Source organism: Cupriavidus sp. MPR-AND1C (assembly GCF_058809705.1).
In genome coordinates this window covers 1-56,522 of sequence record NZ_JBXASU010000044.1, presented here as the reverse complement: position 1 = coordinate 56,522, position 56,522 = coordinate 1, and the positions used below count along the sequence as shown (strand labels likewise).

Genomic DNA, 56,522 nt, shown 5'->3' with positions numbered 1-56,522 from the left:
GAACGACACCGTGGTCACCGACGAAATCAAGTTTGGCGACAACGACACCCTGGGTGCGCTCGTCACCAACCTGATTGAAGGCGACGCGCTGGTGATCCTGACCGACCAGCGGGGCCTTTATACCGCCGATCCCCGCAGCAACCCGCAGGCCGAGTTCGTGGACGAGGCGCTGGCTGGCGCGGTAGAGCTCGAGGCCATGGCCGGCGGCGCCGGCACGTCGATCGGCCGCGGCGGCATGCTGACCAAGATTCTGGCCGCCAAGCGCGCCGCCAAGTCGGGCGCGCATACCGTGATCGCATCCGGGCGCGAAGCCAATGTGCTGGAGCGGCTGGCCGGGGGCGAAGGCATTGGCACGCAACTGCTGGCCCCCACCGGCCGCCTGACCGCGCGTAAGCAATGGATGGCCGACCACCTGCAGTTGCGCGGGCGGGTGGTGATCGATGCCGGCGCGGCGGACAAGCTCACCAGCGGCGGCAAGTCGCTGCTGCCGATCGGCGTGGTGGAAGTGCAGGGCGAGTTCGCGCGTGGCGAGGTCATTGCCTGCATCGACGCGGCGGGCCATGAGGTGGCGCGCGGCATCACCAACTACGCCAGCTCGGAAGCCAAGCTGATCGCGCGCAAGCCCTCGTCCGAGATCGAGCGGGTGCTTGGCCACCAGAACGAGCACGAGCTGATCCACCGGGACAACCTGGTACTGGTCTGAGCGACGCAAAAAAGCCCGCGAGCGATCGCGGGCTTTTTTGCCTGTTCCGGCGCCGTACTACCGCGCCGTTGCCGCCATCAACGCGTGATCGCGCTCTTGCGCGGCGCTTCGCCACGCAAGTCCTTGACGATGTCCTTCGCATTGCCAGCCGCTGAGCGGCCCTCGCACAGGAAATCTTTGGCCAGCGCCGCACCATAGTTGTTGCGCGCGATGCCTGCCAGCTGGACCCAGCCATCGCGGTCGTCGGTGCGGTTGCGGACCCACTCGGTCGCGCCCCTGGGCAAGGTAGCGTACATCTTGCGCTCGAAGGTGTCGCAGCGCACGGCCTCGAAGCTCACGTTGCGCATGCCGCTGGCACCGGTGATGACCACCGTATAACGCACCGCGCCGTCCGCACCCACGGCAACGGACTTGCCGTCGACGGCGAAGGTGAAGTTGCCGGCGGGGCTGACTTCGAACGGGATCAGGTCCGCATCCCGCGGCGGCGCAGGCAGCGCTGTCTCCACTTCCCTGAATTCCTTCGCGGCGAACGGGTCGAGGATGCTGAACTCCTTCTTTGGCGTGTAATCCTCTGACTCGTCCGGCATGGGGACGTGTTGCGGCTTGGACGTGCTGCCGCAGCCGGCCAGGCCGAGGCAAAGGGTTACCGCCAGCAAGCAGGCGGCGGGCAGGCTCGGGCGCAAGCCGCGGCCGGCAAAATCAATCATCGGTACTCCGTTCTGTGGACGCCGGCTGGGCCGGCGATATTGGGCCCGGATCGTGGGCCAGGTCCTGATGCACCAGGTCCGGAACGCTGTCGGGATGCTCGTCCAGCCCCGCGCGAGCATAACCTGCGCGCACCGAACCGTGCCGGCCGTGGGTGCCGTAGGGGCTCAGCGGCGCGCGGGTATTGCGCTGCAGGAAGCGGGACAACTCGGTCAGCGCGAGTTGGTAGACATCGCGCTTGAACTCGATGACAGCGTCTAGCGGGACCCAGTAATGGCTCCAGCGCCAGGCATCGAACTCCGGGTGGTCGGTGGCGCGCAGGCGGATGTCGCAATCGCGGCCCGCCATGCGCAACAGGAACCAAATCTGCTTCTGTCCCCTGTAATGGCCGCGGATTTCGCGGCGGATGAACTTGTCCGGCACCTCATAACGCAGCCAGTCGCGTGTGCGACCGACAATCCTGACATGCTCGGGCAGCAGACCGACTTCTTCATGTAGCTCGCGGTACATCGCCTGTTCCGGCGTTTCGCCGTATTTGATGCCGCCTTGAGGAAACTGCCACGAATGTTCGCCGATGCGCTTGCCCCAGAACACCTCGTTCCGTGCGTTGATGAGGATGATGCCGACGTTCGGGCGAAAGCCTTCACGATCGAGCATGACTGCACCTCGAATCCTTTAGAATTAGGTTGATTATAAAGGAAGCGCGTAATGGGGCTTTGTGCAACGGGGTGCTGGTTTTCCCCGAGCAAAAAGCGCTGCATAATGCACGCGCGCACCACGGATTCGCGCCATGCCGCCCACGGAACCTGCCAGGGCGGCATGGCCTCACGAGAAAGCAACGGATGAAAGCCTCGCAATTCTTCATTTCCACCCAAAAGGAAGCCCCTTCCGACGCGGAAATCGTGTCGCACAAATTGATGATGCGAGCCGGCATGATCAAGAAGCTTGGCGCCGGCATCTATAACTACATGCCGGTCGGCCTGCGGGTGATTCGCAAGGTGGAAGCCATTGTGCGCGAGGAAATGAACCGCGCTGGCGCGGTCGAGCTGTCGATGCCGGTGATTCAGCCTGCCGAGCTGTGGCAGGAAACCGGCCGCTGGGACAAGATGGGCCCCGAGCTGCTGCGCCTGAAGGACCGCCACGAGCGCGACTTTGCGGTGCAGCCCACCTCCGAAGAGGTGGTGACGGACATCGCCCGCAGCGAAATCCGCAGCTACAAGCAACTGCCGATCAATTTCTACCAGATCCAGACCAAGTTCCGCGACGAGCGCCGGCCGCGTTTTGGCATCATGCGCGGGCGCGAGTTCACCATGAAGGACGCTTACTCCTTCGATCGTGACGCTGCTGGCCTGAAGGTGTCCTACGACAAGATGTTCGACGCCTACGTGCGCATCTTCCAGCGTTTCGGCCTGGAGTTCCGTGCCGTCGCGGCCGACAACGGCGCCATCGGCGGCTCCGGCTCGCACGAGTTCCACGTGATCGCCGAGACCGGCGAAGACGCTATCGTCTACTGCCCCGACTCGGACTACGCCGCCAACATGGAAGCGGCCGAGGCCCTGCCGCTGCTGGCCCAGCGTGCCGCGCCGGCCGAAGCCATGGTCAACACGCCCACCCCGGGCAAGGCCAAGTGCGAGCAAGTGGCCGAGCTGCTTGGCATCCCGCTTGCGCGCACGGTCAAGTCGATCGTGCTGGCCACCGAAGGCGAGGCCGGCGTGCAGATCTGGCTGCTGCTGCTGCGTGGCGACCATGAGCTCAACGAGATCAAGGCGTCCAAGGTGGCCGGCCTGGCCGAGTTCCGCTTCGCGACCGAGTCCGAGATCGTCGAGACGTTCGGCACGCCGCCCGGCTACCTGGGTCCCATCGGTGCCAAGAAGCCTGTCAACGTGGTGGCGGACCGCACGGTCGCCAACATGAGCGATTTCGTCTGCGGCGCCAACGAGCGCGACTACCACCTGACCGGCGTGAACTGGGGCCGCGACCTGCCCGAGCCCGTGGTGGCCGACCTGCGCAATGTGGTGGAGGGCGACGTTTCGCCGGATGGCAAGGGCACGCTCGCCATCTGCCGCGGCATCGAAGTTGGCCACGTGTTCATGCTCGGCACGCGGTATTCGGAATCGATGGGCGCTACCTTCCTGGACGAGAACGGCAAGACCCAGCCCATGCAGATGGGCTGCTACGGCATCGGCGTGACCCGCATCCTGGGGGCCGCCATCGAGCAGAACTTCGACGAGCGCGGCATCATCTGGCCCGCTTCGATCGCCCCGTTCGCGGTGGTGGTCTGCCCGGTTGGCTACGACCGATCCGAGGCCGTCAAGGCCGAGGCCGACCGTATCCATGCTGAGCTGCTGGCAGCCGGCGTCGATGTGATCCTGGACAACCGCGGCGAGCGCCCCGGCGCCATGTTTGCCGACTGGGAGCTGATTGGCGTGCCGCACCGCGTGGTGGTGGGCGACCGTGGCCTGAAGGAAGGCCGCGTGGAGTACCAGGGACGGCGCGACGCCGAAGCCACCCAGCTGCCGGTCGCGGACGTGGTCGCCCACGTGCGCGGGCTGTTGTCCGCCTGAGCGCCATGCGCCTCCTGGACCCGCTGCGTCTGCCGGGCCGGCTCCCGGGCCGTTCGGGCGTGGCGCGGGTCGGCGCCGGCTTGTTGCTGGTGCTCAGCGCCGCCGCCCACGCCGGGGCCCAGAAGGAAGAAGACCTGGCCGACTCGGTGCGCGGCGCGCTGGCTGCGGCCATTGCCGACAGCCGCCCGCTGCGCCCGGCCTTTGCCACCGGCGGCGAGCAACTGGCGTATCTCAAGTGGCTGGAAGAAATGTCGCACCGGCTCGCGGGGCGCATCCCCGAGCCGCAGGTGCGCATCGAACTGATCGAGACCGCTTACTACGAGGCCAAGCGCGCGGGGCTGGAACCGGCGCTGGTGCTGGGGCTGGTGCAGGTCGAGAGTAATTTCCGCAAATACGCGATCAGCTCGGCCGGTGCTCGCGGGCTGATGCAGGTAATGCCCTTCTGGGTGCGCAGCATTGGCGACAGCGACAGCCGCAAGCTGTTTCACCTGCAGAGCAACCTGCGCTACGGCTGCACCATCCTGCGCTACTACCTGGACCGCGAGCAAGGCGACCTGTTCCTGGCGCTGGGCCGGTACAACGGCAGCCGTGGCCGCCCCGACTATCCCAATGCGGTGCTGGCAGCGTGGAAGCGCTGGCAGTACTCCGAAGCCACGGTCACCGTCGCCGGCGACCCCGAATCCGGCACGGGCACCCGCAGCCGCGTGGTGCCGCCCGAAGCGCCGGCGCGCAACCCGTTCTCGCCGCAGCGGCTGGCCAATCCCTCATGAGCAACACCCGCGCCACCAGCGCCACTGGCGACACCGCCGGCAAGGCGGGCTACACCAGTTCCTCGGCGGACCTGGAGCGCTGGCTGCGGCGTCATATCGGGCAGGGCTTTGGCGCCGAGGCGCTGGTGCAGTCGATGTGCCAGTCCGGCTACGAGCAGGCCTTCGCGCAAGCCACCGTGGCCGCGGCGCTGTCCGCGGCGGCACGGGCAGCGGTGCGGGGGACGGCGCCGGACAACCCCGCGGAGATGGCCGCGGAGCTGGGCATCGGCAAGCCGGCCGGGCGCGCAGGGGACCAGGCTGGTGGCCGTGGCGAAACCGGCGCGCAAGGCAACCGTAACGCGGCGCATTTCGCCGGCCGCGAGATTCCCGTCCTGTTCACGCTCGCGGCGCCGCGCGTGACCCTGTACCAGCAACTGCTGACCGATGCCGAGTGCGACGCACTGGTAGAGCTGGCGCGCGGCCGCCTGGTGCGCTCACCCGTGATCAACCCCGACACCGGCGACGAGAACCTGATCGAGGCGCGCACCAGCCTGGGCGCGATGTTCCAGGTCGGCGAGCATGCGCTGATCGAGCGCATCGAGGACTGCATCGCTGCCGTGACCGGGATTGCCGCGGACCGTGGCGAAGGCCTGCAGATCCTCAACTACAAGCCCGGCGGAGAGTACCAGCCGCACTACGATTTCTTTAACCCGCAGCGCCCCGGCGAGGCGCGCCAGCTCAAGGTCGGCGGGCAACGCGTCGCCACCCTGGTGATCTACCTGAACAGCCCGCCGGCGGGTGGCGCCACGGCCTTTCCCAAGCTTGGCCTGGAGGTGGCGCCGGTCAAGGGCAACGCGGTCTATTTCAGCTATCGCAAGTCCGACGGCACGCTGGACGAGCGCACCCTGCATGCCGGCCTGCCCGTTGAAGCGGGCGAGAAATGGATTGCCACCAAGTGGCTGCGCGAACGCCCGTACCGGACCGACTGATGCGCGCCGGCAGCACCGCAGGGCAGGCACGCTACTGGTTCGATCCCGCCATGCCATATGTCGAGAGCCGCTGCGCCAGCGACAGCGGCGCGGCCTACCTGCCGCATACCCATCCCACCTTGTCGATTGGCGCTGTCGATGGCGGCCACAGCCTGTTTGGCACCGAGACCGAGTCGGTACGGCTGGCGCCCGGCGACGTGGTCGTGATCCCGGCCGGGCAGGTGCACGCCTGCAATCCGGAGCCCGACGCGCGCTGGAGCTACCAGATGCTGCACCTGGACCCGGCATGGGTGGGCACGGTGCTGGAGACACGTGGCGTGGCGGTGTTGCCCGCGGCGCTGGCGCGGGTGCGTGTCACCCGCGCGCCAGATACCTATGCCGGCCTGTGCCGGCTTAACGATGTGCTGTTCTCCGCAGCCCCGCAGGCCACCAAGGACGCGGCGCTAGGCGGCTTCCTGGCCGCGCTGCTCGGCGCTGCCGACCTGCGTCAGGCGGTGCGCGCGCCGCGCCAGCCAGTCACGCCGGAGGCTCGGCTAGCCGGCCTGGTCGCGCGCCTGCATGCCCATCACGCGGAGCCGCTGCCGCTGGCGGAACTGGCGCGCGGCGCCGGCATGAGCCGCTACCAGCTGATCCGCGCCTTCCGGGCCGACCTCGGCATGACCCCGCATGCCTACCAGCTGGATCTGCGCATCAACCACGCGCGCCAGCTGTTGCGCGCGGGCGGGGCGCCGGCGGAGATCGCCCAGGTGCTGGGCTTTTCCGACCAGAGCCACTTCCAGCGTGCCTTCAAGCAGCGCGTGGCGCTGACGCCGCGCAGCTATCAACGCCGCAGCGGCTGAGCCGCCGCGCGCAATTTTCTCCAATACTTGCCGCCCCTCGCGGTCCAGACTTCGCGCTCATCCGAAGACACGAAAGGACTGGCGTGGATTTCCCTGTTGATTCCGGCCTCGGCCAATTTGCCATGGTGGCGGGCGCGCATTTTCTTGCACTGCTCAGCCCGGGCCCCGACTTTTTCCTGGTAGTGCGCAGCGCGCTGGTGCATGGCGTGGGCCGCGCCAGCGCCGTCTGCCTGGGCATCGCGCTGGGAAACGGCGTGTTTATCGGGCTGGCCATCGCCGGGCTGGCGGCTACCCGCGCCAGCCAGGGCGTGTTTGTGCTGCTGCAGTGGGCGGGTTGCCTGTACCTGGCCTGGCTGGGCTGGCGGCTGCTGCGTGCCAGCGGTGAGACGACGCTGCCCGGCGCCGATGGCGAGCATGGAGCAAACCAGCAAGCGCAGGGCACCGGCCCCGCAGCGTACGCGGCGCAACTCGTAACGGGCTTCCTGTCCGCCGTGCTCAATCCCAAGAATGCGTTGTTCTATGCCAGCCTGTTCTCGGTGCTGGCCGGCACCCGCACGCCGCTGGCAGCACAGCTGGGCTACGGCGCCTGGATGTTCGCCATGGTCTTCGGCTGGGACATGCTGGTGGCCTGGGGCGTACGCCATCCACTGGTGCGCACGCGTTTTGCCCGTTCGGTTCGCGGCGTGGAGCGGGCGACCGGCGTGGTGCTGTGGGGGATCGCGCTGGTGGTGGCGGCGAACGCGATCACCGCGGCTTGATGCGGCTTGATGCGGCGGCTACGCGCCAAGCCGTATAGCCAGTTTTCTGGTCAACTGTACCGGTACTGTACAGCTCTGCATGGCTAGACTAGCTCCATTCCTTATCGTATTCGATGGAGCCAGACATGGCAGTGCCCCAGCTTGTTGCCGGATCCGGCGTGTTCGCCGCGTTCTGCGCGTTTGCCCTCGTGTCGTCGATCACCCCGGGCCCCAACAACACCATGGTGCTGGCTTCGGGCGTGAATTTCGGCTTTGCCCGCACAGTGCCCCATGTGCTGGGCATCAGTATCGGCTTCGGCCTGATGGTGGCGGTGGTCGGCCTCGGGCTGGGATCGCTGTTCGCCGCATTTCCGTGGACCTGGCAGGTGCTGCGTGTGGTGGCAGTGGCCTATCTCACCTGGCTGGCGTGGAAGCTGGCGACAGCAGGTGGCGTCCAGGACCGGGAGGTGGGCAAGCCCATGGGCTTCCTGGCCGCGGCCGCGTTCCAGTGGGTCAATCCCAAGGCTTGGGTGATGGCGGTGGGCGCGTGCAGTACCTACGTGCTGCACGGCAATGTCTGGCTCAATGTATTGCTGCTGTCCGGCCTGTTCGCCGTGATCAACCTGCCCAGCGTGGCGATGTGGGCCGTGTTCGGCTCGGCCATGCGGCGCTGGCTGGCGCAGCCCCGGGTGCTGCGCATGTTCAATGTGGGGATGGCGCTGTTGCTGCTGGCCTCGCTGTGGCCGATCGTCGGCGCAAGGCCTTAGCGCAAGGCCCGGATGGCGGGCAGGTTGCGCCAGTAGCCGTGGGCGTCCATGCCGCAACCGAAGACATAGCGCTCAGGCACGGTGAAGCCGCAGAAGTCCGGGTGCATGGGCTTTGCCTTTTGCAGCACTTTTTCGCAGAGCACGGCGGCGTAGACATTGGTCGCGCCCATGTCCATGATGCGCTGGCGGATGGCCGCCATGGTCTCGCCTTCGTCCAGGATGTCGTCCAGCACCAGCACCGTGCGGCCCTTGACCGATTCGCGCGGCGCCACGCGCCATTGCATCTCGCCGCCAACCGTCTTGTTGTTGTAGCGCGAGAGGTGGATGTAGTCGAACTCCAGCGGGAACGCCAGCTTGGGCAGCAGCATGCCGGTGAAGACGACTGCGCCGCCCATCACCGACAGCACCAGCGGGAAGGTATCGCCCATCTTTTCCGTGATCTCGCCCGCCATGCGGTCCAGCGATGCCTGGACGGCCTCGGCGCTGACGATTTCCTCGGAGTTGGCCCACAGTTCGCGGGCCTGTTCGGCGGTCATCATGATGTGGATCCTGTCTCAGTCTTGGTCTTTTGCGGGGTGGCGCGGCGCCCGGGGAGCGGGCGCCGCCGTGCCGGATGGCTCAGCGGTTGAAGAGTCCCTTCATGCCGCCCTTCATCGCGCCCATCGAGCGCATCATCTTCATCATGCCGCCGCCCTTGAGCTTTTTCATCATGCTCTGCATCTGGTCGAACTGGTTGAGCAGGCGGTTGACTTCCTGCACCGGCACGCCGGCGCCGGTGGCGATGCGGCGCTTGCGGCTGGCCTTGATCAGGTCGGGCTTGGCGCGCTCGGCGGCCGTCATGCTGTTGATGATGCCTTCCATGCGGCGCACCTGCTTTTCCGCCACGTCCATGTTGGCGCCCTGCGCCTGCTGGGCAAACTGAGCCGGCAGCTTGTCGACCAGGCTGCCCAGGCCGCCCATCTTCTTCATCTGGCCGATCTGCGCCTTGAAGTCTTCCAGGTCGAAGTCGCCCGTCTTCTTGATCTTCTTGGCCAGCTTCTCGGCCGCTTCCATGTCCACGCCGCGCTGGGCTTCCTCGACCAGCGCGAGGATGTCGCCCATGCCCAGGATCCGCTGGGCCATGCGATCGGGGTAGAAGGGCTCGAGGCCGTCCAGCTTTTCTCCGACGCCGACGAACTTGATCGGGCGCCCGGTGATGTGGCGCACCGACAGCGCGGCACCGCCGCGCGCGTCGCCGTCCAGCTTGGTCAGCACCACGCCGGTCAGGGGCAGGGCGTCATTGAAGGCGCGGGCCGTGTTGACCGCGTCCTGGCCCAGCATGGCGTCGACCACGAACAGGGTTTCTACCGGCTTGATCTCGGCGTGCAGCGCGGCGATTTCCTGCATCATGGCTTCGTCGATACCCAGGCGGCCTGCCGTATCGACGATCAGCACGTCGTGATAATGCTTGCGGGCCCAGTCCACCGCCGCGCGCGCGATGTCCACCGGTTTCTGGTCGGGCTCGGAGGGGAAGAAATCGGCGCCGACCTGCTCGGATACGGTCTTGAGCTGGGCGATAGCGGCGGGGCGGTAGACGTCGCACGAGACCGTCAGCACCTTCTTCTTCTTGTTTTCTTTCAGCCACTTGGCCAGCTTGCCGACGGTAGTGGTCTTGCCGGCGCCCTGCAGGCCGGCCATCAGGATGATCGCGGGCGGCTGCACCGCCAGGTTCAACTCGCCGCTCTTGTTGTCGGCGGACAGGCTTTCCTCGCCGCCGATGACAGCGGTCAGCTCGCGCTGCACCACGCCCACCAGCGCCTGGCCCGGCGTCAGGCTGGACACCACGTCTTCGCCCAGTGCCTTTTCCTTCACGCGGGCGATGAATTCCCGCACCACCGGCAAGGCGACATCGGCCTCCAGCATGGCCAGGCGCACTTCGCGCAGCATTTCGGCGGTATTGGCTTCGGTCAGGCGAGCCTCGCCGCGCATGGTCTTGACGACCCGCGCCAGGCGTTGAGTGAGATTGTCCAGCATGGCAGAAGTCCGGGGGATAGAGCTTGATCGAGGCTTGAGGCTGGCTCTTGGCCCGGCTCAAGCGGGGCGCCACCGGGACGGGGCGCTAAGGTAAACTGTGCAAATGGCCATTGTACTGTATGCCTTGACGGCACTTCTCTATTGCGGCCTGGCCTATCACGGCTGGGCGACGCGCAACCCGCAGCTATCGGCTGCCGGCAACGGCGGTGCCATTGGGGGCGCGGCGGCGACCGCGCTGCTGCACGGCGGCGGCGGGGCCGGCGGGCGCGGCGATGGCCGTCCGGCCTGGTGGCACGCGCTGATGCTGGCCGCGGTGGCCAGCCACGGCCTGCTGCTGCACGAGACCATCTTCCCGGCCGACCGCATGGTGTTCGGCTTTGCCTTTGCGCTGTCGGCCATGCTCTGGCTGGGTGTGGGCATCTACTGGATCGAGAGCTTCTTCTTCTCGCTGGCCGGCCTCGGGCTGATCGTGGTCCCGGTGGCGATGCTCGCGAGCCTGATGCCGCTGGCGTTTCCCGGCGCGCAGATCCTGGGCTACGCGGCGCGGCCGCTGTTCAAGCTGCACTTCATCATTGCCAACGTCGCCTATGGCCTGTTCACGCTGGCGGCCTTCCATGCCTTCCTGATGCTGCTGGCCGAGCGCCGCCTGCATGGCTTCAACCGTTCGCCCCAGGCGGGCAAGGCCAGCGAGCCGGCCCAGTGGGTGGGCCGCTGGCTCGACCTGCTGCCGCCGCTGCTGACGCTGGAGAAGCTGCTGTTCCGCCTGATCGGCGCCGGCTTCGTACTGCTGACGCTGACGATCCTGTCGGGCCTGCTGTTCTCCGAGCAACTGTTTGGCCGGGCCTTCCGGCTCGACCACAAGACCGTGTTCGCGCTGCTGTCGTGGGCGATGTTCGCGGGCATCCTGGCCGGGCGCACCTTCTACGGCTGGCGCGGGCGCACCGCGCTGCGCTGGGTGATTGCGTCCTTCGGCATCCTGCTGCTGGCTTATGTCGGCAGCCGCTTCGTCATCGAAGTCATACTGCACCGAATCTGAGGCCGGCATGGCACGCATCTTCCTTGTCCTGGCTGTCGTGCTGGGTTGTTTCTGGTGGCTTCGCCAGCGCGCCGAGGCGCGCCTGCGGGAGGACCGCGCCGCCCGGCACGGTCCCGCGCAAGGCTCGCCGGCGCGCAACCAGCCTGCCCCTGCGCAGGAAGCCATGGTGCAATGCGCGCGCTGCGGGGTGCATCTGCCGCAGGGCGAAGCGATCGCCTACCGCGGCTTGCACTACTGCCGGCGCGCCCACCTGCCGGCCGATAGCGATCCGGACAGCCCTGCCGCATGAACGGGCCTGCCTCGTTCTGGTCCCGCCTGAATGCCTGGCACGCCCTTGCGGCGATGTGGCGCCAGCCCGAACCTCCTGAATTCCACTGGCGCTTGCTGCGCTATTTCTGCTGGACCCGGCTGGCCGTAGCCGCGCTGCTGCTGGGCTACGCCTGGCTGCCGGCGCAGCGCGCCGAGGCCGAGCGAGCCGCGCAGGCGCTGGCCACTGGACTGGGCAGCGGGTTCGGCAGCGGCCTGGCCGCGCTGCCGCTGGCCGTGCCCTACGCCGTGATGGCGCTGGGGATGTTGGTCGCCACGCTCTGGTGGCGCCGCGGCTTTCACCTGCGGGTGCGCTTCCAGGTGCTGGCCGACCTCGCCCTGCTTGGCCTGATCTTTCACGCGCAGGGCCAGCGCGGCGAGGGGCTCGCCATGATCTTCCTGTTGCCTGCGCTGCAGGCAGGCGCGCTCACCAGCCTGCTGTTCGCGCTGTTCGCTGCGGCAGTGTCCGCGCTGGTGGTGATGAGCGCCCCCTTCGCGCAGACCTTGCTGTTGCGCCAGGCCGACACGGGTTTGCTGGGCTCGGGGCTGTACGGGCTGGTCTTCATGATCGCGGCCTCTCTGATGTACCTGCTGGCCAACCGCCAGCTCGCGCAGGAGCGGCTGGCGCTGGCGCGCGAGCAGGAGCTGCGCCTGCAGCAACTGGTCAACCGCCTGATGGTCAACGACATGCAGGACGGGGTGATGCTGCTGCGTGCCAACGGCGTGGTGGTGGCGGCCAACCCGGCCGCGGTGGTGCTGCTGGGCGTGCAGCCTGCCGAACGGGGCAAGCATTCGGAGACACCCGCCAACGGGCGCGATGCGCTGTTCGACCTGCGCCAGATCCCCCGCCTGCAGCCGCTGATGGAAATGCTGCGCGACTGGGTGCGCAGCAAGGACGATGCGCCTCGCATCCTGCAATTGCTGCCGCTGCCGTCGCGGCCATCCTCGGGGCGCGGCCCCATCCTGCACACGCGGCTGCGGCTGCGCTTCTTGCTGCCGGGGCTGGCCAGCCTGCGCTCCACCTTCGCGTCCTCGATGTCAGTCTCGCTGAGTGCCCAAAACGCCATGAACACAGGAACCTGGAACGAGCTGTCGCCAGAGGCGGCGGCCCGGCTGCGCCTGGCCATCGCCCAGAGCGAGGCCATGGCCTGGCGCCCGGAGGACGAGGCCTTGCTGCGCAGCGAGATGCGCGACACGGTGCTGGTCCATATCGAAAGCTGGGAGCGCATTGCCGAGCAGGTGCAACAGGAGAAGCTGGCTGCCATGGGGCGCCTGGTGGCCAGCGTGGCACACCAGATCCGCAATCCGCTGGCGGCCATCAGCCAGGCCAGCGAGCTGCTGGCCGAAACCAGCCGCCGGGCCGCGCGCCCGGGCGAGGCGGGGCGCGCGGAGGGCGACGTGGATGCGCGGCTGCTGCGCATCATTCACGACAATGTGCGCCGGCTCGACCAGGTGGTGTCGGACGTGCTGCAGATGTCGCGCCGCCCGCGCACCGAGCGCACCACGGTGGATCTGAACCAGGCGCTGCCGGAGATCGTCGGCCGCTGGCGGCTGGAGATGCGCGCCCGCTCCACCAGCCACGACCCGGTCGGCGCGCGGCGCGTGCCGCGTCCGGCCGAGATCAACGCCAATGCCATCCGGCTCACGGTGGACGTGGCGCGCCCGGTCATCTTCGATGCCTCCCAGTTGCAGCAAGTGCTTGGCAACCTGCTCGACAACGCCTGGCGCTACTGCAGCCGCCTGCCCGGGGCGATCCGCCTGCTAGCCCATGCGCTTGACCAGCACCATGCCGAGCTGATCGTCTGGAACGATGGCGTCGAGGTGTCGCGCGAGCACCAGCGCACCTTGTTCGAGCCCTTCTTTACCAGCAACGCCCAGGGCACCGGCCTCGGGCTGTTCATGGCGCGCGAGCTATGCGGCGCCAACGACGCCCAAGTGCGCTACGGCACCATTTCGATCGACGCGCTGCTGGCGCAGACCGGCATGCTGGCGCCGGCTGCACGCGATACACTGCCGGCCAAGGCTTTTGTCCTGACCTTGCGCATCGAAGCGCCGGACAGCGGGGGTGGCTGAGCCGCGCCGGCATGCCCGGCCACCCGATCAGCCACTCGTTCAGTCGCCGCCCCGACCCCATTTCGCCAGATCGCCAGACGCAGACCCATGCCCCTCAAGACGCCAGGCCCCGACCCGATTCTCGTCATCGACGACGAGGCCGACCTGCGAGAACTGCTCGATATCTCGATCCGCCGCATGGGCCACGAAGTGGTGCTGGCCGGCTCGCTGGCCGAGGCGCGCCAGCAGCTCGCCGCGCGCCGCTATAGCCTGGTACTGACCGACATGCGGCTGGGCGACGGGCTTGGCATCGATATCGTGCGCCAGCTCTCGAGCGCGCCGGAGCGGGTGCCGGTGGCCGTGATCACCGCCTACGGCAGCGCCGACAATGCCGTGGAGGCACTCAAGGCGGGCGCGTTCGACTACATCGCCAAGCCGGTCTCGCTGGACCAGCTGCGCAGCCTGATCCTGAATGCCCTGGGGCGCCAGCAGCGTGACGGCGCCGAGGGTGCCGAGGGCGGTGACGGCGGCAGCGGGGCGCAGGAAACCGTGGACCGCGCCGTCAACCTGCTTCCCGGCCATTCTCCGGCCATGCACGAGGTGCGCCGCTCGCTCTCGCGGCTGGCGCGCAGCATGGCGCCGATCGTCATCAGCGGCGAGTCCGGCAGTGGCAAGGAGCGTGCGGCGCGTGCCATCCACGCGGTCAGCGCGCGCGCGGCGCATCCCTTTATCGCGGTCAATTGCGGCGCCATCCCCGAGACCCTGATGGAGTCGGAGTTCTTTGGCCATGTGAAGGGCGCCTTCACCGGGGCCGACGCCGAGCGCGGTGGCTTCTTCCAGGCTGCCAATGGCGGCACGCTGCTGCTCGACGAGGTGGCGGACCTGCCGCTGGCGATGCAGGTCAAGCTGCTGCGCGTGCTGCAGGAGCGGCGCGTGCGCAAGATCGGCGCGAGCCGCGAGGAGAGCGTGGACGTGCGGGTGCTGTGTGCCAGCCACAAGGATCTTTCCGCGATGGTCGCCTCCGGCCAGTTCCGCCAGGACCTGTTCTACCGCCTCAACGTGCTGGCGCTGCGCATGCCCACGCTGCGCGAGCGGCGCGAGGATATCCCGGTGCTGGCCAGCGCCATCCTGGAGTACCTGGCGGTGCGCTATGGCGATCCCCGTCCCAAGCGGCTGGCGGCGGCCGCGCTGCAGCGGCTGTCCGACTATCCGTTCCCGGGCAATGTGCGCGAGCTGGAAAACCTGCTCGAGCGGGCCTATGCCTTCGCCGAGGGCAATACCATCGAGGTGGACGACCTGGGCCAGATGGATGCGGGCATGGGCCATTCGGCCATGCCACGCCCGCCCGCGCCGCACGCCTACCTGGCCTCGGCGGCTGCGCCGGCAGCGTCCGGCTTGCGGCCGGGCGCCATGCAGGAGCTTGCGTACGATGCGCACGCCGAATCCCGGGACGGCGCGCAGCCCGATCTGTTTGCGCAACCCGCGACACCTCGGGCCGTGGAGGCGGCCGCAGACGCTTGCCGAGCCACCTTCCCGATCGACCTGCCCGGCCGGCTCGAAGCGCTAGAGCGCGACCTGATCCTGCAGGCGCTGCAGCAGACCGGCTTCAACCGGACAGCCGCCGCGCCGCTGCTGGGCCTGAGCTTTCGCCAGTTGCGCTACCGCATCCAGCAGCTTGGCATCCGCGAGGGCCGCGATGACCCGGCTGACGGCGCCGCTGAAACCAGCGAAGCGCTGCGCGACGGGCTGCTGGCGGCGGATGGAGATCGCCATGCCTGACCTCGACCAGGCCGCCCAGGCAGCCCAGTCCGCGCCGGGCTCGCGATTCGTCCCCGACCCGGCGGGCTGGGTGCCCGCGGCGCGCCAGGTGCCGTCCCCCAATTTCGACGCCCGGCCCGCGCACATGCCGGTGGACCTGGTGGTGATCCACAACATAAGCCTGCCGCCCGGGCAATTCGGCAGCGGCGATATCGAAGCCTTCTTCCTGAACCGTCTCGACCCGTCGCGCCATCCGTTTTTCGAGACGATCCATCAAGTGCGGGTGTCGGCGCATTTCCTGGTGACGCGAGGGGGCGAGCTGGTCCAGTTCGTGTCTTGCCTGGACCGCGCCTGGCACGCCGGCCAGTCCGAGTTCTTCGGCCGGCCACGTTGCAACGACTTTTCCATCGGCATCGAGGTGGAAGGCAGCGACGACCAGCCGTTCACGTTGGCCCAATACCACACCACCGCAGCGCTGGTGCGTGCCCTGCTAGGCACCTATCCGGTGCGGGCCGTGGCGGGGCACAGCGATATCGCGCCGGGGCGCAAGACGGATCCGGGGCCACATTTCGACTGGGCGGGCTTTGCCGCCGCAGCCGGCGTGGCGCCCGCGCAACTGCCTTACCGGAAAGAACAGCCCTGAGGCAAGGCCAACAAGCGAGGTCTAGGGGAAAGCCGCGATCTGGGGAAAACCCTGATAAAGTCCGCGCCTATCGAAGAGGTCAGGTCAATCAAAAAAATTTCGCGTCATGGTGCGGTAACGAACCGTCGGGCGGATTCCCTTGCGTCTCTTGGGCTAGCGGGTATGGCGCAGCGCCGCATGCCATGCCGGCACTGGAATTCGCGCCAAAAAGGCGCTTGTCAAGACTGGTGAATCCGCTCCGTTTCACTATACTTAGTTCAGTTTTTCGCATCGACCACTAGATCTAGTGGTGCTTTCGGGGAGCCGGCCTAGGTGTGCAGTTACCGCCGCAGCAATGGCTGCGGTCCGCCGAAGGGCCGGCGCATCACAAGAGTCCCAGCAGAATCCAGCAATAGCAGCGCGCCCTCCCGGGTAAGGCCGGCCGGCGTGTCTGAGCCTTTTTGCGCATTTTGCCCGGGACTCTTTGTCACTCATAAAACACGGGTCAGAACAGGAGTTCCTCATGCAGACAGCCCAGAACGAAATCTCCACCGGCGCAACTGGCGCCGGTGCAGCAGCGAACGCGCAGTCGAGCCCCGCTACTGCCGCCGCTGGCAGCTACCAGGACTACAAGATCATCCGACGTAACGGCGCCGTCGTGGCGTTCGAGCCGAGCAAGATCTCGGTCGCGGTGACCAAGGCCTTTCTCGCCGTCAACGGCGGACAGGGCGCCGCTTCGGCGCGTGTGCGCGAAGTGGTCGAGCAAGTGACCCAGAATGTGGTCCGCGCGCTGCTGCGCAGCCGCCCTAACGGCGGCACCTTCCATATCGAAGACGTGCAGGATCACGTCGAGCTTGCGCTGATGCGCTCGGGCGAGCATGAAGTGGCCCGCGCCTACGTGCTGTACCGCGAGAAGCGCACCCAGGAACGCGCCCAGGCAAACGCCCAGGCGGTGGCCCGCGTGCAGGAAGGCGGCGCCACGTTCAACGTGACCGATGCGGGCGTAGCCCGCGTGCTGGACCTGGGCGCGCTGCATGGCCTGATCGACAACGCCTGCTCGGGCCTTGGCGATGCCGTCAGCGCCGAGCCGATCCTCAAGGAAACGCTGAAGAACCTGTACGACGGCGTGCCGATGACCCAGGTCTACGACTCCGCCATCCTGGCCGCGCGTACCCTGATCGAGAAGGACCCGGCCTACAGCCAGGTCACCGCACGTATCCTGCTGCACACCATCCGCAAGGAAATCCTGGGCGCCGAAGTGACCCAGACCGAGATGGTGTCGCGCTACGCCGACTACTTCCCCAAGTTCATCGCGCGCGGCATCGAAGCCGAGCTGCTGGACGAGAAGCTGGCCACCTATGACCTGGTCCGCCTGGGCGCGGCACTGGACGCCCAGCGCGACTTCCAGTTCAACTACCTGGGCCTGCAGACCCTGTACGACCGATACTTCCTGCACATCGACGAGACCCGCATCGAAATGCCGCAGGCATTCTTCATGCGCGTGGCGATGGGCCTGGCGCTGGGCGAGAAGGACCGCGAAGCCCGTGCCATCGAGTTCTACCAGTTGCTGTCGTCGTTCGACTTCATGTCGTCCACGCCGACCCTGTTCAACTCGGGCACCCGCCGCTCGCAGCTGTCGTCGTGCTACCTGACCACCGTGTCGGATGACCTGGAAGGCATCTACGAGGCGCTGAAGGAAAACGCGCTGCTGTCGAAGTTCGCCGGTGGTCTGGGCAACGACTGGACCAATGTGCGTGCCCTCGGCTCGCACATCAAGGGCACCAACGGCAAGTCGCAAGGCGTGGTGCCGTTCCTGAAGGTGGTGAACGACACCGCCGTGGCGGTCAATCAGGGTGGCAAGCGCAAGGGCGCGGTCTGCGCCTACCTGGAAACCTGGCACCTGGACATCGAGGAATTCCTCGAGCTGCGCAAGAACACCGGCGACGATCGCCGTCGCACCCACGACATGAACACGGCGAACTGGATTCCCGACCTGTTCATGAAGCGCGTGATGGAAGCCGGCGAATGGACCCTGTTCTCGCCCGCCACCTGCCCGGACCTGCACGACCTGGTCGGCAAGGCATTCGAAGAAGCCTACCTGGGCTACGAAGCCAAGGCCGCCCGTGGCGAGCTCAAGCTGTTCAAGAAGATCCCCGCCATGCAGCTGTGGCGCAAGATGCTGGGCATGCTGTTCGAGACCGGCCATCCCTGGATCACCTTCAAGGATCCGTGCAACATCCGCAGCCCGCAGCAGCACGTGGGCGTGGTGCACAGCTCCAACCTGTGCACGGAAATCACGCTCAACACCAACGACAGCGAGATCGCCGTTTGCAACCTGGGTTCGGTGAACCTGGTCGCCCACCTGAAGCAACAGGCCGACGGCACCCAGGTGCTCGATCACGCCAAGCTCGAGAAGACCATCCGCACCGCGATGCGCATGCTCGACAACGTGATCGACATCAACTACTACGCGGTCGAGAAGGCACGCAACTCCAACCTGCGCCATCGCCCGGTCGGCATGGGCATCATGGGCTTCCAGGACTGCCTGCACATGCTGCGCCTGCCGTACGCCAGCGACGCCGCGGTGCAGTTCGCCGACACCTCGATGGAAGCGGTGTGCTACTACGCCTACCGCGCCTCCAGCGAGCTGGCGGAAGAACGCGGGCGCTACAGCACCTATGAAGGCTCGCTGTGGGATCGCGGCATCCTGCCGCAGGACTCGCTCAAGCTGCTGGCCGAAGAACGCGGCGGCTACCTGGAAGTGGATCATTCCTCGACCATGGACTGGGACAGCCTGCGCGCGCGCATCAAGCAGCACGGCATGCGCAACTCGAACTGCATCGCGATCGCGCCGACGGCAACGATCTCGAACATCATCGGCGTGTCGGCCTGCATCGAACCGACCTTCCAGAACCTGTACGTCAAGTCCAACCTGTCGGGCGAGTTCACGGTGGTCAACGACTACCTGGTGCGCGACCTGAAGGCACGCGGCCTGTGGGACGAAGTCATGGTCGCCGACCTGAAGTATTTCGACGGCAAGCTGGCCCGCATCGACCGCATTCCGCAAGACCTGCGCGACATCTACGCGACGGCCTTCGAAGTCGAGCCGAGCTGGCTGGTGGAAGCCGCCAGCCGCCGCCAGAAGTGGATCGACCAGGCACAGTCGCTCAACATCTACATGGCCGGCGCCTCGGGCAAGAAGCTGGACGACACCTACAAGCTGGCCTGGCTGCGCGGCCTGAAGACCACGTACTACCTGCGCACGATGGCAGCCACCCACGTGGAGAAGTCCACCGTGTCGCGCGGCTCGCTCAACGCCGTGTCGTCGGGTAGCGACAGCGGCATCAGCGCCGCCGGCATCGACCAGGCCGCCGCCTCCGCACCGGCCATGCCGGAAGCCGAAGGCGCGGTCTGCACGATGCGCCCGGGCGACGCCGGTTTCGACGAGTGCGAAGCCTGCCAGTAAGTCGCCAGTAAGTCATTACCTGCCCTGATCCTCGCTGCGCCGCTCGCGCGGCGAGGACAGCGGCAAACCAAAGCATTCCACGGAGAACCACACCATGCTGAGCTGGGACGACGACGTTCAAGCCACCCCGCAGGCTGCCCCGCAGCCCGCGCCGAATCCCACCGCCACGCCTGCTGCCGCACGCTCTGTCGACCAGCACGGCGTGCTGCCGCCGGCCGCCACGCAGCCGGCCGGCACGGGTATCCTCGGCAACCTGCCGGCGTCCGACGCGCCGACGGACCGCCGCGTGAACGCCGCCGACAAGCGCGTCATCAATGGCTCGACCGACGTCAACCAGCTGGTGCCGTTCAAGTACAAGTGGGCCTGGGAAAAATACCTGGCCGGCTGCGCCAACCACTGGATGCCGCAGGAAATCAACATGTCGCGCGACATCGCGCTGTGGAAGGACCCGAACGGGCTGACCGAAGACGAGCGCCGCGTGATCAAGCGCAACCTCGGCTTCTTCGTGACCGCCGACTCGCTGGCCGCCAACAACATCGTGCTGGGCACCTACCGCCAGATCACCGCGCCGGAATGCCGCCAGTACCTGCTGCGCCAGGCCTTCGAAGAAGCGATCCACACGCACGCCTACCAGTACATCGTGGAGTCGCTCGGCCTCAATGAAGCCGAGATCTTCAATGCGTACCACGAAGTGCAGTCGATCCGCGACAAGGATGAGTTCCTGATCCCGTTCATCGACACGCTGACCGACCCGGCCTTCAAGACCGGCACGCCGGAGAACGACCAGAAGCTGCTCAAGTCGCTGATCGTGTTCGCCTGCATCATGGAAGGCCTGTTCTTCTACGTGGGCTTCACGCAGATCCTGGCCATGGGCCGCCAGAACAAGATGACCGGCGCCGCCGAGCAGTACCAGTACATCCTGCGCGACGAGTCCCTGCATTGCAACTTCGGCATCGACCTGATCAACCAGATCAAGCTCGAGAATCCGCACCTGTGGACCGCCGAGTTCAAGGAAGAGATCACCGCGCTGTTCAAGAAAGCCGTGGACCTCGAATACCGCTACGCCGAGGACACCATGCCGCGTGGCGTGCTGGGCCTGAACGCACCGATGTTCAAGGGCTACCTGCGCTTCATCTGCAACCGCCGCTGCCAGCAGATCGGCCTGGAGCAGCTGTTCCCGAACGAGGAAAACCCGTTCCCGTGGATGAGCGAGATGATCGACCTGAAGAAGGAACGCAACTTCTTCGAGACGCGCGTCATCGAGTATCAGACCGGTGGGGCGTTGTCCTGGGATTGAGCGTGGTGAATGCCGCCACGCAGAAAGAAAAGAGCTCCTTCGGGAGCTTTTTTCTTTGCGCTTGCATAAGCGATCAGCGATCAGCGATCGGCGGTGCGGGCCAGCATCAGCCCGCAATCCGCCTTAACGCCTCCTCGATCGCCCGCGTCTCGCTCGGTCGCACCAATCGCGCCACCTCCACGCCGTCGCGCATGAACACCAGCGTGGGCCATAGCTTGACCCGGAACGAGCGGCCGAGCGGCTTGCCGCTGCCGTCCTCGACCTTGATATGGGCAACCGCCGGATGGCTGGCCATGGCGCAGGCCAGGTGGGGCTGCGCCCGCATGCAGTAGCCGCACCAGGGCGCGCCGAACTCGATCACGGCCGGGCCTTTGATGGCGTCGATTTCGGCCCGGGCCGGCTCGCGCAGGTCATACACGTCGGTCATCGTCATAGGGAATCCTCTCGCCTGTCCAAATGGGCATGCACGGATTGTATGGCCGCGGCTGGCTGCAACGGATCCTGCCTTCAGGCCTGCGAGCCCTGCGGTATCTCGGGGGCCGCGGGCTTGCCCCAGCGCACCGTGGCCAACAGTGATGCCGCCACGATCAGCCCGCCGCCTGCCCACGCCGCAGCGGAGATGCGCTCTGCCAGCCACAGGCTGGCGAACAACGCGCCGAAGGCGGGCTCGCTGCCCATCAGCAGCGCTACCCGCGTGGGGCTGCTGCGCCGGATGGCGTAGTTCTGCGCAAAGAAGGCGAATAGCGTGCAGGCGGCGACCAGCCACAGCACGTAGCCCCAGAACGCGGGGTGGCCAGAGAACGACGGCAGGGGCTGCCATTGAGCGGGCACCAGCGCCAGTGCCACGCCCGCGCTGCCGACGGCGACCACGCCGGATTGCACCGCCGTCATCGTCAGCGCCGGCATGGACCGGCCTCGCACCAGCCGCTTGGTCGCGCAGACCATCAGCGCGCGCAGTACGGCGGCAGCAAGGATCAGTGCGTCGCCAAGGTTGAAGCCCAGTTCGCCGTGGCCCGCCAGCAGCCACGCGCCCAGCAGGGAGAGCGCCACCGCAGCCCATTCGATACGGCTTGGACGGCGCTTGAGCAGCAGCCACTCCGCCAGCGGCGTCAGCACCACGCACAGGCTGATCAGGAAGGCGGCGTTAGCGGCGCGCGTTAGCAGCACGCCGAAGGTTTCGCACAGGAAGATGCCGAGCAGCAGCACGCCGGTGCCCAGCACTCCGCGCAGGGTGGCGGGGTTGGTGCGGCGCAGCGCGGCCAGCGTGGGCGAGAGCACCACGAAGGTGATGCCAAAACGTAGCGTCAGCAGGCCGAGCACCGGGTAGAAGACCAGTGCGCTCTTGACGATGCCGTAGCTGCTGCCCCAGACCACGGCGACCGCGAGCAGCATCAGGTCGGACAGCAGTAACAGGTTTTTTGGCGCGGGCATGGTGGGCCTTGTGCATTCGGTCCTGCATTGTGCCGCTTTGCATCCACGGTGATAATCGGGTCGGAATGCAAAGCCTTTATGCCGCATATGCATTAATCCGCCTCTGCCCGCCGCGAGCCGCCTCATGAACCAAGCTGATCTCTTTGCCTTGCTGCCCGACATGGCGGTGTTCGCGCGCGTGGTCGACGCGGGCAATTTTTCTGTTGCCGCGCGCCAGCTTGGCAGCACACCGTCCACTGTCAGCCGCCAGATCAAGCGCCTGGAGGAGGCACTGGCCACGCGCTTGCTGGAGCGCTCGACCCGCAAGGTGCGCATGACGGAATCGGGCGCCGAGGTGTACCGCTATTGCCGCGACGTGGTGAGCGCCGCGGCGGGGGCGCTGGACGCCGCCGGCCATGTGGTGGGCCGGCCGCAGGGCAGGGTCAGCGTCAGCGCGCCGACCGCATTTGCCAAGACGGTGATCCATCCGCTGGTGCCGGCTTTCCTGCAGGCTTATCCGGACGTGGACCTGCAGTTGCTGTTTACCGACCACGAGGCCGATCCACTTGCGGACGACCTCGACCTGGTGATCCGGCTGACCGAGCACCCACCGCCCGGCCTTGCCGGGCGCCGCCTGGGCGCGGTGCGCTGGGTGCTGTGCGCCTCGCCCGCCTATCTGCGCGCGCGCGGCACGCCGGCGCAGCCGCGCGATCTCGCGCAGCACGATTGCCTGTACCTGGGGGAAACCGCAGACGATAACCGCTGGCGCTTGCGCCGCGACAGCGAGACGCAAACCGTGACGGTGAGCGGGCGCTATATCGCCAACCACGCTGGCGCGCGGCTGGAGGCGGCGCAGCAGGATCTTGGCATCGCCAGCCTGCCCGAGTTCACCGCGGCCCTTGCCTTGCAGGCCGGCGATCTGGTGCAGGTGTTGCCAGACTGGGAATTGCAGGCACGCGCCTACGTGGGGACGGTGTGGCTGCTCTACCCGCCCAACCGCTTCCTGCCGCCCAAGGTGCGGGCATTGATCGATTACCTGGCTGCGCACATCGGCGGCGCGGGCTGACTTGCCGCTCAGCGTGCGCCTGCCGGCCCCTGCTGCGAGCGCTGGTAGTCGCCCCGGGGATACGCCCACCAGCCTGGTGAAATCTCGCGTCAGGTGGGCTTGGTCGAAGTAGCCGGGCTCCACCATGTTCAAGCCATCGATGCGAAGCTGGCAGCAGAGCAGGGCGGCTGAGCGCCCGCCGCGCCTATAGCTCCAGCACGATCCGCTGGCATTTCGCGCGCGAGCAGCAGGCCATCATCTTGGTGTTGGCCTCGCGCTCCGCGCGCGTGAGCACCACGTCGCGGTGGTCGATTTCGCCGGCCAGCACGCGCACCTCGCAGGAGCCGCACAGGCCTTCCTCGCAATCGCTCTGCATGTCGATGTTGGCGGCGCGCAGCGCGGCCAGCAGCGTCTGGCCCGGGGCGACCGCGACGACGATGCCGGAGTCCTTCAGCTCGGCTTCGAACGCCTGCTCCTGGCCCGGATCCAGCGTGGCCAGCGTCGACTCGAAATGTTCGATGCGCAGCGCATCGCCGGGCCAGCCGGCGCACTGTTGCTGCAGTGCTGCCAGCATGCGCGCGGGGCCGCAGGCGTAGATCTGCGTATCCGCCTGGGGCTGCCCGAGCAGGCTGGCGAAGTCGTTGCGCCGGCCTTCATCCTTGACGTAGACATGCAGGCGGTCGCCGTGCAGTGCGATGAGCTCGTCGAGCAGCGCCATGGACGCACGCGAGCGCCCGCTGTAGTGCAAGGCGTAGTCCATGCCGAGCGCCTTGGCGCGCCGCGCCATGGCGCTGACGGGCGTGATGCCGATGCCCCCGGCGATCAGGATCAGCTTGCCCGCGGCCTCATCCAGCCGGAAATGGTTGCGTGGGCCACGGATCTTCAGGCGGTCGCCGGCCTTGACGCTGTCATGCACCCAAGCGGAGCCACCACGGCCTTGCGCTTCGCGCAGCACGGCGATCTCCAGTGCACTGTTGTCGTCCGGGTCGCCACAAAGGGAGTATTGCCGCGACAGTCCGGTGTCGCCGCATTCCACGTCGATGTGCGCGCCCGGCGCCCAGCGCGGCATCGGCTTGCCATCGGGCGATACCAGCCGCAGCCGGACAATGCCCTCGGCCGCCCGGGTCGCGCTGGCCACCACCACCGGCCGGCTGATTGCATGCCCCAAAGGCTCGCCGATGCGCACCGGCACTTGTACTTCCAGCAGCGCGGGGTTGGCGCGCTCGGGGTTTTGCTTCGGGTCCCATTCCACCCACATGTGCTCGGGCCCGCGGAACGAGGTGTTCGGCACGTAGCTGAATGACTGCTCTGCCAGGCGCATATGGGGCAGGCGCCGCGTGAGTTCCTCCAGGAAGACCTGCATCTCCATGCGCGCCAGGTTCTTGCCCATGCACTGGTGCGAGCCGTAGCCGAAGGTGAGCTGGTCGCTGGCGTTCTCGCGGCGGATGTCGAAGAGATCCGCATCGGCGAAGTGCCGCTCGTCGTGGTTGGCCGAGGACGTCACGATCAGCAGCTTGGCGCCGGCGGGAATGTCGACGCCGCCGACCTGCACGTCGCGCGCGGCCAGGCGCCGCCAGGCCGCCACCGAGCCGTTGTGCCGCAGGCATTCCTCTACCGCGTTCGGGATCAGGCCCGGGTCTTCGCAGATCTCCTGCCAGGCGCGTGGATGCTGCAGCAGCAGCTTCATGGCATTGGCCGTGGCGTTGGCCGTGGTTTCATGCGCGGCGACAATGCCGGCCATCATCATCGAGTGCAGGTAGGAGTCGGTGACGATCTCCGGATACTCCACCTGCTTGCGGATGCCATAGCGCATCCAGCCCGGGCCGGACGGGTCCTGCCGCATCTTGTCGAGGATCTTGCCCGCCAGTTGCCAGAAGTTGCCCACGGCATGCGCGACTTCGACCTGTTCCTCCGGCCTGGGCCGGCCCCAGGTATTGACGGTATGCGCGATGGAGTATTTGCGCAGCAGGTCCATGTCTTCCTCGGGCACGCCGAGAAAATGCAGCGCCACGGTCAGCGGCACCTCCCACAGCATCTGGTCGACCAGGTCGGCGCGGCCGTCGTCGACAAAGCGGTCGACATACTCGCGCGCCAGCTTGCGCACCATGGGCTCGTGATGCTTGAGTTCTTCGGGCGTAAACGGCGCCATCAGCACGCGGCGGCGCGGCATGTGCGCTGGCTCGTCTTCGTTGACCAGCGTGCGGCTCATCGCGTAGCCGTAGGACGCCAGCACGGCGTTAGCTTGCGGTCCTGTCGGCGTGATCTTCTCCAGCGCGATGGAGGGGCTGAAGGTGAGGTTGTCGCGAAAGATCGCCTTGATGTCGTCGTAGCGCGTCACCACCCAGTAGCCCAGCTTGGGGCTGTAGAAGACCGGCTCCTGCTCGCGCGCCCAGCGCACGTACTCGGGCGGGTCCTGCTGGTAGCCATCCTCGAAGGGATCGAAGCTGGCCGCGCCCGGGCTGACCGGGCAGCCGGTGGGCGAGCGCTGCGCTGTCAGCAAGCGATGGTCAACGGGACATCCCGAGGCGTGTGGATTGGGGGTGGCGTTGGCCATGCCTGTTGCTCCGTGTTCTCGTTTGCGAAGGGGCGGGTGCGGTGCGCCGCGGTTACTCTAGCGTGATCTTCAGGTCGCGGATCAGCTTGTGCCAGCGGGTGGTCTCGCTGCGCAGCAGTTCGGCGTATTGCCCGGGCGTGTTGCCGACCGGTTCCACGCCGAAGTCCACCAGCCGCTTGTTCACGGCCGGGTCCTTGATCGCGGCCACCACCTGCTTGTTCAGCGTGGCGACGATCTCCGGCGGCGTGGCGGCCGGCACCACCATGCCCACCAGCGCGGCAGCCTCCACGTTCTTGTAGCCTGCCTCGGCAAAAGTCGGCACGTCCGGCAACTGGGGCAGGCGGGTCGGGTTGGCCACGGCCAGCGCCTTGACCTTGCCGCCCTTGATGAAGCCCGCGCCCGCGGCCAGGTCGACCATCATGGCCGGGACCTGGCCGCCGGCCACGTCGGCCAGCGCGGGCGCCGCGCCGCGATAGGGCGCGTGGACCATGTTCAGCCCTGCCTCAACCTTGAGCAGTTCCATGGCGAGATGGTGCGGGCTCCCGGCACCGGCCGAGGCGTAGTCGATGCCGCCCGGCTTGGATTTGGCGCGGGCGACGAACTCCTGCACGGTGTTGACGTTCATGCCCGGGCCCACCACCAGGATCATCGGAAAGCGGCCCAGCAAGGTGACTGGCGCCAGGTCCTTGACCGGGTTGTAGGAAAGCGTTTTGTACAGCGCCGGGTTGAACACCAGCGTGCCATTGTCCGCCGACAGCACCGTGTAGCCGTCTGCCGGCGCGCGTGCGGTTTCCGCTGCGCCGATCGCGGTATTGCCACCCGGCTTGTTGTCCACCAGCACGGGCTGGCCAAGCCGGGTCGAGAGGGCCTGGCCGATGGAGCGCGCCAGGAAGTCCGAGCCGCCACCGGCTGCGTACGGCACGATCCAGCGCACCGGCTTGGCGGGGTAGGCCGGCTCGGCGGCAGCGGTGGCCGCCAGCATGGGGATGGCGGCCAGGCCAAGGCCCGCGGCGATGCATTTGCGAATGGTGATCATCTTGTCTCCTGTTCCCGTTTGGGTGCCGGTCGAGGCGTGGCTCAGTCCGGCATTTTGTGCGTAAATGATATACGCAATGCGTAATATAACGATGCGGGTTAACGTGGGTTTGATGCCGCAGCGCCATGCACGGCACTAGAATCTCCGCCCATGAAGACAAGAATCGACCCAAGCGCCTCACGCATCTCAGGCGATCTCACTGATCTCGCCGAAGCCGCCACGCCCGCTGAGCCGCCGGCGCGCGAGCGCCGCCAGCGCGTGCAGTCGGCGCAGACCGGCATGACGGTGCTCAAGGGCTTGGCCAACCTCGGCGGGCGCGCCAGCCTGACCGCGCTGGCTGCGCATATCGGCGAGAGCCCGGCCAAGGTGCACCGCTACCTGGCCAGCCTGATCGATGAGGGGCTGGTGGCGCAGGCGTCGGCATCGCAGCAGTATTTCCTGGGGGTGGAGGCCATGCTGATCGGCCTGGCAGCAATGCGGCAGGTCGATCCGATCCGGATCGCCGAGCCGTCGCTGGTCCGTCTGCGCGAGAGCCTGGACGTGACCTGCTTTGTGGCGGTGATGGGCAACAAGGGCCCGACCATCGTGCGCTTCGAGGAGCCGGGGCTGCCCGTGACGGTCAATGTGCGGGTGGGTTCGGTGATGCCGATGCTGTGGTCGGCTACGGGCCGCGCGCTGCTGGGCTTGCTCGACGAGCCGCGCGTGCGGGCGATGGCGGAAGAAGAACTCGAGGCGGCGCCGGCGGACCTGCGCGCGCAACTGGATCGCGATGACCCCATCGGCGTGCTGCGGCGCGAAGTGCAAGCCGCCGGGTGCGCGGTGGTGCGCGATACCAACCTGAAGGGCATCAGCGCCGTGGCAGCGCCGCTGTACGACTACACGGGCCGCGTCTGCGCGGTGCTCACGGCGCTGGGCGCCACCGGCGGCTTCGATGCGTCGATGGATGGGCCCATCGCCGTGGCCGTGCGCCATGAGGCGCAGGTCGCCAGCGGGTTGCTGGGCTACGGCGCGGCGCCGCCGGGCGGCGCCGCCTGAATCCAGGTTGAACCGGCCTGGGCGGCCCGCTGACGCGCTGGCTTACAGCTTGCGTTCGCCGCCGAGCGCGGCGGTCAGGTCCGACAGCAGGTTGGCCAGTTCGCCGGCCATCATGGTGAAGTCGCCGTCGAAGCGTTCTTCGTCGTCGCGGGCGCTCGGGTCGGCCTGCTCCTTGATGACATCCAGCGGCGCCACGCGCTTGATGGTCAGCGACTCGGTGAGCACGAAGGACACACGGTCGTTCCAGGTCATCGCCAGGCGCGTGCAGCGCTTGCCGGCGGCAATGTGGCGGCGCAGGTCCTCGGCATCCAGCGGATGGCGCACATAACGCACCGTGGCCTTGCTCTCGGCGCTGGATTGCAGCTCCATTTCCTGGTCGAGGGTGAAGCCGGCCGGGGCCGTGTCGGTGGCCAGCCAGTCGGTCATGGCGGTGACCGGCGACTGGTTCACATGCAGGTTGTCCAGCGGCAGCGGGTCGATGGCCTTGAACAGCAGGCCGCGCACTTCATCGGCCTTGGCCGGGGCGGCGGCGTCGATGGCGAGCCAGCCGTTGACCGGGTCGATCCACACGCGGGTGTCGCGCCGGATGCTGAACGCGCGTGGCAGCAGTTCTTCGGTGACCTGCTCCTTGAGCTCGCGCATCTGCTTGCGGCCCGGCTTGAAGCCTTGCTGCTCTTCCAGTTCCACGGCGCGGGCCTTGGTGACCTGGTTGACCACGGTGGACGGCAGCAGCTTCTTTTCGGTGCGCATGGTCAGCAGCAACTGCTTGCCGACCTGGTGGACGAGCGCGCCGTTGTCACGCGGCGAGGCCCAGCCTTGGGTTTGCATCTCCAGGCTGGTGCCAGGGAAAAATGCGTGGCGCGCCAGGCATTCCTCGACCTCTTCGGCGGCGAGGGACCACGGTGCGGACAGACGGTGCAGCTGGAGATTCTTGAACCACATGTGAATTCGGCCAAAGGGACGGATTCTAGCCGGTTAGCGTGGCGTATGCGGTAACAATGCGTGAGGGAGTCTGGCCGGTGTGGCGGCGCCGTGGCAGCAGGGCCGGAAAAAGTCAGGGGCCGGGCTGCCTTCGCAACCCGGCCCCGCACACAGGCCGGCGCCAGGCCGGCACGCTGCGTGGTCTCAGATGTCGAGCTTGCTGATCTTCGAGCCTTCCAGGCTCACGCCGGCCATCAGGCCCGCGTTGGTGACCACGAAGCCAACGATGGGCTGCTGCGCGGTATTGGTGTCCAGGGTGCCATTGGCGCCAATCTTGGCCAGCGCCACGGTGGCGTCCACGCCGGCGGTCCAGCCGCTGCTGGCAACGAACTTGTCGAGTGCTTCCTGGGTCATGAACATCAGGACGATGGCCTTGGATTGCGCACCGATCTGCCAGCCGACCGAGCCCGAGATGATGCGGTAATAGCCACGGTTGGCGCCGCCCGCGCGCAGCGCGCCATCGCCATATTCGCCACCCACGACGAAGCCGGCCGAGAGGACGTTGGGGAAGACCAGGATGCCGCGCGCGCGGTTGGCGAGTTCGCGCGAACCCTTCGCCGTCTCGTACAGCTTGTTGAGCGTGCCGTCCACGCCGCCATCGATCTCGCGGCGCTTGGCGGCCTTGTCGGTGGGCGCATTGGGTGTGGTCGTACACGCGCCCAGCAGGCCAGAACTTGCCACCACCAGTCCAGCCCCTACCGTCAGAAACGATCTGCGTTCCATGCTCACTCTCCTGATTGTTTTACCTCTCACTGCACCGGATACTCCGGAGCCACTCCACGCACCCTACAGGATAGGCGTAATCGGCACTTGTAGAAACTTGAAATCTCGCCGCATGCCGGATTTTGGGGTTTTTCCGAAAAGCCGGTGTACTTCCATCGTTTCTATAGAAATATACAAAGCATTCTCGCGAATGGCTGTAGGACGGAGGCTGCATTTTTGGAGCGCGGTGTCCTACAAGCACGGCCGCGTCGCAACAACCTGTTTCATCCGGACAGGAACCCGGCCGTGCCAGATAAGTCCATGACATATGAAATCCGTTCTCCATCTCATCTCCCTCATCCCCGTCGCCTTGCTGGCAGCGGCTTGCGCTTCGCACGCGCCCGCCAATCCGCAAGCCTCCGCCGAAGCCAATGAGCAATGGCAATCGCTGCGCGCGGCTTACACGACGTGCGCAAAGGATCAGGCCGATGCCGGCATGGCCAGCAGCGCCTCCGCGCAGGATCTCGCCAGGGCGGCGCTCAAGGCGTGCCGGCCCCGGCTCGACGCCATGCACGCGGCGTTTCGCGATTACCTGGATGCACAGATGGTGTCCTCGCATGGCCGCGACGGCGCGCGCCAGGCTGCTGACCGGGTGAGCCAGGATACCGAAGCCAAGACCCGCAACTACCTGGTCCGCTACGTCGAGCGCGAGCGCTATACCGCCAAGGCGCAATAACGCGGCGAGGCCTGCGCTTGCGTTCCGATTGCACTGCGGTTGCGCTGCGGTTGGGGGCTGCGGCACGGCTGTGGTGTAATGCGCGGGCACCGGCGCGCATTCCTGCCCGTACCTGCTCGCCAGGCCGTCGCACGCCACCTACCTGCCTCCACCTTATTGCGGTCCTTTCCCGATGACTCTTTCCCCCGAGCGCTTGCAACTTGCCCATGAGCGTTTTCTCGCCGACAACCCCGAAGTGGTGGCGCTGCTCAAGGTCATCACCCCGCGCCACGCGCGCGCTGTCGGCATGAGCGTGGAAGCCTTCCAGCTCTCTGAGCTGGAGCGCGCCATCGGACGCGAAGCCAGGCTCCGGCGCCTCACCGTCGAGGAGCTGCTGCTGGTGTACCTGGGCGAGCGCGCGGCGCCGGCGCCGCGGCGCTAGCCGCGCGGCCCAGCGCTGGGCCGCGCTGGCCAGTTACGCCGCCAGGCCGGCCGGCTCCAGCGGATGCAGCTCTCCCAGCATGGTCGGGATCAGCTCGGACACCGTTGGGTGGATATGCATGGCGCGCTGGAGCACCGTGTACGGCGCGCACGCATACATCGCGTCGAGGATGCAATGGATCACCTCGTCGCCGCCCACGCCCAGCACCGCCGCGCCAAGGATCTCGCGGCTGTCGGCATCGACCAGGATCTTCATGAAGCCTTGCGTCTCGCCTTTTTCCACCGCGCGGCCAACCCGCGTCATCGGCCGCATGCCAACCAGCACATTGCGCCCGGACCGGCGCGCCTCGGCCTCGTTCATGCCCACGCGCCCCAGCGGCGGGTCGGTGTAGAGGGCATAGGCGGGGATGCGGTCGCCGAGCGTGCGGGGCGGCTCGCCGGATGCCGCGTCCAGCAGGTTGGCCGCGACGATCTCGAAATCGTTGTAGGCGGTATGGGTGAAGGCGCCGCGCCCGTTGCAGTCGCCCATGGCCCAGATGCCGGGCACATTGGTGCGCAACTGCTCGTCCACCTGGATGTAGCCACGCGCATCCACGGCGATGCCGGCGCGGTCCAGGCCAAGATCGTCGGTATTGGGCCGCCGTCCCACCGCCAGCAGCACGTGCGAGCCGACGATCTCGGGCGCGCCTTGCGCGCAATCCATCTTCACCACGACCTCGGCGCCGCGCTGTTCCAGCGCGATGCACTCGGCATCGAGGCGCAGCCCGATGCCCTCTGCGGCGAGGATGCCGCGCACGGCGTCGGACACATCGGGATCCTCCCGCTCGATCAGGCGCGGGCCGCGCTGCACGATGGTGACCTCGCTGCCGAAGCGGCGAAACATCTGGCCGAACTCCAGCCCGATATAACTGCCGCCCACTACCAGCAGGTGCCGCGGCAAGGTGTCCACGCGCATCATGCCGGCGTTGGTCAGGTAGTCCACCTGTTCGATCCCGGGCATCGGCGGCGCAGCGGCACGCCCGCCGACGTTGATGAAGATCTTGCGAGCTCGCAGCAGGGTGTCGTTCACGCGCACAGTGTCCGGGCCCTCGAAGCGCGCGTGGCCGAGATGGACGGTGCCATGTTCCAGCGTGCGCACCCACGTTTCCACGCCGTGCATGGACTTGCCGACGACGCCGTCCTTGCGCGCCTTGACGCGAGCCATATCCAGCGTCACAGGCCCGGTGGGCACCACGCCGTACTCGGCGCCGCGCCGGGCCAGGTTAGCCGCGTAGGCGCTCGCCACCATGGTCTTGGTGGGGATGCAGCCAGTGTTGACGCAGGTCCCGCCGAACGACTGGCGCTCGATCACGGCCACCTTCTGGCCGGCCGCGCTCAGGCGCGCCGCCAGCGGGGGGCCGGCCTGGCCGGTGCCGATGATGATGGCGTCGTAGTCGAGTGTCATGGCGGGGGCTCCTGGGCATCACAACATCACAGCATCGCCAGCGGGTGCGGGCCGTCCGGTGGCTGGAAGGCCGCGTCCAGCTCGGCCAGTTGCTGCGCGGAGAGTCGCAGCGCGAGTGCGCCGTGGTTCTCGCGCAGGCGCTCGCGGTGGCTGGTCTTGGGAATCGCGATGACGCCCTGCTGCGCCAGCAGCCAGCCCAGCGCCGCCTGCACCGGGCTGATGCCATGTTTCTTGGCAAAGCCTGCAAGCCGGGGATTGCGCAGCAGCGTGGCTTGCTCGATCGGCGAGTAAGCCATCAACGGAACGCCATGCTCGCGCAGCCAGGGCAGCAAGTCCCACTCGATGCCGCGCCGCGTGAGGTTGTAGAGCAACTGGTTGGCCGCTACCTCCTTGCCGCCGGGCACGCGCCACAGCGCGCGCATATCGTCAAGGTCGAGGTTGCTGACGCCGAAGTACCGGATCTTGCCGGCCTTGCGCAGCGCCATGAAGGCCTCCATGGTCTCCGCCAACGGTACGCCCCCACGCCAGTGCAGCAGGTACAGGTCGAGGCGGTCGGTGCCCAGGCGGCGCAGGCTGCGTTCGCAGGCGGCCACCGCGCCGGTGCGCCCGGCGTTGTGCGGGTACACCTTGCTGACCAGGAAGACCTCGTCGCGCCGGCCGGCGATGGCTTCGCCGACCAGTTCCTCCGAGCGGCCATCGCCGTACATCTCGGCGGTGTCGATGAGCGTCAGGCCCAGGTCCAGCCCGAGACGCAGCGTGGCAAGTTCTTCCGCGCGCGCGGCCGGCTGATCGCCCATGTTCCAGGTGCCCATGCCGAGCGCGGCAACGCTTTCGCCGCCGGGCAGACTCACGGTTTTCATGCGGTGTTCCGGTGGGAAGTGCAGGGTGGAGCATCCGGCATGTGGCGCGCAAAGCGCACGCTCACGGCCGGCTACCCACTCACACTAGGTAAGGATGGCGCGATCCACAAGGCGCGGCGCGCGCCGCCGCGTTCAGGCCAGGCCGGTCACGTAGTAGACCGTGATCACGAAGAACACGGCCAGCGTCTTGATGACGGTCACCGCGAAAATGTCGCGGTAGGACTCCCGGTGCGTCAGGCCCGTCACCGCCAGCAGGGTGATCACGGCGCCGTTGTGCGGCAGCGTATCCATGCCGCCGCTGGCCATGGACACCACACGGTGCAGCACCTCGAGCGGAATGCCGGCGGCCTGCGCGCCGTGGATGAACGTGTCCGACATGGCGGCCAGCGCGATGCTCATGCCGCCCGACGCCGAGCCGGTGATGCCCGCCAGCGTGCTGACAGACACGGCGGCATTGACCAGCGGGTTGGCGATGCTCTTGAGCGCATCGCTGACGACCAGGAAGCCGGGCAGCGCGGCGATCACGCCGCCGAAGCCATACTCCGAGGCCGTGTTCATGGCGGCCAGCAGCGCGCCGCCGATGGCACTCTTGCTGCCCTCGGCAAAGCGCTCACGCACCGCGCCGAACGCCGTTGCCACCACCACCACGATGCCCAGCAGCAGCGCCGCCTCCACCGCCCAGATCGCGGTCACGGTGGCGATCTGGGTCTCCACGGGCTTGGCCAGCCCGGGCAGCGACACGCTGTTGCTGCTGCCGTACCACTGCGGAATCATGCGCGTGAAGACGAAGTTGGCCACGCCTACCACCGCCAGCGGCAGCAGCGCCAGTGCCGGATGCGGCAGGTGGCCGGTCTGGCTGCGCTCCGGCTCATTGCGCAACGCTGCGCCGTAGCCCTCGCCGCGTGCCATGGCCGCGCGGCGGCGCCACTCCAGGTAGCCCAGGCCCACCCCGATGATGAACAGCGAGCCGAGCAGGCCTAGCACCGGCGCTGCCCAGGTCGTGGTCTTGAAGAAGGTGGTGGGGATGATGTTCTGGATCTGCGGCGTGCCCGGCAGCGAATCCATGGTGAACGAGAACGCGCCCAGCGCAATGGCGCCCGGCATCAGCCGCTTGGGGATATTGCTCTGCCGGTAAAGCTCCGCCGCGAACGGATAGACGGCGAACACCACCACGAACAGCGAGACGCCGCCATAGGTCAGCAGCGCGCAAACGGCGACGATCACCACATTGGCACGCGAGCGGCCTATGTAGCGGATGGCCGCGGCCACGATGGACTCCGAGAAGCCCGACAGCTCGATTACCTTGCCAAACACGGCGCCCAGCAGGAAGACCGGGAAATACAGTTTGACGAAGCCGACCATCTTCTCCATGAAGATGCCGGAGAAGACCGGCGCCACGGCGGCGGGCTCGGTCAGCAGCACGGCGCCAAGCGCGGCCACCGGGGCGAACAGGATGACGCTGTAGCCACGGTAGGCCGCAAACATCAGGAAGGCCAGGGCGGCCAGGACGATGAGGAAGGACATCGGTTCTCCTTGTGGTTGCTCCGCGCGCGCGGCGCTCGTGGCGCCGTGCGCGGCAGATCAGGTGCCGACTTTGCCACAATTTGCTGCGCTGCGACAATGTCCTGTCTCAAAGGCTCGCATTTCGCCGTCGTCCTTGGCCTGGGCTCAGCCGTGCTGGTAGCGGTATTCCTGCGACAGGCCACCGTAGCCGTAGGTGGCGGCGCGCGCATCCACCACGTGGATGTATGAAACCGGATGTACGTTGCCGATCAGCTCCGAGAGGGCCTCGAACACGGCCTTCAGGTACTGCGCTTTCTCAGCCTTGGTGTTGGTTTCGTCCGTTACGCTGATGTCGAGGTGAAAGGCGTTGCGGCCAAGCTCCGAGAGCGGCTCGCCGCCAATGATCCAGGCGTCGTGGTCGATGTACTGCACGGAAACGACGGTGACCTCCGGCTTCTTGCCGAGTACGCGCTGGGTCAGTTCGGCTACGGCGGCGGCGCTGCGGCGGGTCAGCGATGCATTGGGCTTGCCGGAAATCTGCAGGTTGATGTGGGGCATGACGGACTCCTTCATTCTTGCGGTTTCACTGGGTTGGCTGGGTTTGGCTCAGCGGGTAAGTGATGCCAGTCTAGGTGTTTGCCTTCCATCGGAAAAACGGGAATTTACGATACCATCCATCGTTAATGCCGAAATGAGATGGGGGCCCGCCATGCGCGTACTTGAACTCGACCAGCTACGCACGTTCGTGACCGTGGCGGACGCCGGCAGCCTGTCCGCCGCGGCGCCTCGGCTGTTCCTGTCGCAGTCCTCGGTCAGCGAGCAACTGCGCAAGCTGGAGGAGCGCGCCGGCGTGGCGCTGCTCACGCGCGGCAAGCAGGGCGCGGCGCCGACACCCGCCGGCACGCGCTTGCTCGAGCATGCGCGGCGCATCCTCGCGCTGTCCGAGCTGGCGCTGCAAGACCTGCGCGGCCACACGCTGGATGGCGAGTTGCGGCTCGCGGTGACGGACTACTTCCGACCGGGCGAGATTGCCGGCATGCTGCGCGGGCTGCGCGAGCGCTATCCCTACCTGCGGCTGCATGTACAGGTGACGAAAAGCAGCGTCATCGATGCGGGAATGCACACCGATGATTTCGATATCGGATTGTCGATGCGGTTGCCGGGCAAGGGGGGAGGCCAGCAGGCTGGCGCCAAGGGCGTGCGCGGCACCGTGCTGCGCCGCGAAGCGCTGGCCTGGGTCGCGGCGCAGGGCGAGGCGGAGCGCGTGAGCGGCCCGCTGCCGCTGGTGCTGCTGCCCGATACCTGCTCGCTGCATCAGTTCGTGGTGCAGACGCTGCGGCGACGGCGCCTGGACCACGTGATCGCCCATTCCGCCTCCGGCGTCGCTGGCCTGCATCTGGCGCTGGCTGCCGGGCTTGGCGTCTCGTGCCTGAACGAGTCGGCGATCGGGCCGGGCGTGGCGCGGATCGATGCCGCTACGCTGGCCAGGCTCAAGCTGCCGGCCCTGCCCACGGCGGAATTTTTCCTGCTGCCTGCACGGGCCGGGGAGGCAGCACTGGTCGGGAAGGTCAGGACGGCGCTGGCGGAGCAGTTCGCATAGCCGCGCGGTGGATGGACTCGTCCCCTTTCAGGTCTCGGTCCACTGCCGCAGCAGGTTGTGGTAGCAACCCACCAGAGAGCGCCGCGCACCATCGTCGGCGCCGGTCTGGTTGAGTTTCTGGATCGCGTTGTCGAGGTCGAACAGCAGCGCGCGCTGCGCGTCGTCGCGCACCAGGCTCTGGATCCAGAAGAAGCTCGCCACGCGCGTGCCGCGCGTGATCGGTGTGACCTGGTGCAGGCTGGTGGCGGGATAGATCACCATGTCGCCGGCTTCCAGCTTGACGCTGTGGGTGCCGTAGGTGTCTTCCACCTGCAGCTCGCCGCCGTCATAGCTGGCGGGGTCGCTGAGGAAGAGCGTGGCCGAGACGTCGGTACGCAGCTTGCGGCCATTGTGCGGATGAATGCGCACGCTGCCGTCCACATGGGCGCCGAAGGTCATGCCCTCGCTGTAGCGGTTGAACATCGGCGGGTAGACGATATTGGGCAGCGCGGCGCTGATGAACAGCGGATTGCGCTCGAGCATGCCAAGGATCAGGTGCTGGCACTGCTGTGCCACTTCGGCGCGCTCGTCGATCTGCTGGTTGAACTTGACCGGCGCGCCGGAGTAGCCGGCCGATACGCGGCCATCCACCCAGGCCGTGCCGGCCTGGTCGAGATGCTGGCGCAGCACGGCAAGCTGCTCCGCGTTGAGTACCTTGGGAATGCAGACAAGCATGACGATCTCGACAGGGTTCGGCGCCAGCGCGCGGGAGGTTTCCGGCGCCGCCGCGTGACGTGGCATCGCGCCACTTTACCTCAGCTTACATACGGTAGATGAAGGACAGCATCGCGGTGCGGCCGGTGCCGGGCACCGAGCGTCCGCCGTCCGACTGGATCAGCGCATCGTAGTACTTCTTGTCGAACACGTTGAACAGGTTCAGGCGCACGTCGTACTTCGGCTGATGGTAGGCAATCATGCCGTCCCAGCGCACGTAGCCACCCACCTGCACGGTGTTGGTGTTGTTGGCGTAGCGCTGCGACATATAGAAGGCGCCGCCGCCCACTTCCCAGTCCTGCAACACGCGGTAGCTGGTCCATGCCGTCGCGGTGTGCTTGGGCGTATTGGTCGGGACCATGCCTTGGGTGCCGGCGGCGATGCCGTTGACGATCTCGCCGTCCAGGTAGGTGTATCCCGCGAAGACTTGCCACTTGCTGGTGATGCGGCCGGTCGCGCCGGCGCGGAAGCCGCGCACGCGGATCTTGCCGGCCAGCGAGTACGTGGTGGCGTCGATCTGGCTGCGGGCGTTGTCCTTGGTGATCTGGAACAGCGCCGAGTCCAGCGACAGGTCGCCGCCCAGCAGGTCCCACTTGCCGCCCACTTCATAGGACTTGTTCTTTTCCGGGTCCAGGTTCTGCTGGCCCACGGTGCCCACCAGCTGCTCCAGCGACGGGTTGAACGACGTGCCATACGACAGGTAGTAGGACTGCGCCTCGGTCGGCTGCCAGATGCCGCCCACGCGCACGCTGGTGAAGTTGACCGTCTGGCTGGCGCTGGGCAACACGGTGCTGCCCAGCGTATTGGACGAGTTGATGGAATTGGTGATGCTGGCAATGTACTTGTCGTAGCGCAGCCCGCCCACCAGCTTCCATTGCTTGCTGAACTCCACCGAGTCGTTGATGTAGGCCGCCAGCGTGTTGGCCGCCGCGCCCTGGCGGTTGCCGGTCGCGCTCGGCGCGGTGGCCGGCGAGTTGCTGTAGGTCGGGTTGACGACCGGCTCGCACGCCGCGTAGCCGCTGATGCCGGCCGCCGCGGTGGGGGTGGCGGCGGAGTTCAGCGGCACGCCGTTGCAGGTGCCGTTGCGGTAGTAGTTCTGGTTGTCATAGCCATCGTGGCCGATTTCGGCGCCCACCAGCACGGTGTGCTTGACCGGGCCGGTGTCGAACTTGGCGGTCAGCTCGGTCTGGTTGAAGATCGAGTAGTCGCGGATATGGCGGTCGTGGCTTTGCTGGCGCACGAACAGCGCATCCAGCGGCAGCGTGGTGGTGGTCAGCGGGGTGAAGCCCTTGGCGCTGACCGTGCCGACGGCGTTCGGCGCGGTTTCGCGCGCGTTGGTGTTGACGTAGTTGAACTGGGTCTGGTTGCGCAGGCGCAGGTTGGGCGAGAACTTGTGATCAACGGTGGCGCCCAGCGCGGCCACGTCCTGGATGGTGCGGTCGTCGTTGAAGCCATAGGCCGTCTTTCGGTCGACGTTGACCGGGTGCCCGTTGATGGCCGGCAGGCCGTAGTCGGGCTGGTCCTCGTTATGCTGCAGCAGCGCCGACAGCGTGATTTCGGTGGGGGTGCCGATGCCCAGGCGCCACGACGGCGCCAGGCCGAAGTCCTTCACCTTGGTCTGGTCGCGCGTACTAGCCGAGCCGTCCTGGGCCATTGCCGCGATCCGGAAGGCCGAGGTCTCGCCCGTGGGCGTGTTGTAGTCCGCGGTGGCGCGCACCAGGCCGTTGGTGGTGACCGAGCCGGTGACTTCGGTGGCAGCCTTGAGCGACGGCTTCTTGGTGACCTGGTTGATCACCCCCCCGGTGGAGCCACGCCCGAACAGCATCGATGAGGGGCCCATCAGTACTTCCACCGAATCCAGCGCGAAGACGTCGCGATAGTACTGGCCGCGATCACGGAAGCCATCCAGGTAGATGTCGGTGCGCGCGGAGAAACCGTTGAGGTTGATGTTGTTGCCGATCTGGCCACCCTCGGCGCCGCCGATGGTGATGCCCGGCACATTGCGCAGCGCATCCGCCAGCGAGGTGCCGCCCTGCGCGTCGATCAGCGCCTTGTTGACCACCGTGACCGATTGCGGGATGTCGCGCAGTTCCGCGGGCAGCTTGCTGATTGCGTTCTTTACCGCGTTGTAGTCGTCGTTGACGCTGCTGCCTTGCACCACCACCTCATGCAGCGTCGTCGTGGGCTGCGTCGCGGGGGCCGTGGCGGCCGTCTGGGCCAGGGCGGCAACGGGCGTGGCGAACAGCGCGAGCAGGGCAGTCGCGATCGGCGTGCGGCGATTCATGTCGTTTCTCGGTTCCGGTGCGGCCGCGGGCACGAGCCGGCCGACAGCGGCAAGAAGGTGCGCGCCTGGATCGGTTCGGCCAACGGCGGAAGACAATGGTGGTTGGGCGAGCCGGAATATAAATGCGAATGATTTGCGTTGCAATTCGCGTTGTCTTTTTATCACAGACATTGTGATGCCATTTCTAATGTTCTAATTTAGAAACATTTGTTGGCATTCGTGAATTCTGTTGCGCATATTTCCCGTTAAAAGATGCGTATTAGACACATTTATAAAATGAAACGGGCCCGTACGTAACGAGCCCGATACAGACATTCACCGCCCTTGTCGTCGGGACGGCCGAAAATATTTCTTATTCCGCCGTCATGTTGGCGTTCTTTGCGATACGGCCAAGGCGCTCGCGCTCCGACTTGATGAAGGCAATGAAGCTCTCCTGCGTGCCGCCGGCGGGTTCGATGCCGTTCGGAATCAGGCGGTCGCGCGTTTCCTGCGTCTGCATGGCGGCGCTCATTTCGGCGTTCATCTTCTTGAGGATGGCGGGGTCGGTGCCCTTGGGTGCGAACACGCCTGCCCAGTGGCCGATGCGCACGTCCGGCATGCCCTGCTCGGCCGTGGTCGCGATGTTCGGCGCCGCGCTCATGCGCTTGTCCCAGGTGGCGCCCAGCGCCTTGAGCTTGCCGGCCTTGATGTTGGGCAGCACTACCACGCTGGCCTCGGAGGTCGCGGTGACCTGGTTGCCGATCACCGCGGTGATGCTCTCGGAGCCGCTCTTGTAGGGCACCACGGTCAGCACCGCGCCTTTCTCCTTGAGCATCTCTTCGACAAAGTGCGGCGTGCTGCCACTGCCGGCGGTGGCGAAGTTGGCGCCCGAAGCCTGTTTCTTGGAATACTCGACCAGTTCCTTCAGGTTGTTCACCGGCAGGGACGGCGAGACCACGATCACGGATGGGCTCACGGCGACCAGCGAGACCGGCACCAGGTCGTCGGCCGCGTAGGGCATCTTGGCGCGGATCAGGCTGTTGGTGACCGTGCCTACGGCGCCGATCAGGAAGGTGTAGCCATCCGGCTTGGCCTTGGCCACGTAGTCCGCACCCACCACGCCGCCAGCGCCCGGGCGGTTCTCGATCATCACGGTCTGGCCCAGGCGCTTGCCAACCGCGTCGGCGGCGGCGCGCGCCACCAGGTCATTGGCGCCGCCGGCGGTAAATGGCACGACGAACTTGATCACGTGGGTCGGCCAGGCATCGGCAGCCTGCGCGGGCATGGCGAAGGCGGCGGTGAACAGGGCGGGAACGGCGAGGGCCAGCGCGCGGCTGGTGGCGGGGATACGCATGGTTGTCTCCATTGGCTGTTTTGGGTGCACGGGTGCACGGGTGCATGGGGGCACAGGTGCTAGGTGCTCGGATGCTGCTGCGACGGATCATAACCAGCGAACCTGTCAATTCGCTGAACCCGCATGCGCTCCGTTACTGGCTTTCCGCGCTCTGCTGTGCCAGCCAGTTGCGGAACGTGCGCGCTGCCGCGGCCTCCGCGCGGTCTTGCGGCCACACCGCGTAGTAGCCACCGCCCAGGCTCGCGCTCGCCTCGCAGGCGCGCACCAGCAGCCCTTCCTGCAGGCAGCGGTCGATCATGTGACGCCATGCCAGGACGATGCCCTGGCCTTCAATGGCGAGCTGCAGCAGGATCGGATACTGGTTGGCCACCAGTTTGTGCGGTGGCCGCGCGTCCGCCAGCCCGTTGTGCGCCAGCCAGGTCTGCCACGACATCCATTGGCGCTGCCCGTCTTCCAGCATCAGCAAGGTCTCGCCGGGGAGGTCCGCTGGCGCCAGCCGGCGGCCGGCCAGGTAGCGCGGCGCGCAGACGGGAAACACGTCTTCGTCGTAAAGCCGGCGCGATGCCAGTCCCGCCGGCGGCCCCTCGCGCAGGTAATACATGCCCACGTCGAACTCGGCGGGCGAGAGCGAGGCCAGGCTGTCGTTGACCAGCAGGCGCAGGTGGATGTCGGGGTGCGCGGTGCGAAAGGCCGCCAGCCTGGGCGTGAGCCAGAGCACCGCCACGCCGCAGGAGCAGGCCACCGTCAGCTCGGCATGGCCCTTGCGCTTCATCACATCCTCGGTCGCTTCGGCGCAGGCCGACAGCAGGCGCTGCACCTCTTCGGCATAAGCCTGGCCGCTTACCGTCAGGCGCAGTGCGCGCGGCTCGCGGATGAAGAGCTTCTTGCCGAGGAAGTGTTCGAGCTGCGCCACCTGGCGGCTGATGGCGCTCTGCGTCAGGTGAAGTTCGCTGGCGGCGCGGGTGAAGCTGCCATGCCGCATGGCCGACTCGAAGGCGACCAGGCAGGGCAGGGGCGGAAGGGGGGAGATGCGCATGGCGGCGAATGGAACGGTTTAGCCGTCATGATAGTCCGCGGGCACTGTCCGCCCGCGTTTGCCTCGTTTGCCGCGTTTGACTTCAGCCCGGCTGGCGATGCAGCCTGCCCGCCTGCATCACCATCGCCAGGTGCTTGCCCTGGCCGCCGAGCAGGCCGATGTCGGCCAGCGGGTTGCCATCGACCGCGATCAGGTCGGCCAGCGCGCCGGCGCGCACAGTGCCGAGCTCGCCTTCGCGCTGCAGGATCGCGGCGGCGATCGAAGTGGCGCTGCGGATCGCCTCCAGGTTGCCGAGCAGCTCTGCGCGGATGCGGAACTCTTCCGACTGGTCCTGGTGCATCTCTCCCAGCAGGTCGGAGCCAAAGCCCATCGGCACGCCGGCGTCCGCATAGATGGCGAGGGAGTCGCGGCCGGCCTGGCGCACGGTTTCGATCTTGGCCACCGATTCCGCCGGCAAGCCCAGGCGCGCGCCGTCGCGCGCGAGCGCATCGTAGGTGACCAGGGTAGGCACCACGAACGCGCCATGCTCGCGCATCACGCGCGCGGCGGCGCGGTCGACCAGGTTGCCGTGCTCGATGGTGCGCACGCCGCAGCGCACCGCGCGCGCGATGGCGCGGCCTGTATAGGCGTGCGCCATCACATACGTCTGGGCCGCTTCGGCCTCGGCCACGATGGCGCGGATCTCGTCTTCACTGTATTGCGTGTTGCCGATCGGGTCGGTGGGCGACGCCACGCCGCCGGATGCCATGATCTTGATCTGCGTGGCGCCCTTCTGGATCTCTTCGCGCACCGCCAGGCGCACCGCATCCACACCATCGGCCACACGGGCGATGGCGCCGGCACGGAAGGCGCACGAGCATGGCTCCAGCACATCGGCGCGCGCTCGGAAGTCGCCGTGCCCGCCGGTTTGCGACAGTGCTTTGCCCGACGGGAAGATGCGCGGGCCCGGCACCAGGCCGGTTTCGATGGCCTGCGACAGGCCCCAGTCGGCGCCGCCCGCATCGCGCACGGTGGTGAAGCCGCGCTCGAGCATGGCTTTCATGATCGGTACGGCGCGCAACGCCACCAGTACATTAGGCTGCACCGCATTCAGGCCGAGGTTGGCCAGCGACGCCAGCACGTGCACGTGACAGTCGATCAGTCCGGGCATCACGGTCTTGCCGCAGAGGTCGATCACCTGCGCGCTGGGCGCGTGGATCGGCGTAGCCGAAACGTCGGCGATGCGCTCGCCTTCGATCAGCACATCGTGGCGTTGCAGAAGGCTGCCATGGGCAGGGTCGAGGACGTTGCCGCCCTTGAGTAGGATCTGTTTCATGCGCGGGACGGTCATTAGACGGGTTGAGTGGCTCGGGTAGCCTGCGCCGGGCGCAGGTAGGCGGGCTCGCGCACCAGGCGTGTGCCAGCCAGGCTGATGGCGGCGGCGAACATCACGTAGAACGCAGGCGCCATGGCGCTGCCCGTGCTGGCGATCAGCCAGGTGATGATGAACGACGCGAAGCCGCCGAAGATGGTGACCGCCAGGTTGTAGGCCACCGACAATCCGGTCGACAGCACCTTGGCCGGGAAGAGCTCGGAGAACGCCGCCAGGATCGGGCCGGTGTAGGTGGCGATCAAGATACCGAACACCAGTTGGAAGACCACCAGCGAAGCCAGCCCCGGGGCCTGGTTGATGTAGGCGAACATCGGGTAAGCCAGCACCAGGATCAGCAGCGCGGAACCCGATAGCAGCACGCGGCGCCCGATGCGATCGGCCAGCAGCCCGACCAGCGGCGAACACACCATGATCGCCAGGCCGCCCACCATGCCGGCGATGAAGCCAGTCGACTGCGGCACATGAAGCACTTTGACCGAGTACGTCGGCATATAGAACAGCAACACATAGGTGCAGACAGTCCACAAGATCACCATCGAGAAACTGGCCGCGGTCTGGCGCGGGTAGTCGCGCAGCACTTCGGTCAGCGGCGAGTCCGACTTGTCGGTGGCATCGCGGAAGGTCGGCGTCTCGTCGAGGTGATGGCGGATGTAGTAGCCCACCGGCCCGATCACGATCCCGAGCAGGAATGGCAGGCGCCAGCCCCAGCTATTGAGCGCCTCGGTGCTCAGCGCGGAGGTGACGAAGGTACCGACCGCGGCGCCCAGCAGCACGGCCACGCCGATGCTCGCCTGGATCCAGCTGGAGTAGTAGGCGCGGCGCTCCACCGGTGCGTACTCGGTCAGGAAGGCGGTGGCGCCGCCCATTTCGCCGCCGGCGGAGAAGCCCTGTAGCAGCCGTGCCACCACGATCAGCAGTGGTGCGAAGACACCGATCTGACCATAGGTGGGCGCCAGGCCGATCATGGTGGTGCCCAGCGCCATCAGCAGGATGGTCAGCGACAGCGCTGCCTTGCGGCCTACGCGGTCGGCGTATACCCCGAGGATGATGCCGCCGACCGGCCGCATGAAGAATCCCACGCCAAACGTGGCAACCGCGAGCAGCAGTGAAGACAGGTCGTTGCCGGTGGGAAAGAAGAGCTTCGCGATGATGACGGCGAAGAAGCTATAGACGGTGAAGTCGAACCACTCGAGACCGTTGCCGATCACGGTGGCGACGATGGCGTGGCGGCGTTGCGCGCCGCTGACGCTTGGTGGCTTCGATGGCGCTTCTGGGTGGGCGCTTGCGTGCATGACATCCTCCTGGGTTGGCGGGCCCGGTGCGCGCACCGCGTCGATGCCGGGTCGGCGTGGCAGCGCCGCCCGGTGCGGTCGGGGATCCATCGGCGCACGGCAGGTAGTCCGATGGTAGGAGCAGCGCCGCCGTGCCGAAAACGAATTCTGCGCATGTCGTCATGCGGGCAGCGCATGGCAGGCGACGGGCCGCAAGCCGCGCAAGGGAGCGCGGGCGGCATGGGTGGGGCGTGCGGGGGAGGATGTGGCGGAGGTGGCGCGGCGGCGATGCGCGCAGGCAAGCTGGCGATGATGCCGGTGCCGTCGGTGGCACCGGCATCGCCAGTCGTGGCAGGCTAGCGTTCGCGCTCCCAGGTCTGGGTGCGGCCCAGCAGGCTGATGCCGATGAAGCCGCGCACGTTGAGTTTCTTTCCATCGTCCGCCAGCGACATCTTGGTCTTGTAGAGCTTGCCGCTTTCGGGGTCGAGGATCTCGCCGCCGCTCCACTCGTTGTCGCCGGTCTTGCGCAGGCCGGTGATGATGGTCATCCCCATGATGGGCTGGTCGCGGCGCGCGTCGGTGCACTTGTCGCACACCTTGATCTTGCCATCGTTCTCGGTAAAGCTCTTGACCAGCTTGCCGCTATAGACGCCGTTCTGTTCGCTGATCTCCACCAGGCCGCGCGGCTTGCCGGTGGCGTCGTCGATGGTCTTCCATGCGCCGGTGGGGGTGGCCTGGGCCAGCGCAGCGGCGCTACCCAGCAGCGCGCCGGCGAGCACGGCGGTGCGTGCCGCGACGGCGGCGGCGCGTGCGACGCAGCGGGGGGCAGTAAAGTGCATCGGGATCTCCTCTTCGAGTTGGTGCGCGCCATGATGCCAGCACAGGGCCAACCCGGTGGCGCGCGTACGCCAATCTACTGGCGATGCGCCCGTGCTGCAATCGCCAGCCCGCCTTTGCGTACGCACCAAAGCCCCTCCGGCATCTGCCGCAGACCGGCCTGGCGTCTGGAAGCAGGCGGATTTTGTCATGCAGCAAATTGTCCGCTGCCCGGCACTCGAAGCAATCCTCTAGCGGTACGTTTCAAGCAGGGGCGCCACGGCGCGCTTGCTGCCGCAGGGGTGCCGGCGCGTGCGGCCATCCACGCTCGCGTTCCTTGCGCGCACCGGCGACCTGCTCCATTCGCAGTAGTCCATTCGGATGGTGCGCGAGCCGATGCCTCGCCACGCGATCTGCTGGCCGGGTCGACGCGCGAAGTCATCCGCTGTCGGATGCATGCCGACACCGCCGTGAGATCACCGGCGAGATCATCGGCGAGATCACCAGCGACAGCACCTGCGAAGCGAGATTCGGAAGGGTGTCTCACGTGTCGATGACGCTCGCGCGATGCGCGTGCGAGATGGTGATCGACATCGTTCGAGCATCGTTGGAGAGCGCGCGTCGCGGTGACGATTCTCAAACCGTTGCGTCGGCGCATCACTGCGCGCGCTGCGCGTGAGCGTGCATGCCGAGTTGAGGCGACGCGCACTGTGCGCGCCGCGCGCTGCGTTGCGGATGCGCGTCTTCGCGGTAGCGCTGCCGATGTCCTCGCAGCGCTCGATCGCATCCGGGCATCACGCGTCCCAGCGCTCGCGCAACGCGTGCCGACGGTTGTTGCGCAGAACTTTTCTGCTTCCCTAAAAGCCTTTGTGCATGCGGGTTTCCGGCTTTACACAATGAGCGGGAATCGGCATTGCCAAAAGGCATGGGAGTCGCGCCCGCTGCGATGCGCGCGCCGAAAATCCGGAGCACGCCAGCGACGTCTTCACGCTCGCGCGATGCCGTGTCGAAGGGGCATCGCGCATGCTCGAGAGCAGCGTCGCGAGGGTGCGAGAGACGCGATGAGAGCGCAGCGCGCGCAAGCAAAGACGAGGTCAGCGCGGCGCAACGACGAAGACGATGAAGTTGTCATGCTCGCACGCAAGTTTTTTTGCACTTTTTTCTTAACATCGCCCAACAAACGAATTATGATTCGCCTTGACAAGAGTCTCACTTCATTGCATGGCTGCATGGTAGGCAAGACAGCAAGATGCAACGATGAGGTTGGACGTGATGCGCAACGATGAGCGCCACCCACTTCGATGCAATGAAACAGGTAGCTCAGGAGCACTAGAACTTTGACGCAGACCAAGCCGTACTGGTTTTCTAAAACGCGTGCAGTCTCCTTTGGCCCAGTAACGGGATGGGCGAACTACCCCCGAAAAAATGCCGTACGTGGTGTGCGTGGCTTGGCCCGCATCACGGATATGCCGGCCGATATCTCTCTTTTCATGTCGCGCGCCGATCCGGCGGATGGCGCGGGCAGATCGAATATTCCAGGGCGCGGCAAGCGTCAGAAGCCCGGCTGCGGGCTCCGCTTGGCCACATTCGCACCGCGCGCCGCGGTGCCCCTGCCACCGAATTCATTAGCGTGCGGCCACAACGCGCGCCGTGCGCCGATGAATCGCTCGCTCGATTGGGGTCGCATTGCTGTATCGCGCCTCGGGTCGGTCGGGTCGCCAACTTAGGTCATTCGATATTCACTCTCTAGTGAAGGAGTTATCCATGGCAACGACTGCAAAGAAGAAACCGGCGGCTAAGAAGGTCGCCGCCAAGCCGGCCGCCAAGAAGGCAGCCGCCCCGGCCAAGAAAGCCGCTGTGAAGAAGGTCGCCGCCAAGAAGGCAGCACCGGCCAAGAAAGCTGCACCGGCCAAGAAGGCTGCAGTGAAGAAGGTCGCCGCCAAGAAGGTCGTAGCGAAGAAGGCAGCAGCACCGGCAAAGAAGGCCGCAGCCAAGAAGGTTGTAGCCAAGAAGGCCGCACCGGCCAAGAAAGCTGCTGCCAAGAAGGTTGTAGCGAAGAAGGCCGCACCGGCCAAGAAGGTCGCCGCCAAGAAAGCCGCACCGGCCAAGAAGGCTGCACCGGCTGCCAAGAAGGCCGCGCCCGCCAAGAAGGCTGCTGCTGCCAAGAAGGCCGCACCGGCCAAGAAGGCGCCTGCTGCCAAGAAGGCACCGGCCAAGAAGGCTGCTGCCAAGAAGGCCGCGCCTGCCAAGCCTGCCGCTGCACCTGCTGTTGCACCCGCTGCAGCTGCCAAGACCGCGCTGAACCCGGCTGCGGCATGGCCTTTCCCCACGGGCACCCGTCCGTAAGCGTGCCGGCAACGGCTACCGCCGGGAAATGCCAAGGCACGCAGGGCGTGCCGCACTGACCGGATACCGCGTATCCGGTCCGCAAGACGCTAGTCTTGCCAACCCGCCGATGGTGCAAGCCCGGCGGGTTTTTTCATGGGCGATCGAAAAACGGCAAGCGCGGAGCGGGGCGCGGGACATGAGAACCCGGCCCGGCAACGCCGCAAAGAAAAAGCGCTGCTCCGGTTAGGGAGGCAGCGCTTTGCGGGGATCGCATGCGGCGTGTGCAGGGCGGTCCCGCAGACCGCTCCAGAACGTGCCAGGAGCCATCGAACGGTGGGGTGGCAACCTCTTGGTTGCGCCCCCGCTGCGCGGCCACCCAGGGCCGCCCTATGCCGTCCCGCGTACTGCTTTTAGAGGCCATTTCAAAAAGATTCTGGCGTCGTTGCGCGGCCTTGCCGTACCAGTTGTACTGTCTGCGGCCGCGCGCCTAGCCAGAACCGCTTCGCTTCATTTTGAAACAGCCTCTTAGTGCGTGACGCGGGTCGTGCCGCCCGAGGATAGCAAGCGCACGCGCTCGCCCGGACGGAAGGCTTCGTCGGCGTCCTGGACGATGGCGCGCATATCGCCGTTGTCCAGGCGCACGGTGATTTCCAGGCCACGGCGCTGGCTGATCTTGTTCTCGGCCATGCTGCCAGCGATGCCGCCGAGCACGGCGCCCAGCACGCCGGCCGCCACCGAGCCGCCGCCGCTGCCGATGGTGCTGCCCGCGGCGATGCCGCCGATGGCGCCACCGGCGATGGTGCCGGCGCCGGTCTGGTCGCCCTGGATCAGTATCTCGCGAACCGTCTCGACCACGCCGTAGCGCAAGGTCTGCTCGCGCTGCGCCTGGCCCGGCGTATAGATGCTGGCGGAATTCGACTGCGCAGCGCAGCCAGCCACCAGGGTGGCTGCGGCGGCGAGCGCGATGGCGCTGGTGCGAAACAGGGTGTGCATAGGATCAATCCCGAAAAAGGTGTTACTCGTAGCGGTAGCCAAAAGCGGACTGGAAGCGTTCACCGATTTCGTCGCGCGACGGCTTATGGTTCTGCGGACCCTGGTGCGCGATCTTGATGGAGCCCATCAGGCTGGCAAGCCTGCCCGTTGTTTCCCAGTCGAAGCCCTGTTCGATGCCATAAAGCAGGCCGCCGCGGAAGGCATCGCCGCAGCCCGTCGGATCGACGACGCGATCCGCTTTCACGGAGGCGATATTGTACTTCTGCTTGTCGGCGAAGACGGTGGCGCCCTTTTCGCCGTGAGTCACGATGAACGCCTTGACCTGCGCGGCGACTTCATCGCTGGTCCAGCCGGTACGCGACAGCAGAACCTGGGCTTCATAGTCATTGACCGTCACGTAGCTGGCGAGTTCAACGAACTGGCGCAGATCGTCGCCGTTGAACAGCGGCATGGCCTGGCCCAGGTCGAAGATGAACGGCACGCCGGCGTCGGCGAACTGGCGCGCGTGGTGCAGCATGCCTTCGCGGCTGTCGGGGGCGACGATGCCCAGGCCCGGCGCGTTGCTGCCGCCAAGCGCGTCCTGTACCTGCGAGAGCTGCGACTGGTTCATCGCGCCGGGGTGGAACGCCGTGATCTGGTTGTTCTCCAGATCGGTCGTGATCATTGCTTGCGCCGTGAAGGTGTCGGGCAGGGTGCGGATGTGCTCGGTGCTGATATCGAGCGCGCGCAGGTGTTGCAGGTAGGGCTCGGCGTCCACGCCGACGGTGGCCATGACCAGCGGGTCGCCGCCAAGCAGCTTCAGCGTGTAGGCGATATTGCCGGCGCAGCCGCCGAACTCGCGGCGCATGGACGGGACCAGGAAGGACACGTTCAGCATGTGGATCTGGTCGGGCAGGATATGTTCGCGGAAATGTCCCTCGAACGTCATGATGGTGTCGTAGGCAACGGAGCCACAGATCAGGCTGGACATGCTCTCTCCAATTCTCGTAATGCGGGCTGACGGGGCCACCGGGTCATGCCGGTGCCCCTGAATGCAAAAACGGCCACCCGTTTTGCCGGGTGGCCGAGCCTGGCAGGTGGCGCGCTTACTTCAGTGCGGCCAGTGCGGCGTCGTAGTTCGGCTCGTTCTTGATTTCCGAGACCAGTTCGCTGTACTTCACGGTGTCGTTCTCATCGAGCACCACCACGGCGCGCGCGGTCACGCCGGCCAGCGGGCCGGTCTTGATGTCCACGCCGTAGTTGCCCTTGAAGTCGGCGCCGCGCATCAGCGACAGCGGCACCACGTTGGCCAGGCCTTCAGCGGTGCAGAAGCGGCCCATGGCGAACGGCAGGTCGGCCGAGACGGTCAGCACGACGGTGTTGGCCAGGCCGCTGGCGGCTTCGTTGAACTTGCGGGCCGAAGCCTGGCACACCGGGGTGTCCAGGCTGGGGACGATATTGAGCACCTTGCGCTTGCCGGCGAAGTCGGCCAGCGTGACGTCCTTCAGGTCCTTGCCGACCAGCGAGAATGCGGGGGCCTTGTCGCCGGCTTGCGGAAACTTGCCGCCGACTTCGATGGCGTTGCCGCCGAGGGTGACGTTGCTCATATGTGCTCCTGTGTGAAATGCGGGCTCGCAAATCGGGGGCGCTAGGGATTAGCGGCGAGCCCAGATGGAATTCAGGGATAGAAGATCAGCACGCGGTAGTTTGCCGCCGCCTGCTGCGACCGGAATCGTACCCGAACCGGCAGCTCCGTGCCTGCCCGCAGGCCATGCCTAGCAAAGGCCTGCTGCTCGGATTCGAGATAGTCGGCGGGTTGCAGCACACGGCGCAGCAGGAGCTGGTCCTGGAGGTCCGTCATGACCAGCTCGATGGCGGGCAGCGCCACGGTGGCGCGGCCTTGGTTACGCAGCGTCACGGCGAGCAGGTAGGCGTCGGATTCGTCATCCTGCTTTTGCAGCAGCGAGCTCTCGATGCGCAAGGCATCAATGTCGCGCCACGGCGCCACCTCGCAACCCAGCGGCGCGCAGGCCGCCTCGAAGGCGGGCCGCAATGCGGGGAAGCGGCCGGACAGCTGGCTGCGCGCCAGGTAGGTGCCTTGCAGCAGTCCCGCGATCACCAGGAACCCGGTCGCCAGCTTTTGCAGCATGCGCTTGCGCCTGGCCGGGCCAGGATCGCGCTCACGCGCGTGGCGCAGGAAGTCGGGCGCGAAGGACGGGGTGGCGGGCGTGTCGCTGCGCATCCACGGCCGCTCGGCCTGTTCGCGTGAGGCCGCTTCGGGAATCTCGGGGAGATCGTCCTGCGCTTCGGCGCGCAGATAGCCGCTTGCGCTCGGGATGGCCGCTGCGTCGGCCTCGGTGTTGGCGGCGGCACGCGTGGCGGATGCTTCGTTCGCCGCTTCCGCCGCTTCCGCCGTGTCGGTGGCGTTTTCCGTATCGGCGATGTCAGCGGTGTGCGTGGCATCGCCGTCGCCCAGCGTGCTGGGGTCGAGTTGCGGCCAGGGTGCTGCTTCTGGCGCGGGGGCGGGTGCTTCGCTTGCCTGCGGTGCGTCCGCCCCCGCCTCTGCCACTACCTCGGCAGCGGCGCTAAGGCCAGCTTCCTCGCTCTCGACGATGCCGGGTACGAACACCGCGCAAGGCTCGTCCTCGTGAGCGTCGGCGGTGCCGGTTTCCGGCTCCGACCGATGGTTGCTGGCCTGCACGGCCTCGTCGGCTTCCGCCTGCGTCTGGTACAGCATGACGGTGGGCGCGTCGAGCGCCGGCACGTCATAGCCAGGGTCGTAGCCTGGGTCGAAGGGCACGGCGGTGGGGCGGCTGTCGTCGGCGTCGTGTTGGGCAGACGTGTCGAAGTGCGGTGCTTCGTGCGGCACGGCGGTGGCTTCGGCCGGGTGCGCTTCCGTGTCCGGTGGCGCCACGGCATGTGCCCGCTTGCGCGGGGCGCGCTGTGCGCGGGCAGCCTTGTGTGTTTCTTCGTGCGCGTGCTCGGCGGGCGCCTCCTGTGCAGGGGGCGTGGCGGGGGCAGGGGCGGCAATGTCTTCCCCCGCCTGCGCGATGGTCCCGGGGCCGGCTGCCGGCTCTGGCGCCGGCAACTCGATCAGGTGCTCGCGTGCATCGAAGACGGTGTCGCACTGGCCGCAGCGGACCAGCCCCTGGCGCAGCCGCAACTGGTCCGCCACCAGCCGAAAGGCAGTGCGACAGGCCGGGCAACGCGTGACGAGCTTGGCTGCGGCCATGGGCTTGGCTCAGCGCTGGGTGCCGGGGCCTTCACCGCGGGTCCCATGCAGGCAGACCCAGCCTTCCTCGCTGCGCCAGACCGACATGGGCAACCAGGGCGCGTAGGCTGCGGCGACTTCGTCGGCCTGCCGCTCCAGCACGCCCGACAGCACCAGCCGGCCGCCGGGGCGAACCCGCGCGCTCAGCATGGCCGCCATCAGCTTCAGCGGGTTGGACAGGATGTTGGCGACGACGAGGTCGTAGCTGGCCTCGGAGACGGTTTCCGGCAGCGCAAAGGTAGCCTCCACGCGATTGCGCTCGGCGTTATAGCGCGAGGCTTCCACCGCGTTGGGGTCGATATCGATGCCGAGCGTGTCGCCGGCGCCCAGCTTGCGCGCCACGATGGCGAGGATGCCCGAGCCACAGCCGTAGTCGAGCACCGTTTCACCCGCCTTGATGTTCTGTTCCAGCCACTGCATGCACAGCCGCGTGGTGGGATGGCTGCCGGTACCGAAGGCCAGGCCCGGGTCCAGCTCCAGCACCACCGCATCGGGGTCCGGCGCATCGTGCCAGGACGGCACCACCCAGATGCGCTCGCCGATGCGGATCGGCGCGAACTGGGATTGCGTCAGGCGCACCCAGTCCTGGTCTTCGACGGGGCGCAGCTGGTAAGCCGGCACCGGGTCGACGCCCAGCGCATTGGCGGCGGCGGCCACCACGAGCACGGGATCGGCACTGTCGTCAAACAGCGCCACCACGCGTGAGCGGTTCCATGCCAGGCGGGTCGGCTCCATGCCGGGCTCGCCAAACAGCGGCTGCTCGTCGGGCGTATCGGCATCGGCGTCTTCCACCGAGACCGACAGCGCGCCGAGGTCGAACAGCGCATCAGACCAGGCTTCGGCCTGGTCTTGTGCGATTTCGATCACACATTCCTGAAATGCCACAGGCGATCCTTGTCGATCAGTTATGACTGGCCGCGCCGGGGCTTCAGATCTTGCCGCCCTTGGCCACGTTCTTCTGGGCCAGGCGGTGCTCGAGATAGTGGATGCTGGTGCCGCCTTCGACGAAGTTGGCATCGAGCATCAGCTCACGGTGCAGCGGTACGTTGGTCTGGATGCCGTCCACCACCATTTCCGACAGCGCGATCCGCATGCGGGCGATGGCCTGCTCGCGGGTGGCGCCGTAGGTGATGATCTTGCCGATCATCGAATCGTAGTTGGGCGGCACGAAGTAGCCATCATACGCGTGCGAGTCGACCCGCACGCCGGGACCGCCGGGCATGTGCCACGCGGTGATGCGCCCGGGCGACGGCGTGAACTTGAACGGGTCCTCGGCGTTGATGCGGCATTCTATCGAGTGGCCGCGCAGCTGCACGTCCTTCTGGCGCCAGCGCAGCTTCTCGCCAAAGGCGATGCGGATCTGCTCCTGCACGATGTCGATGCCGGTGATCATCTCGGTGACCGGGTGCTCGACCTGCACGCGCGTGTTCATCTCGATGAAGTAGAACTCGTTGTTCTCGTACAGGAATTCGAAGGTGCCGGCGCCACGGTAGCCGATCTTCTTGCAGGCCTCGGCGCAGCGATCGCCGATGCGCTCGATCAGGCGGCGCGGGATGTGCGGCGCAGGTGCTTCTTCGATGACCTTCTGGTGGCGGCGCTGCATCGAGCAGTCGCGCTCGCCCAGCCAGATCGCCTGGCGATGCTGGTCGGCCAGGATCTGGATCTCGACGTGCCGGGGGTTCTCCAGGAATTTCTCCATGTAGACCTCCGGGTTGCCGAAGGCGCGACCGGCTTCCTCGCGCGTCATGTTGACCGCATTGACCAGGGCGGCCTCGGTGTGCACCACGCGCATGCCGCGGCCACCGCCGCCGCCCGCTGCCTTGATGATGACCGGATAGCCCACGGCACGCGCCGTGGCCAGGATCTCCTTGGGGTCGTCGGGCAGGGCGCCTTCGGAACCCGGCACGCACGGCACGCCGGACTTGATCATGGCCTGTTTGGCCGAGACCTTGTCGCCCATCAGCCGAATGCTCTCGGAGGTCGGGCCGATGAAGACGAAACCAGACTTTTCCACGCGTTCGGCGAAGTCGGCGTTTTCCGACAAGAAGCCGTAGCCCGGGTGGATGGCTTGCGCGTCGGTTACCTCGGCGGCCGAGATGATGGCCGGCATGTTGAGGTACGACAGCGGCGAGGGCGCGGGGCCGATACAGACGGCTTCGTCGGCCAGCTTGACGTACTTGGCTTCCTTGTCGGCTTCCGAATACACCACCACAGTCTTGATGCCGAGCTCGCGGCAGGCGCGCTGGATGCGAAGGGCGATTTCACCGCGATTCGCGATCAGAATTTTTTCAAACATAGTCACTCTCTGCGAGGAGAAAGGCGGTCCCACCGCGGCGGATCGTGGCGTCCCCGGCGAGGGCAGCCGGAGTGCGGGCGGGGGTGCTGGCACCGGGACGAGGAACGCCTGGTGGCCGTCGCCACCATGGCTGGCCGGAGAACGCCGGCGCAGGCTGCGGGTGGCGCGGCATGCCGGTCAGTTTCAGCCGATGATGAACAGCGGCTGGCCGTATTCCACCGCCTGGCCATTCTCGACCAGGATTTCCTTGATCACGCCAGCCTTGTCCGACTCGATCTCGTTGAGCAGCTTCATCGCTTCGATGATGCAGACCGTCTGGCCTTCCTTGACGGTATCGCCCACATTGACGAACGACGCGGCGCCCGGCGACGGTGCGCGATAGAAGGTGCCGACCATCGGCGAGGTCACGACATGGCCGACCGGCAGTTGCGGCGCGGCCGGCTCGGTACCGGCGACGGGCATCGCGGCCGGCGCGGCGGCCGGGGGCAGTGCCTGCATCGGCTGCATGGCCATCGGCGCGGCGATGACCTGCGGCGGCGCCTTGACGATCCGCACCTTGCCTTCGCCTTCGGTGACTTCCAGCTCGGAGATGCCGGACTCGGCCACCAGGTCGATCAGCGTCTTCAGCTTGCGCAGGTCCATCTTCTATCCTCCTGAATCGGGTTGTCCGGCGGCCACCGCTCTGGTGACTGCGTCCGGGAAAAACTGACGCCTCCGGCGGGCTGCCGTGGTCCGCCGCGAACATGGCGGCGGGGCAGGCGCCGGGGGCGCGGTAACGGTTTAAGAAATCAATGTGCGGATCAGGCCTTGGGCAGTGCCTGTTCCAGCTCCTGCCCGAGGGCATAGTCCAGCGCCAGCAGATACCCCTGCCAGCCAAGTCCGCAGATCACGCCGATCGCCACATCGGAGAAGTAAGAGTGATGACGGAAGTTCTCGCGCCGATGCACGTTCGACAAGTGGACTTCCACAAACGGAATCGCCACCCCGGCCAGCGCATCGCGCAGCGCTACGCTGGTATGCGTATAGGCGGCCGGGTTGATGATGATGAAATCCACGCCCTCGTCGCGCGCAGCATGGATACGATCCACCAGCGCGCCCTCATGGTTGGACTGAAACGTAGCCAGGGCGATGCCGGTCTGGCGGGCTCGCTGTGCGAGGGCCAGGTCGATATCGGCTAGTTTCGTGTACCCATAAGTTTCCGGCTCCCGCGTGCCCAGCAAATTCAGGTTCGGTCCGTGCAGGACCAGCACCTTGCGGTAGCGGGGAGAGCGGCGTTCGGGAGGTGTATCGATCACGGCGGCTCGACCATTTCAACGAAATTGCGCGGAGATTACCGTAGCTTAGAGTGATTTGTCTAGCAGCGTAGACATAGGCAGCTTCAAAGCAGGCGAGTTTTCAGGTTCGATTCCGCACTTTCGGGCCGCGGAATCGCGTTTCGATCAAATTGCGTGACGATCGAACAAGATTAGGAGAAATTCGCCCCAAATCAAGAATCTTGTGGCTAGCTACGAGGCAGCGCGACGCGCAGATCCTCAGGGGAAACCCTGCCCATTTTGCGGTAGCTGACCGTGCCATCTGGCGCAATGATCACTGTATAGGGCAGGCCGCCGGCCGCGTTACCGAAGTTGCGCGAGAGCTCCGTACCGGCAAAGCCGGCCACGGCCAGTGGGTAGGAGACGGGGATCTTCTTGATGAACTGCTGGATATTGTTGGCGGAATCAATGCCAATGCCGACAAATTCCACCTTTCGCCCCGCGTATTCTTTATGCAACGCGTTCAGGTCGGGCATTTCTTCCACGCAGGGGCCGCACCAGGGTGCCCAGAAGTTCACAACCACCGTTTTTCCACGAAGTTGCGCGAAGTTGATCTGGGTGCCCTCCGGGTCTGGCAGTTGCGTGCGCAGGAACGTCTCGACGGCCTCGTCGGATGCCGGCTTGGGCGAAAACACATAGTGCCCGGCCAGCGCGCCCGCGGCGGCGGCCGCGACGGCAACGGCAAGCCAGACCCAGAGGCGGCTGCGGCGGACAGGTGTGCTGGTGGAAGAGGTCATGGCAGCAAGAAAGATAGCGGCTGATGGAAGAGGTAAGGACCCGGATGGTTCGATCGGGAAGGTGCGCATGGCCCTGGCTGGCCTCGCGCGCGCTCCGGGTCAAGGCTGGCGCTCAGGCCGCTGCGGGCGCGTCGGGCACCTGGGGTGCCGCCGCTTCGGCGGCCGCCAGCAGGGCCAGCACCGCATCCACATCGGCACGGGCAACCCGGCCGCCGGCCGCGGCCCGGACTGCGCCGCGTTCGTCATCCGCATCATACAGCGCTATATGAATGCCGACGGGCTGGCCAAGTTCCGCACGGATCTCTCCAGCCAGCAGGCGCGCGTCGCGCATGGCAGGCCACTGTCCCTTCCAGAGGAAGCTCAGGGTCTCGACCTCGCCGCGGCCGGCGAAGTGCCGGGTCTCGCTGGTGTCGAAGTCCACGCCAGCGTTGAGCAGGTGCAGGGTGAGATCCTTGGGGCTATCGCAGAAGCACTGCAGATAGACGTCGGAATGCTCGGTGGCGGTGCCGTTGAGCACAGCCCCGGCCAGGTACGGGCGGAATGCGGCGAGGTCGCGCATGGCAAGTACCGCCAGCCGGCGCAGCAGCGCCAGAACGCGGGGCTGGCTCTCCGAGTGGAACAGTGCCTGATAGAGACGGACTTCCGCCTCCACGGCCTCGTTGTCGGGGAGCCACTCGCCCGCCACGCGCACGTCGCCCAGCAACTGCCGCGCAGCTTTGCGCTTGGCCGTGGCGTAGTCGGTGCCATCTTCCGCGATCATGCGGGCGGCGGCCTGGGCGATTTCTTCGCGCAGGCGGATGGGGTCGAGGGT

General features: G+C 66.8%; 51 protein-coding genes (1 of these 51 running past the window's edge). 20 read left to right on the top strand and 31 right to left on the bottom strand.

Annotated elements, in window-relative coordinates; all coding sequences use genetic code 11:
• On the top strand, positions 1-703 hold the 3' portion of the coding sequence (gene proB / locus AC1RWI_RS22470) for a glutamate 5-kinase (protein WP_043349741.1). It extends 416 nt beyond the left edge of the window; only the last 703 of its 1,119 coding nucleotides appear in the window; its start codon lies beyond the left edge, outside the window; it ends in the stop codon at positions 701-703.
• Positions 704-780: 77 nt separating this feature from the next.
• On the opposite strand, the gene AC1RWI_RS22465 is transcribed toward proB, so the two are convergent.
• Both AC1RWI_RS22465 and AC1RWI_RS22460 read right to left on the bottom strand, forming a co-directional pair.
• A complete protein-coding gene (locus AC1RWI_RS22465; protein WP_492868847.1) occupies positions 781-1,410 on the bottom strand; it encodes a CNP1-like family protein in 630 nt (209 codons plus the stop codon).
• Positions 1,403-2,065 (bottom strand): RNA pyrophosphohydrolase, encoded by a 663-nt coding sequence (locus tag AC1RWI_RS22460; RefSeq protein WP_043349734.1) that lies wholly within the window; start codon positions 2,063-2,065, stop codon positions 1,403-1,405. Before AC1RWI_RS22460 ends, AC1RWI_RS22465 begins: the two co-directional genes overlap by 8 nt.
• Positions 2,066-2,250: 185 nt before the next feature.
• Between AC1RWI_RS22460 and AC1RWI_RS22455 the strand changes: the two genes are divergently transcribed.
• The 6 genes from AC1RWI_RS22455 to AC1RWI_RS22430 all read left to right on the top strand — a co-directional run bounded on the left by AC1RWI_RS22455 (position 2,251) and on the right by AC1RWI_RS22430 (position 8,053).
• Entirely contained in the window at positions 2,251-3,972 is a 1,722-nt protein-coding gene (locus AC1RWI_RS22455) for a proline--tRNA ligase (RefSeq protein WP_043349731.1), read from the top strand.
• 5 nt (positions 3,973-3,977) lie between these two features.
• Positions 3,978-4,742, top strand: coding sequence for a lytic transglycosylase domain-containing protein (locus AC1RWI_RS22450; protein WP_492868845.1), 765 nt, complete (start codon positions 3,978-3,980; stop codon positions 4,740-4,742).
• Positions 4,739-5,710 (top strand): 2OG-Fe(II) oxygenase, encoded by a 972-nt coding sequence (locus AC1RWI_RS22445; protein WP_492868843.1) that lies wholly within the window; start codon positions 4,739-4,741, stop codon positions 5,708-5,710. The genes AC1RWI_RS22450 and AC1RWI_RS22445 overlap by 4 nt, the downstream gene beginning before the upstream one ends.
• A complete protein-coding gene (locus AC1RWI_RS22440) occupies positions 5,710-6,549 on the top strand; it encodes a helix-turn-helix domain-containing protein (RefSeq protein WP_492868841.1) in 840 nt (279 codons plus the stop codon). Before AC1RWI_RS22445 ends, AC1RWI_RS22440 begins: the two co-directional genes overlap by 1 nt.
• Positions 6,550-6,632: 83 nt before the next feature.
• Positions 6,633-7,307: a LysE family translocator gene (locus AC1RWI_RS22435; RefSeq protein WP_492868839.1), complete on the top strand. Its 675-nt coding sequence runs from the start codon at positions 6,633-6,635 to the stop codon at positions 7,305-7,307.
• A gap of 125 nt (positions 7,308-7,432) precedes the next feature.
• The gene (locus tag AC1RWI_RS22430; RefSeq protein WP_082054931.1) at positions 7,433-8,053 is read left to right on the top strand and encodes a LysE family translocator; all 621 of its coding nucleotides are present in this window, start codon (positions 7,433-7,435) and stop codon (positions 8,051-8,053) included.
• Here AC1RWI_RS22430 and AC1RWI_RS22425 read toward each other — a convergent pair.
• Together AC1RWI_RS22425 and ffh are read right to left on the bottom strand one after the other, a co-directional pair.
• Complete coding sequence (locus AC1RWI_RS22425) at positions 8,050-8,592, bottom strand: hypoxanthine-guanine phosphoribosyltransferase (RefSeq protein ID WP_017224402.1); 543 nt, start codon at positions 8,590-8,592, stop codon at positions 8,050-8,052. The two genes, AC1RWI_RS22430 and AC1RWI_RS22425, sit on opposite strands and share 4 nt — an antisense overlap.
• A gap of 79 nt (positions 8,593-8,671) precedes the next feature.
• The gene (ffh, locus tag AC1RWI_RS22420; RefSeq protein WP_006162498.1) at positions 8,672-10,066 is read right to left on the bottom strand and encodes a signal recognition particle protein; all 1,395 of its coding nucleotides are present in this window, start codon (positions 10,064-10,066) and stop codon (positions 8,672-8,674) included.
• 103 nt (positions 10,067-10,169) lie between these two features.
• Between ffh and AC1RWI_RS22415 the strand changes: the two genes are divergently transcribed.
• From AC1RWI_RS22415 to AC1RWI_RS22385, 7 genes are all read left to right on the top strand, one after another.
• Positions 10,170-11,102, top strand: coding sequence for a cytochrome C assembly family protein (locus tag AC1RWI_RS22415; protein WP_043349712.1), 933 nt, complete (start codon positions 10,170-10,172; stop codon positions 11,100-11,102).
• 7 nt (positions 11,103-11,109) lie between these two features.
• Positions 11,110-11,391, top strand: coding sequence for a PP0621 family protein (locus AC1RWI_RS22410; protein ID WP_043349709.1), 282 nt, complete (start codon positions 11,110-11,112; stop codon positions 11,389-11,391).
• Entirely contained in the window at positions 11,388-13,481 is a 2,094-nt protein-coding gene (locus AC1RWI_RS22405) for a sensor histidine kinase (RefSeq protein WP_492868836.1), read from the top strand. The genes AC1RWI_RS22410 and AC1RWI_RS22405 overlap by 4 nt, the downstream gene beginning before the upstream one ends.
• 87 nt (positions 13,482-13,568) lie before the next feature.
• Complete coding sequence (locus tag AC1RWI_RS22400) at positions 13,569-15,239, top strand: sigma-54-dependent transcriptional regulator (RefSeq protein ID WP_492868834.1); 1,671 nt, start codon at positions 13,569-13,571, stop codon at positions 15,237-15,239.
• Entirely contained in the window at positions 15,232-15,861 is a 630-nt protein-coding gene (gene ampD / locus AC1RWI_RS22395; RefSeq protein WP_043349699.1) for a 1,6-anhydro-N-acetylmuramyl-L-alanine amidase AmpD, read from the top strand. Before AC1RWI_RS22400 ends, ampD begins: the two co-directional genes overlap by 8 nt.
• A 502-nt stretch (positions 15,862-16,363) precedes the next feature.
• Positions 16,364-19,306: a ribonucleoside-diphosphate reductase subunit alpha gene (locus AC1RWI_RS22390; protein ID WP_043349696.1), complete on the top strand. Its 2,943-nt coding sequence runs from the start codon at positions 16,364-16,366 to the stop codon at positions 19,304-19,306.
• Between the two features lie 94 nt (positions 19,307-19,400).
• On the top strand, positions 19,401-20,603 hold the full coding sequence (locus AC1RWI_RS22385) for a ribonucleotide-diphosphate reductase subunit beta (protein ID WP_150986839.1): 1,203 nt from the start codon (positions 19,401-19,403) through the stop codon (positions 20,601-20,603).
• A gap of 106 nt (positions 20,604-20,709) precedes the next feature.
• Here AC1RWI_RS22385 and AC1RWI_RS22380 read toward each other — a convergent pair whose 3' ends face one another.
• Positions 20,710-21,036 carry a thioredoxin family protein gene (locus tag AC1RWI_RS22380; RefSeq protein WP_492868831.1) on the bottom strand — a complete coding sequence of 109 codons (327 nt, stop codon included), beginning with the start codon at positions 21,034-21,036 and terminating at the stop codon, positions 20,710-20,712.
• Positions 21,037-21,110: 74 nt separating this feature from the next.
• A complete protein-coding gene (locus tag AC1RWI_RS22375; RefSeq protein ID WP_043349689.1) occupies positions 21,111-22,034 on the bottom strand; it encodes a DMT family transporter in 924 nt (307 codons plus the stop codon).
• A gap of 124 nt (positions 22,035-22,158) precedes the next feature.
• On the opposite strand from AC1RWI_RS22375, the gene AC1RWI_RS22370 reads away from it, so the two are divergent.
• Complete coding sequence (locus AC1RWI_RS22370; RefSeq protein WP_043349684.1) at positions 22,159-23,079, top strand: LysR family transcriptional regulator; 921 nt, start codon at positions 22,159-22,161, stop codon at positions 23,077-23,079.
• A 184-nt stretch (positions 23,080-23,263) separates the two neighbouring features.
• On the opposite strand, the gene AC1RWI_RS22365 is transcribed toward AC1RWI_RS22370, so the two are convergent.
• Entirely contained in the window at positions 23,264-25,612 is a 2,349-nt protein-coding gene (locus tag AC1RWI_RS22365) for a cytochrome P450/oxidoreductase (protein WP_492868828.1), read from the bottom strand.
• A gap of 52 nt (positions 25,613-25,664) precedes the next feature.
• Positions 25,665-26,648, bottom strand: a complete 984-nt coding sequence (locus AC1RWI_RS22360; RefSeq protein ID WP_492868826.1) for a Bug family tripartite tricarboxylate transporter substrate binding protein — start codon at positions 26,646-26,648, stop codon at positions 25,665-25,667.
• A gap of 150 nt (positions 26,649-26,798) precedes the next feature.
• On the opposite strand from AC1RWI_RS22360, the gene AC1RWI_RS22355 reads away from it, so the two are divergent.
• Entirely contained in the window at positions 26,799-27,683 is an 885-nt protein-coding gene (locus tag AC1RWI_RS22355; RefSeq protein ID WP_492868824.1) for an IclR family transcriptional regulator, read from the top strand.
• A 42-nt stretch (positions 27,684-27,725) separates the two neighbouring features.
• Here the strand turns inward: AC1RWI_RS22355 and AC1RWI_RS22350 are convergent, their stop codons facing one another.
• The gene (locus AC1RWI_RS22350; protein ID WP_043349676.1) at positions 27,726-28,625 is read right to left on the bottom strand and encodes a recombination-associated protein RdgC; all 900 of its coding nucleotides are present in this window, start codon (positions 28,623-28,625) and stop codon (positions 27,726-27,728) included.
• 183 nt (positions 28,626-28,808) lie between these two features.
• The gene (locus AC1RWI_RS22345; protein ID WP_492868822.1) at positions 28,809-29,387 is read right to left on the bottom strand and encodes a BPSL1445 family SYLF domain-containing lipoprotein; all 579 of its coding nucleotides are present in this window, start codon (positions 29,385-29,387) and stop codon (positions 28,809-28,811) included.
• Between the two features lie 307 nt (positions 29,388-29,694).
• Between AC1RWI_RS22345 and AC1RWI_RS22340 the strand changes: the two genes are divergently transcribed.
• Positions 29,695-30,102: a hypothetical protein gene (locus AC1RWI_RS22340; RefSeq protein WP_492868820.1), complete on the top strand. Its 408-nt coding sequence runs from the start codon at positions 29,695-29,697 to the stop codon at positions 30,100-30,102.
• A gap of 172 nt (positions 30,103-30,274) precedes the next feature.
• Complete coding sequence (locus AC1RWI_RS22335) at positions 30,275-30,523, top strand: DUF6388 family protein (RefSeq protein ID WP_144409844.1); 249 nt, start codon at positions 30,275-30,277, stop codon at positions 30,521-30,523.
• Between the two features lie 33 nt (positions 30,524-30,556).
• Here the strand turns inward: AC1RWI_RS22335 and AC1RWI_RS22330 are convergent, their stop codons facing one another.
• From AC1RWI_RS22330 to AC1RWI_RS22315, 4 genes are all read right to left on the bottom strand, one after another.
• On the bottom strand, positions 30,557-31,966 hold the full coding sequence (locus AC1RWI_RS22330; RefSeq protein WP_492868818.1) for an FAD-containing oxidoreductase: 1,410 nt from the start codon (positions 31,964-31,966) through the stop codon (positions 30,557-30,559).
• A gap of 26 nt (positions 31,967-31,992) precedes the next feature.
• A complete protein-coding gene (locus AC1RWI_RS22325; RefSeq protein ID WP_043349662.1) occupies positions 31,993-32,826 on the bottom strand; it encodes an aldo/keto reductase in 834 nt (277 codons plus the stop codon).
• A gap of 132 nt (positions 32,827-32,958) precedes the next feature.
• Positions 32,959-34,350, bottom strand: coding sequence for a GntP family permease (locus tag AC1RWI_RS22320; RefSeq protein WP_492868816.1), 1,392 nt, complete (start codon positions 34,348-34,350; stop codon positions 32,959-32,961).
• A gap of 144 nt (positions 34,351-34,494) precedes the next feature.
• Entirely contained in the window at positions 34,495-34,887 is a 393-nt protein-coding gene (locus AC1RWI_RS22315) for a tautomerase family protein (protein WP_043349656.1), read from the bottom strand.
• A 151-nt stretch (positions 34,888-35,038) separates the two neighbouring features.
• Between AC1RWI_RS22315 and AC1RWI_RS22310 the strand changes: the two genes are divergently transcribed.
• Positions 35,039-35,929, top strand: a complete 891-nt coding sequence (locus AC1RWI_RS22310; RefSeq protein ID WP_492868814.1) for a LysR family transcriptional regulator — start codon at positions 35,039-35,041, stop codon at positions 35,927-35,929.
• A gap of 27 nt (positions 35,930-35,956) precedes the next feature.
• Here AC1RWI_RS22310 and AC1RWI_RS22305 read toward each other — a convergent pair whose 3' ends face one another.
• From AC1RWI_RS22305 to AC1RWI_RS22275, 7 genes are all read right to left on the bottom strand, one after another.
• Positions 35,957-36,643, bottom strand: a complete 687-nt coding sequence (locus tag AC1RWI_RS22305) for a Fe2+-dependent dioxygenase (RefSeq protein WP_043352326.1) — start codon at positions 36,641-36,643, stop codon at positions 35,957-35,959.
• 85 nt (positions 36,644-36,728) lie between these two features.
• Complete coding sequence (locus AC1RWI_RS22300; RefSeq protein WP_492868812.1) at positions 36,729-38,966, bottom strand: TonB-dependent receptor; 2,238 nt, start codon at positions 38,964-38,966, stop codon at positions 36,729-36,731.
• A 352-nt stretch (positions 38,967-39,318) separates the two neighbouring features.
• On the bottom strand, positions 39,319-40,299 hold the full coding sequence (locus tag AC1RWI_RS22295; RefSeq protein ID WP_043349648.1) for a Bug family tripartite tricarboxylate transporter substrate binding protein: 981 nt from the start codon (positions 40,297-40,299) through the stop codon (positions 39,319-39,321).
• A gap of 133 nt (positions 40,300-40,432) precedes the next feature.
• Positions 40,433-41,335, bottom strand: a complete 903-nt coding sequence (locus AC1RWI_RS22290; RefSeq protein ID WP_043349645.1) for a LysR substrate-binding domain-containing protein — start codon at positions 41,333-41,335, stop codon at positions 40,433-40,435.
• An 82-nt stretch (positions 41,336-41,417) separates the two neighbouring features.
• The gene (locus tag AC1RWI_RS22285; protein WP_043352324.1) at positions 41,418-42,650 is read right to left on the bottom strand and encodes a metal-dependent hydrolase family protein; all 1,233 of its coding nucleotides are present in this window, start codon (positions 42,648-42,650) and stop codon (positions 41,418-41,420) included.
• A gap of 14 nt (positions 42,651-42,664) precedes the next feature.
• Complete coding sequence (locus tag AC1RWI_RS22280; protein ID WP_492868809.1) at positions 42,665-43,999, bottom strand: MFS transporter; 1,335 nt, start codon at positions 43,997-43,999, stop codon at positions 42,665-42,667.
• A 335-nt stretch (positions 44,000-44,334) separates the two neighbouring features.
• The gene (locus AC1RWI_RS22275) at positions 44,335-44,817 is read right to left on the bottom strand and encodes a DUF2147 domain-containing protein (protein WP_043349637.1); all 483 of its coding nucleotides are present in this window, start codon (positions 44,815-44,817) and stop codon (positions 44,335-44,337) included.
• A gap of 1,741 nt (positions 44,818-46,558) precedes the next feature.
• On the opposite strand from AC1RWI_RS22275, the gene AC1RWI_RS22270 reads away from it, so the two are divergent.
• Positions 46,559-47,140, top strand: coding sequence for a histone H1-like DNA-binding protein (locus AC1RWI_RS22270; protein WP_043349628.1), 582 nt, complete (start codon positions 46,559-46,561; stop codon positions 47,138-47,140).
• 507 nt (positions 47,141-47,647) lie between these two features.
• Here the strand turns inward: AC1RWI_RS22270 and AC1RWI_RS22265 are convergent.
• The 10 genes from AC1RWI_RS22265 to AC1RWI_RS22220 all read right to left on the bottom strand — a co-directional run.
• Positions 47,648-48,115, bottom strand: a complete 468-nt coding sequence (locus AC1RWI_RS22265) for an outer membrane lipoprotein (protein ID WP_043349623.1) — start codon at positions 48,113-48,115, stop codon at positions 47,648-47,650.
• Positions 48,116-48,137: 22 nt separating this feature from the next.
• Positions 48,138-49,085: a carbohydrate kinase family protein gene (locus AC1RWI_RS22260; protein WP_043349620.1), complete on the bottom strand. Its 948-nt coding sequence runs from the start codon at positions 49,083-49,085 to the stop codon at positions 48,138-48,140.
• 115 nt (positions 49,086-49,200) lie between these two features.
• The gene (gene tpx, locus AC1RWI_RS22255) at positions 49,201-49,701 is read right to left on the bottom strand and encodes a thiol peroxidase (RefSeq protein WP_043349617.1); all 501 of its coding nucleotides are present in this window, start codon (positions 49,699-49,701) and stop codon (positions 49,201-49,203) included.
• Between the two features lie 71 nt (positions 49,702-49,772).
• Positions 49,773-51,326: a DUF3426 domain-containing protein gene (locus AC1RWI_RS22250; protein ID WP_492868806.1), complete on the bottom strand. Its 1,554-nt coding sequence runs from the start codon at positions 51,324-51,326 to the stop codon at positions 49,773-49,775.
• 9 nt (positions 51,327-51,335) lie between these two features.
• Positions 51,336-52,250 (bottom strand): 50S ribosomal protein L11 methyltransferase, encoded by a 915-nt coding sequence (gene prmA / locus AC1RWI_RS22245; protein WP_043349612.1) that lies wholly within the window; start codon positions 52,248-52,250, stop codon positions 51,336-51,338.
• 43 nt (positions 52,251-52,293) lie between these two features.
• On the bottom strand, positions 52,294-53,661 hold the full coding sequence (accC, locus tag AC1RWI_RS22240; RefSeq protein ID WP_043349611.1) for an acetyl-CoA carboxylase biotin carboxylase subunit: 1,368 nt from the start codon (positions 53,659-53,661) through the stop codon (positions 52,294-52,296).
• 183 nt (positions 53,662-53,844) lie between these two features.
• A complete protein-coding gene (gene accB, locus AC1RWI_RS22235) occupies positions 53,845-54,303 on the bottom strand; it encodes an acetyl-CoA carboxylase biotin carboxyl carrier protein (RefSeq protein WP_043349608.1) in 459 nt (152 codons plus the stop codon).
• Between the two features lie 158 nt (positions 54,304-54,461).
• Positions 54,462-54,956 carry a type II 3-dehydroquinate dehydratase gene (aroQ, locus tag AC1RWI_RS22230; RefSeq protein WP_173430691.1) on the bottom strand — a complete coding sequence of 165 codons (495 nt, stop codon included), beginning with the start codon at positions 54,954-54,956 and terminating at the stop codon, positions 54,462-54,464.
• A gap of 206 nt (positions 54,957-55,162) precedes the next feature.
• Positions 55,163-55,711, bottom strand: a complete 549-nt coding sequence (locus AC1RWI_RS22225; protein ID WP_492868851.1) for a TlpA family protein disulfide reductase — start codon at positions 55,709-55,711, stop codon at positions 55,163-55,165.
• A 112-nt stretch (positions 55,712-55,823) separates the two neighbouring features.
• A partial coding sequence (locus AC1RWI_RS22220; RefSeq protein ID WP_492868803.1) for a UDP-N-acetylmuramate--alanine ligase occupies positions 55,824-56,522 on the bottom strand: 699 nt, incomplete at its 5' end.

Bases quoted from the DNA above. Each gene is read 5' to 3' on its own strand.
- AC1RWI_RS22430 (WP_082054931.1), top strand. From the start codon at position 7,433: ATGGCAGTGCCCCAGCTTGTTGCCGGATCCGGCGTGTTCGCCGCGTTC.
- AC1RWI_RS22405 (WP_492868836.1), top strand. From the start codon at position 11,388: ATGAACGGGCCTGCCTCGTTCTGGTCCCGCCTGAATGCCTGGCACGCC.
- AC1RWI_RS22250 (WP_492868806.1), bottom strand. From the start codon at position 51,326: ATGGCCGCAGCCAAGCTCGTCACGCGTTGCCCGGCCTGTCGCACTGCC.
- AC1RWI_RS22315 (WP_043349656.1), bottom strand. From the start codon at position 34,887: ATGCCCCACATCAACCTGCAGATTTCCGGCAAGCCCAATGCATCGCTG.
- AC1RWI_RS22335 (WP_144409844.1), top strand. From the start codon at position 30,275: ATGACTCTTTCCCCCGAGCGCTTGCAACTTGCCCATGAGCGTTTTCTC.
- AC1RWI_RS22465 (WP_492868847.1), bottom strand. From the start codon at position 1,410: ATGATTGATTTTGCCGGCCGCGGCTTGCGCCCGAGCCTGCCCGCCGCC.
- AC1RWI_RS22325 (WP_043349662.1), bottom strand. From the start codon at position 32,826: ATGAAAACCGTGAGTCTGCCCGGCGGCGAAAGCGTTGCCGCGCTCGGC.
- AC1RWI_RS22355 (WP_492868824.1), top strand. From the start codon at position 26,799: ATGAAGACAAGAATCGACCCAAGCGCCTCACGCATCTCAGGCGATCTC.
- AC1RWI_RS22340 (WP_492868820.1), top strand. From the start codon at position 29,695: ATGAAATCCGTTCTCCATCTCATCTCCCTCATCCCCGTCGCCTTGCTG.
- AC1RWI_RS22360 (WP_492868826.1), bottom strand. From the start codon at position 26,648: ATGATCACCATTCGCAAATGCATCGCCGCGGGCCTTGGCCTGGCCGCC.
- AC1RWI_RS22310 (WP_492868814.1), top strand. From the start codon at position 35,039: ATGCGCGTACTTGAACTCGACCAGCTACGCACGTTCGTGACCGTGGCG.
- AC1RWI_RS22375 (WP_043349689.1), bottom strand. From the start codon at position 22,034: ATGCCCGCGCCAAAAAACCTGTTACTGCTGTCCGACCTGATGCTGCTC.
- AC1RWI_RS22225 (WP_492868851.1), bottom strand. From the start codon at position 55,711: ATGACCTCTTCCACCAGCACACCTGTCCGCCGCAGCCGCCTCTGGGTC.
- AC1RWI_RS22280 (WP_492868809.1), bottom strand. From the start codon at position 43,999: ATGCACGCAAGCGCCCACCCAGAAGCGCCATCGAAGCCACCAAGCGTC.
- accB (WP_043349608.1), bottom strand. From the start codon at position 54,303: ATGGACCTGCGCAAGCTGAAGACGCTGATCGACCTGGTGGCCGAGTCC.
- AC1RWI_RS22455 (WP_043349731.1), top strand. From the start codon at position 2,251: ATGAAAGCCTCGCAATTCTTCATTTCCACCCAAAAGGAAGCCCCTTCC.
- AC1RWI_RS22410 (WP_043349709.1), top strand. From the start codon at position 11,110: ATGGCACGCATCTTCCTTGTCCTGGCTGTCGTGCTGGGTTGTTTCTGG.
- tpx (WP_043349617.1), bottom strand. From the start codon at position 49,701: ATGAGCAACGTCACCCTCGGCGGCAACGCCATCGAAGTCGGCGGCAAG.
- AC1RWI_RS22415 (WP_043349712.1), top strand. From the start codon at position 10,170: ATGGCCATTGTACTGTATGCCTTGACGGCACTTCTCTATTGCGGCCTG.
- ampD (WP_043349699.1), top strand. From the start codon at position 15,232: ATGCCTGACCTCGACCAGGCCGCCCAGGCAGCCCAGTCCGCGCCGGGC.
- accC (WP_043349611.1), bottom strand. From the start codon at position 53,661: ATGTTTGAAAAAATTCTGATCGCGAATCGCGGTGAAATCGCCCTTCGC.
- AC1RWI_RS22440 (WP_492868841.1), top strand. From the start codon at position 5,710: ATGCGCGCCGGCAGCACCGCAGGGCAGGCACGCTACTGGTTCGATCCC.
- AC1RWI_RS22330 (WP_492868818.1), bottom strand. From the start codon at position 31,966: ATGACACTCGACTACGACGCCATCATCATCGGCACCGGCCAGGCCGGC.
- AC1RWI_RS22390 (WP_043349696.1), top strand. From the start codon at position 16,364: ATGCAGACAGCCCAGAACGAAATCTCCACCGGCGCAACTGGCGCCGGT.
- ffh (WP_006162498.1), bottom strand. From the start codon at position 10,066: ATGCTGGACAATCTCACTCAACGCCTGGCGCGGGTCGTCAAGACCATG.
- AC1RWI_RS22370 (WP_043349684.1), top strand. From the start codon at position 22,159: ATGAACCAAGCTGATCTCTTTGCCTTGCTGCCCGACATGGCGGTGTTC.
- AC1RWI_RS22385 (WP_150986839.1), top strand. From the start codon at position 19,401: ATGCTGAGCTGGGACGACGACGTTCAAGCCACCCCGCAGGCTGCCCCG.
- AC1RWI_RS22260 (WP_043349620.1), bottom strand. From the start codon at position 49,085: ATGTCCAGCCTGATCTGTGGCTCCGTTGCCTACGACACCATCATGACG.
- AC1RWI_RS22300 (WP_492868812.1), bottom strand. From the start codon at position 38,966: ATGAATCGCCGCACGCCGATCGCGACTGCCCTGCTCGCGCTGTTCGCC.
- AC1RWI_RS22350 (WP_043349676.1), bottom strand. From the start codon at position 28,625: ATGTGGTTCAAGAATCTCCAGCTGCACCGTCTGTCCGCACCGTGGTCC.
- AC1RWI_RS22290 (WP_043349645.1), bottom strand. From the start codon at position 41,335: ATGCGCATCTCCCCCCTTCCGCCCCTGCCCTGCCTGGTCGCCTTCGAG.
- AC1RWI_RS22445 (WP_492868843.1), top strand. From the start codon at position 4,739: ATGAGCAACACCCGCGCCACCAGCGCCACTGGCGACACCGCCGGCAAG.
- AC1RWI_RS22295 (WP_043349648.1), bottom strand. From the start codon at position 40,299: ATGCGTATCCCCGCCACCAGCCGCGCGCTGGCCCTCGCCGTTCCCGCC.
- AC1RWI_RS22345 (WP_492868822.1), bottom strand. From the start codon at position 29,387: ATGGAACGCAGATCGTTTCTGACGGTAGGGGCTGGACTGGTGGTGGCA.
- AC1RWI_RS22365 (WP_492868828.1), bottom strand. From the start codon at position 25,612: ATGGCCAACGCCACCCCCAATCCACACGCCTCGGGATGTCCCGTTGAC.
- AC1RWI_RS22380 (WP_492868831.1), bottom strand. From the start codon at position 21,036: ATGACGATGACCGACGTGTATGACCTGCGCGAGCCGGCCCGGGCCGAA.
- AC1RWI_RS22265 (WP_043349623.1), bottom strand. From the start codon at position 48,115: ATGCACACCCTGTTTCGCACCAGCGCCATCGCGCTCGCCGCCGCAGCC.
- AC1RWI_RS22285 (WP_043352324.1), bottom strand. From the start codon at position 42,650: ATGAAACAGATCCTACTCAAGGGCGGCAACGTCCTCGACCCTGCCCAT.
- AC1RWI_RS22450 (WP_492868845.1), top strand. From the start codon at position 3,978: ATGCGCCTCCTGGACCCGCTGCGTCTGCCGGGCCGGCTCCCGGGCCGT.
- AC1RWI_RS22305 (WP_043352326.1), bottom strand. From the start codon at position 36,643: ATGCTTGTCTGCATTCCCAAGGTACTCAACGCGGAGCAGCTTGCCGTG.
- AC1RWI_RS22270 (WP_043349628.1), top strand. From the start codon at position 46,559: ATGGCAACGACTGCAAAGAAGAAACCGGCGGCTAAGAAGGTCGCCGCC.
- AC1RWI_RS22275 (WP_043349637.1), bottom strand. From the start codon at position 44,817: ATGCACTTTACTGCCCCCCGCTGCGTCGCACGCGCCGCCGCCGTCGCG.
- AC1RWI_RS22320 (WP_492868816.1), bottom strand. From the start codon at position 34,350: ATGTCCTTCCTCATCGTCCTGGCCGCCCTGGCCTTCCTGATGTTTGCG.
- AC1RWI_RS22425 (WP_017224402.1), bottom strand. From the start codon at position 8,592: ATGATGACCGCCGAACAGGCCCGCGAACTGTGGGCCAACTCCGAGGAA.
- AC1RWI_RS22460 (WP_043349734.1), bottom strand. From the start codon at position 2,065: ATGCTCGATCGTGAAGGCTTTCGCCCGAACGTCGGCATCATCCTCATC.
- AC1RWI_RS22400 (WP_492868834.1), top strand. From the start codon at position 13,569: ATGCCCCTCAAGACGCCAGGCCCCGACCCGATTCTCGTCATCGACGAC.